This is a genomic window from Roseateles aquae (genome assembly GCF_032337115.1).
GTDB classification, from domain to species: domain Bacteria; phylum Pseudomonadota; class Gammaproteobacteria; order Burkholderiales; family Burkholderiaceae_C; genus Roseateles_C; species Roseateles_C aquae.
The window spans coordinates 224998-279567 of the sequence record NZ_JAVXZY010000007.1 but is presented as its reverse complement, the minus strand read 5'-3'; the positions used below and the strand labels follow the sequence as shown (position 1 = coordinate 279567).

General features: G+C 67.9%; 55 protein-coding genes (2 of these 55 cut by a window edge). 31 read left to right on the top strand and 24 right to left on the bottom strand.

Features of this window, described 5'->3' with window-relative positions; translation table 11 throughout:
- The 8 genes from RQP53_RS17615 to RQP53_RS17580 all read right to left on the bottom strand — a co-directional run.
- Nucleotides 1-321, bottom strand: partial view of an alpha/beta hydrolase gene (locus RQP53_RS17615; RefSeq protein ID WP_315651988.1) — the start only. 594 nt of this gene lie to the left of the window's left edge; only the first 321 of its 915 coding nucleotides appear in the window; it begins with the start codon at nucleotides 319-321; its stop codon lies beyond the left edge, outside the window.
- Nucleotides 322-547: 226 nt separating this feature from the next.
- On the bottom strand, nucleotides 548-1156 hold the full coding sequence (locus RQP53_RS17610; protein ID WP_315651987.1) for a TetR/AcrR family transcriptional regulator: 609 nt from the start codon (nucleotides 1154-1156) through the stop codon (nucleotides 548-550).
- A gap of 104 nt (nucleotides 1157-1260) precedes the next feature.
- Nucleotides 1261-1398, bottom strand: a complete 138-nt coding sequence (locus tag RQP53_RS17605; RefSeq protein WP_315651986.1) for a hypothetical protein — start codon at nucleotides 1396-1398, stop codon at nucleotides 1261-1263.
- Between the two features lie 94 nt (nucleotides 1399-1492).
- Nucleotides 1493-4102, bottom strand: a complete 2610-nt coding sequence (locus RQP53_RS17600) for a TonB-dependent receptor plug domain-containing protein (RefSeq protein ID WP_315651985.1) — start codon at nucleotides 4100-4102, stop codon at nucleotides 1493-1495.
- Nucleotides 4103-4281: 179 nt separating this feature from the next.
- Nucleotides 4282-5208 (bottom strand): AraC family transcriptional regulator, encoded by a 927-nt coding sequence (locus RQP53_RS17595; protein ID WP_315651984.1) that lies wholly within the window; start codon nucleotides 5206-5208, stop codon nucleotides 4282-4284.
- A gap of 73 nt (nucleotides 5209-5281) precedes the next feature.
- Nucleotides 5282-7096 carry an ABC transporter substrate-binding protein gene (locus RQP53_RS17590; protein ID WP_315651983.1) on the bottom strand — a complete coding sequence of 605 codons (1815 nt, stop codon included), beginning with the start codon at nucleotides 7094-7096 and terminating at the stop codon, nucleotides 5282-5284.
- Between the two features lie 12 nt (nucleotides 7097-7108).
- A complete protein-coding gene (locus tag RQP53_RS17585; RefSeq protein WP_315651982.1) occupies nucleotides 7109-8986 on the bottom strand; it encodes an ABC transporter substrate-binding protein in 1878 nt (625 codons plus the stop codon).
- 22 nt (nucleotides 8987-9008) lie between these two features.
- On the bottom strand, nucleotides 9009-10817 hold the full coding sequence (locus RQP53_RS17580) for an ABC transporter substrate-binding protein (protein ID WP_315651981.1): 1809 nt from the start codon (nucleotides 10815-10817) through the stop codon (nucleotides 9009-9011).
- Nucleotides 10818-11058: 241 nt separating this feature from the next.
- Between RQP53_RS17580 and RQP53_RS17575 the strand changes: the two genes are divergently transcribed.
- The 3 genes from RQP53_RS17575 (at nucleotide 11059) to RQP53_RS17565 (ending at nucleotide 14912) form a co-directional block, all read left to right on the top strand.
- A complete protein-coding gene (locus RQP53_RS17575) occupies nucleotides 11059-11997 on the top strand; it encodes an ABC transporter permease (protein ID WP_315651980.1) in 939 nt (312 codons plus the stop codon).
- Nucleotides 11994-13043, top strand: coding sequence for an ABC transporter permease (locus tag RQP53_RS17570; RefSeq protein WP_315651979.1), 1050 nt, complete (start codon nucleotides 11994-11996; stop codon nucleotides 13041-13043). The genes RQP53_RS17575 and RQP53_RS17570 overlap by 4 nt, the downstream gene beginning before the upstream one ends.
- A gap of 201 nt (nucleotides 13044-13244) precedes the next feature.
- Nucleotides 13245-14912: an ABC transporter ATP-binding protein gene (locus RQP53_RS17565; protein ID WP_315651978.1), complete on the top strand. Its 1668-nt coding sequence runs from the start codon at nucleotides 13245-13247 to the stop codon at nucleotides 14910-14912.
- A 325-nt stretch (nucleotides 14913-15237) separates the two neighbouring features.
- Here the strand turns inward: RQP53_RS17565 and RQP53_RS17560 are convergent, their stop codons facing one another.
- On the bottom strand, nucleotides 15238-15813 hold the full coding sequence (locus RQP53_RS17560) for a YceI family protein (protein WP_315651977.1): 576 nt from the start codon (nucleotides 15811-15813) through the stop codon (nucleotides 15238-15240).
- 183 nt (nucleotides 15814-15996) lie between these two features.
- Here RQP53_RS17560 and ampC point away from each other — a divergent pair, with 183 nt between their 5' ends.
- Both ampC and RQP53_RS17550 read left to right on the top strand, forming a co-directional pair.
- The gene (gene ampC / locus RQP53_RS17555) at nucleotides 15997-17190 is read left to right on the top strand and encodes a class C beta-lactamase (protein ID WP_434064114.1); all 1194 of its coding nucleotides are present in this window, start codon (nucleotides 15997-15999) and stop codon (nucleotides 17188-17190) included.
- Nucleotides 17191-17298: 108 nt separating this feature from the next.
- Nucleotides 17299-17715, top strand: a complete 417-nt coding sequence (locus RQP53_RS17550; protein WP_315651975.1) for a VOC family protein — start codon at nucleotides 17299-17301, stop codon at nucleotides 17713-17715.
- A 283-nt stretch (nucleotides 17716-17998) separates the two neighbouring features.
- Here RQP53_RS17550 and RQP53_RS17545 read toward each other — a convergent pair whose 3' ends face one another.
- Nucleotides 17999-18217 carry a hypothetical protein gene (locus RQP53_RS17545; RefSeq protein WP_315651974.1) on the bottom strand — a complete coding sequence of 73 codons (219 nt, stop codon included), beginning with the start codon at nucleotides 18215-18217 and terminating at the stop codon, nucleotides 17999-18001.
- Between the two features lie 141 nt (nucleotides 18218-18358).
- A complete protein-coding gene (locus RQP53_RS17540) occupies nucleotides 18359-19009 on the bottom strand; it encodes a pyridoxamine 5'-phosphate oxidase family protein (RefSeq protein ID WP_315651973.1) in 651 nt (216 codons plus the stop codon).
- A gap of 109 nt (nucleotides 19010-19118) precedes the next feature.
- On the opposite strand from RQP53_RS17540, the gene RQP53_RS17535 reads away from it, so the two are divergent.
- The 4 genes from RQP53_RS17535 (at nucleotide 19119) to RQP53_RS17520 (ending at nucleotide 22686) form a co-directional block, all read left to right on the top strand.
- Nucleotides 19119-19508 (top strand): VOC family protein, encoded by a 390-nt coding sequence (locus tag RQP53_RS17535; RefSeq protein ID WP_315651972.1) that lies wholly within the window; start codon nucleotides 19119-19121, stop codon nucleotides 19506-19508.
- A 47-nt stretch (nucleotides 19509-19555) separates the two neighbouring features.
- Complete coding sequence (locus RQP53_RS17530; protein WP_315651971.1) at nucleotides 19556-20062, top strand: hypothetical protein; 507 nt, start codon at nucleotides 19556-19558, stop codon at nucleotides 20060-20062.
- 40 nt (nucleotides 20063-20102) lie between these two features.
- Nucleotides 20103-21335: a DUF1444 domain-containing protein gene (locus RQP53_RS17525; RefSeq protein WP_315651970.1), complete on the top strand. Its 1233-nt coding sequence runs from the start codon at nucleotides 20103-20105 to the stop codon at nucleotides 21333-21335.
- 115 nt (nucleotides 21336-21450) lie between these two features.
- A complete protein-coding gene (locus RQP53_RS17520; RefSeq protein WP_315651969.1) occupies nucleotides 21451-22686 on the top strand; it encodes a sensor domain-containing phosphodiesterase in 1236 nt (411 codons plus the stop codon).
- Between the two features lie 9 nt (nucleotides 22687-22695).
- Here the strand turns inward: RQP53_RS17520 and RQP53_RS17515 are convergent, their stop codons facing one another.
- Nucleotides 22696-23595, bottom strand: coding sequence for a TIGR02285 family protein (locus RQP53_RS17515; protein ID WP_315651968.1), 900 nt, complete (start codon nucleotides 23593-23595; stop codon nucleotides 22696-22698).
- A gap of 153 nt (nucleotides 23596-23748) precedes the next feature.
- Here RQP53_RS17515 and RQP53_RS17510 point away from each other — a divergent pair, with 153 nt between their 5' ends.
- Nucleotides 23749-24858, top strand: a complete 1110-nt coding sequence (locus RQP53_RS17510) for a threonine aldolase family protein (protein WP_315651967.1) — start codon at nucleotides 23749-23751, stop codon at nucleotides 24856-24858.
- 18 nt (nucleotides 24859-24876) lie between these two features.
- Here RQP53_RS17510 and RQP53_RS17505 read toward each other — a convergent pair whose 3' ends face one another.
- Entirely contained in the window at nucleotides 24877-25305 is a 429-nt protein-coding gene (locus RQP53_RS17505) for a helix-turn-helix domain-containing protein (RefSeq protein WP_315651966.1), read from the bottom strand.
- Nucleotides 25306-25387: 82 nt separating this feature from the next.
- Between RQP53_RS17505 and RQP53_RS17500 the strand changes: the two genes are divergently transcribed.
- From RQP53_RS17500 to RQP53_RS17480, 5 genes are all read left to right on the top strand, one after another.
- Entirely contained in the window at nucleotides 25388-25888 is a 501-nt protein-coding gene (locus RQP53_RS17500; protein ID WP_315651965.1) for a DUF2938 family protein, read from the top strand.
- Between the two features lie 97 nt (nucleotides 25889-25985).
- Nucleotides 25986-26579: an NAD(P)H-dependent oxidoreductase gene (locus RQP53_RS17495; protein WP_315651964.1), complete on the top strand. Its 594-nt coding sequence runs from the start codon at nucleotides 25986-25988 to the stop codon at nucleotides 26577-26579.
- Nucleotides 26580-26582: 3 nt separating this feature from the next.
- A complete protein-coding gene (locus RQP53_RS17490; protein ID WP_315651963.1) occupies nucleotides 26583-26819 on the top strand; it encodes a DUF2798 domain-containing protein in 237 nt (78 codons plus the stop codon).
- 108 nt (nucleotides 26820-26927) lie between these two features.
- A complete protein-coding gene (locus RQP53_RS17485; protein WP_315651962.1) occupies nucleotides 26928-28982 on the top strand; it encodes a phosphate transport regulator in 2055 nt (684 codons plus the stop codon).
- A gap of 193 nt (nucleotides 28983-29175) precedes the next feature.
- On the top strand, nucleotides 29176-30771 hold the full coding sequence (locus RQP53_RS17480; RefSeq protein WP_315651961.1) for a PEP/pyruvate-binding domain-containing protein: 1596 nt from the start codon (nucleotides 29176-29178) through the stop codon (nucleotides 30769-30771).
- On the opposite strand, the gene RQP53_RS17475 is transcribed toward RQP53_RS17480, so the two are convergent.
- The 4 genes from RQP53_RS17475 to ppk2 all read right to left on the bottom strand — a co-directional run bounded on the left by RQP53_RS17475 (nucleotide 30763) and on the right by ppk2 (nucleotide 35331).
- Nucleotides 30763-32007, bottom strand: coding sequence for an acetate/propionate family kinase (locus RQP53_RS17475; RefSeq protein ID WP_315651960.1), 1245 nt, complete (start codon nucleotides 32005-32007; stop codon nucleotides 30763-30765). The genes RQP53_RS17480 and RQP53_RS17475 overlap by 9 nt on opposite strands.
- The gene (locus RQP53_RS17470) at nucleotides 32004-33395 is read right to left on the bottom strand and encodes a bifunctional enoyl-CoA hydratase/phosphate acetyltransferase (protein WP_315651959.1); all 1392 of its coding nucleotides are present in this window, start codon (nucleotides 33393-33395) and stop codon (nucleotides 32004-32006) included. Before RQP53_RS17470 ends, RQP53_RS17475 begins: the two co-directional genes overlap by 4 nt.
- Before the next feature lie 35 nt (nucleotides 33396-33430).
- Nucleotides 33431-34273 (bottom strand): enoyl-ACP reductase FabI, encoded by an 843-nt coding sequence (gene fabI / locus RQP53_RS17465; RefSeq protein WP_315651958.1) that lies wholly within the window; start codon nucleotides 34271-34273, stop codon nucleotides 33431-33433.
- Nucleotides 34274-34407: 134 nt separating this feature from the next.
- Nucleotides 34408-35331, bottom strand: coding sequence for a polyphosphate kinase 2 (gene ppk2, locus RQP53_RS17460; RefSeq protein ID WP_315651957.1), 924 nt, complete (start codon nucleotides 35329-35331; stop codon nucleotides 34408-34410).
- 162 nt (nucleotides 35332-35493) lie between these two features.
- Here ppk2 and RQP53_RS17455 point away from each other — a divergent pair, with 162 nt between their 5' ends.
- Nucleotides 35494-36399 carry an alpha/beta fold hydrolase gene (locus RQP53_RS17455; RefSeq protein ID WP_315651956.1) on the top strand — a complete coding sequence of 302 codons (906 nt, stop codon included), beginning with the start codon at nucleotides 35494-35496 and terminating at the stop codon, nucleotides 36397-36399.
- Here RQP53_RS17455 and RQP53_RS17450 read toward each other — a convergent pair.
- The 4 genes from RQP53_RS17450 to RQP53_RS17435 form a co-directional block, all read right to left on the bottom strand.
- Nucleotides 36364-37044, bottom strand: a complete 681-nt coding sequence (locus RQP53_RS17450; protein WP_315651955.1) for a sulfate/molybdate ABC transporter ATP-binding protein — start codon at nucleotides 37042-37044, stop codon at nucleotides 36364-36366. The genes RQP53_RS17455 and RQP53_RS17450 overlap by 36 nt on opposite strands.
- 25 nt (nucleotides 37045-37069) lie before the next feature.
- The gene (modB, locus tag RQP53_RS17445; RefSeq protein ID WP_315651954.1) at nucleotides 37070-37738 is read right to left on the bottom strand and encodes a molybdate ABC transporter permease subunit; all 669 of its coding nucleotides are present in this window, start codon (nucleotides 37736-37738) and stop codon (nucleotides 37070-37072) included.
- 12 nt (nucleotides 37739-37750) lie between these two features.
- Entirely contained in the window at nucleotides 37751-38521 is a 771-nt protein-coding gene (gene modA, locus RQP53_RS17440) for a molybdate ABC transporter substrate-binding protein (protein WP_434064112.1), read from the bottom strand.
- Between the two features lie 88 nt (nucleotides 38522-38609).
- A complete protein-coding gene (locus RQP53_RS17435; RefSeq protein ID WP_315651953.1) occupies nucleotides 38610-38987 on the bottom strand; it encodes a winged helix-turn-helix domain-containing protein in 378 nt (125 codons plus the stop codon).
- Nucleotides 38988-39148: 161 nt separating this feature from the next.
- On the opposite strand from RQP53_RS17435, the gene RQP53_RS17430 reads away from it, so the two are divergent.
- The 9 genes from RQP53_RS17430 (at nucleotide 39149) to RQP53_RS17390 (ending at nucleotide 45562) form a co-directional block, all read left to right on the top strand.
- A complete protein-coding gene (locus tag RQP53_RS17430; RefSeq protein ID WP_315651952.1) occupies nucleotides 39149-39556 on the top strand; it encodes a DUF2946 domain-containing protein in 408 nt (135 codons plus the stop codon).
- Nucleotides 39557-39766: 210 nt separating this feature from the next.
- Entirely contained in the window at nucleotides 39767-39973 is a 207-nt protein-coding gene (locus tag RQP53_RS17425) for a hypothetical protein (RefSeq protein WP_315651951.1), read from the top strand.
- The gene (locus RQP53_RS17420) at nucleotides 39967-40446 is read left to right on the top strand and encodes a copper chaperone PCu(A)C (protein WP_315651950.1); all 480 of its coding nucleotides are present in this window, start codon (nucleotides 39967-39969) and stop codon (nucleotides 40444-40446) included. Before RQP53_RS17425 ends, RQP53_RS17420 begins: the two co-directional genes overlap by 7 nt.
- 27 nt (nucleotides 40447-40473) lie before the next feature.
- Nucleotides 40474-40863, top strand: coding sequence for a hypothetical protein (locus tag RQP53_RS17415; protein WP_315651949.1), 390 nt, complete (start codon nucleotides 40474-40476; stop codon nucleotides 40861-40863).
- A gap of 106 nt (nucleotides 40864-40969) precedes the next feature.
- Entirely contained in the window at nucleotides 40970-41824 is an 855-nt protein-coding gene (locus RQP53_RS17410) for a hypothetical protein (protein ID WP_315651948.1), read from the top strand.
- Nucleotides 41824-42123: a hypothetical protein gene (locus RQP53_RS17405; protein WP_315651947.1), complete on the top strand. Its 300-nt coding sequence runs from the start codon at nucleotides 41824-41826 to the stop codon at nucleotides 42121-42123. The genes RQP53_RS17410 and RQP53_RS17405 overlap by 1 nt, the downstream gene beginning before the upstream one ends.
- 59 nt (nucleotides 42124-42182) lie before the next feature.
- Nucleotides 42183-43142 carry an MbnP family copper-binding protein gene (locus RQP53_RS17400; RefSeq protein WP_315651946.1) on the top strand — a complete coding sequence of 320 codons (960 nt, stop codon included), beginning with the start codon at nucleotides 42183-42185 and terminating at the stop codon, nucleotides 43140-43142.
- 4 nt (nucleotides 43143-43146) lie between these two features.
- On the top strand, nucleotides 43147-44331 hold the full coding sequence (locus tag RQP53_RS17395; RefSeq protein ID WP_315651945.1) for a methanobactin export MATE transporter MbnM: 1185 nt from the start codon (nucleotides 43147-43149) through the stop codon (nucleotides 44329-44331).
- Nucleotides 44309-45562, top strand: a complete 1254-nt coding sequence (locus RQP53_RS17390; protein ID WP_315651944.1) for a hypothetical protein — start codon at nucleotides 44309-44311, stop codon at nucleotides 45560-45562. The genes RQP53_RS17395 and RQP53_RS17390 overlap by 23 nt, the downstream gene beginning before the upstream one ends.
- A gap of 3 nt (nucleotides 45563-45565) precedes the next feature.
- On the opposite strand, the gene RQP53_RS17385 is transcribed toward RQP53_RS17390, so the two are convergent.
- Entirely contained in the window at nucleotides 45566-46753 is a 1188-nt protein-coding gene (locus RQP53_RS17385; RefSeq protein WP_315651943.1) for a GGDEF domain-containing protein, read from the bottom strand.
- Between the two features lie 148 nt (nucleotides 46754-46901).
- On the opposite strand from RQP53_RS17385, the gene RQP53_RS17380 reads away from it, so the two are divergent.
- From RQP53_RS17380 to RQP53_RS17365, 4 genes are read left to right on the top strand one after another with little or no spacing between them, the layout of a single operon-like run.
- On the top strand, nucleotides 46902-47216 hold the full coding sequence (locus RQP53_RS17380) for a DUF2834 domain-containing protein (RefSeq protein ID WP_315651942.1): 315 nt from the start codon (nucleotides 46902-46904) through the stop codon (nucleotides 47214-47216).
- Nucleotides 47203-48048: a hypothetical protein gene (locus tag RQP53_RS17375; RefSeq protein ID WP_315651941.1), complete on the top strand. Its 846-nt coding sequence runs from the start codon at nucleotides 47203-47205 to the stop codon at nucleotides 48046-48048. Before RQP53_RS17380 ends, RQP53_RS17375 begins: the two co-directional genes overlap by 14 nt.
- Nucleotides 48049-48090: 42 nt before the next feature.
- Nucleotides 48091-49671 carry a class II fumarate hydratase gene (locus tag RQP53_RS17370; RefSeq protein ID WP_315651940.1) on the top strand — a complete coding sequence of 527 codons (1581 nt, stop codon included), beginning with the start codon at nucleotides 48091-48093 and terminating at the stop codon, nucleotides 49669-49671.
- Between the two features lie 39 nt (nucleotides 49672-49710).
- Nucleotides 49711-50337, top strand: coding sequence for an ABC transporter ATP-binding protein (locus tag RQP53_RS17365; RefSeq protein WP_315651939.1), 627 nt, complete (start codon nucleotides 49711-49713; stop codon nucleotides 50335-50337).
- A 3-nt stretch (nucleotides 50338-50340) separates the two neighbouring features.
- Here RQP53_RS17365 and RQP53_RS17360 read toward each other — a convergent pair whose 3' ends face one another.
- Together RQP53_RS17360 and RQP53_RS17355 are read right to left on the bottom strand one after the other, a co-directional pair.
- Nucleotides 50341-51066 carry a carbonic anhydrase family protein gene (locus RQP53_RS17360; protein WP_315651938.1) on the bottom strand — a complete coding sequence of 242 codons (726 nt, stop codon included), beginning with the start codon at nucleotides 51064-51066 and terminating at the stop codon, nucleotides 50341-50343.
- Between the two features lie 79 nt (nucleotides 51067-51145).
- Nucleotides 51146-52609 (bottom strand): ABC-F family ATP-binding cassette domain-containing protein, encoded by a 1464-nt coding sequence (locus RQP53_RS17355; protein ID WP_315651937.1) that lies wholly within the window; start codon nucleotides 52607-52609, stop codon nucleotides 51146-51148.
- A gap of 325 nt (nucleotides 52610-52934) precedes the next feature.
- Here RQP53_RS17355 and RQP53_RS17350 point away from each other — a divergent pair, with 325 nt between their 5' ends.
- Nucleotides 52935-54170, top strand: a complete 1236-nt coding sequence (locus tag RQP53_RS17350) for an ABC transporter substrate-binding protein (RefSeq protein ID WP_315651936.1) — start codon at nucleotides 52935-52937, stop codon at nucleotides 54168-54170.
- A gap of 206 nt (nucleotides 54171-54376) precedes the next feature.
- A protein-coding gene (locus RQP53_RS17345; protein ID WP_315651935.1) for a branched-chain amino acid ABC transporter permease crosses the window boundary here: on the top strand, nucleotides 54377-54570 show its beginning. It continues 682 nt past the right edge of the window; the window shows 194 of its 876 coding nt (coding positions 1-194); the start codon lies at nucleotides 54377-54379; its stop codon lies off the right edge, out of view.

Here is a 54570-nt window from a genome sequence, read left to right as displayed (position 1 = left end):
ACCATGCAGCAGGAGCACGGCCGGCCGATGCCCGGCGTCCGCCGCGCCGCGGCGCCAGAAGCGCAGCTGGCCGCCCTCAAAGGGCAGGCTGTGGCGCTGCCAGACCGCCGGCCATGCGGCGGCCGAGCCTGCCCAGCGCGGTGGCAGCGGCGTTCTGAACAGCTGCATCGCCGCCGCGCCGGCCAGCGCCGGGCTGAGTCGCTGCAGGCCGGCAAACAGGCCGCGCAGCACACGCTGCACCGGGCCACGGGCGTAGAACAGGCTGGCCGGATTGACGGCCGGGACCGGCGTCTTCTTGGAGTCTGGAAGTGAGGCACTCATGGTTTCAGTCCGGAAAGAAATCAAGATTGCTGCGCGGCAGCGACCACCACAGCCGGCGCCAGCCGCGCCAGGCCGACCACAGCAAGGCGCCCAGCGCCACGATCAAGAGCAGGAACAGCATCTCAGGCCTCCTTCAAAACTTCGCACGACCGTGCGAACTTGAGCCAAAAAAATGGGCGATGGCTCACCCGCCGCGCAGACGGCGCTGCCAAGGCGCTGCCCGGGTTCAGCTGCCGCTGCGGTACTGCGAAATCAAGCGCGCATAACTGGCCAAGCCGCGCTCGGCCGCCTGTGGGTCGCGTAAGAAGCGCGTCTCGCGCACCACTGCCGCGAACACCCCATCCAATTCGAAGACCAGCTGATCGACATCGATATCGCCACGCAGATGCCCGACCTCGACCGCCTGCAACACGCTGCGCCGCAAGACCTGGCGCCAGCGCCTGACGCCATCGAGCAGCATCTCGCGCAGCGGGCCTTCACGGTCGTCGAACTCATAGGCGCCGGCCACGTAGAGGCAGCTGCCACGCGCGCCCGGCGTGGTCGCGCGGCGCAGCCAGGCCTGCATGATGGCGTCCAGCCGCGGCAGGCCACGGGCCTCGCGCATCGCCGGCAGCATGATGTCCTGCTGGAAGCGGCGGTCGAACTCTTCCAGCACCGCACGCTGCAGGCCCTCACGCGAACCGATGCGCGAGAACACGCCGCTCTTGGACAGATTCAGCCGCTTGGCCACCTCACCTATCGACAAGCTCTCCAGCCCCTCCAGCGCAGCCATCTCCAGCGCGACATCGACGATGGCACTCTGGGTCAGCTCGCTGCGCTCGGTCTTGGCTTCCATGGGATGCAATTTAGCACGGTCGTGCGAGCGTTGCAAACGAACAGCGCGACACCGAAGTGCCGGCTGCCGTCTCCTCCTCGAGAGAGACCCGTCTGTGGTCTGTGCTACGCACTGGCGAGGCGCGCGAAGTAGTTGCCGTCCATCTGCCCGTTGCTGAGCCGCTTGAACAAGGCCTGCTCGATGTCACGCACAGGCATGGCCTGCAGCAGAGTCGTCGGACAGCCCTCCAAGGCGGTCAGCACGACGAGCAGCAAGCGCGCCAGGCGCTGATCATGTGTCCCGCGGGTGGCAGCGCGGTTTCACCGCCACCCGCCGGGCTGTGCCTTGGTCGATGCCTTACTGCATCGCGTAACGCAGGCTGAGATAGGCACTCGGCCCTGTCATGTACGTGCCATCAATGAAGGTGCCGTACTGCGTCGAGAAGCGCGCGCGCTTGTCGGTGAAGTTGACCATGCCCAGGTTGACGCTCAGTTGCTTGGACTGGGCGTAACGCAGGTTGAAGTCCCAGGTCGTGTAGCTGGGCAAGCGATCAACGACCTGCCCCTCGAGGATGTTCTTGGGGTCGTCGATGTTGAGCACGCTTGCCGAGGTGTTGGCGCGCAGCAGCCCGCTCCAGGCCCCCAGCTCATAGGCCAGCGTGAAGACGTTGCGCCACTTCGGGCGGTAGTAGCCATCCAGGCGTTCCGACGGCTCGGCGCCCGCAACTTCAGACATCTTGAAGTGGAATTGGTAGTTCAACTCGTCACGTAGCGTCAGCTTTCCGCCGCCAAGCGCGAAGCTGTAGCGAGAACTCAGATCGACACCATCGGTCTGGACACGCCCCACATTCATGAAGGGCGTGATGATGGTGTTCAAGCGGCCATGCTGCAGGCCGGGGTAGCGCGCCTCCAGCGCAGGATTGCGCGGATCCCGCACGACCAGCTTGTCGTAGCCCGCGATGTCGAACTCATGGTCCATCAGGTATTGCCCGTCCAGCAGCTGGATGGCGTCGCGCTGACTCAGGTGGTAGTAGTCGGCGCTGAGGAAAAGATCCTTGCTGGGATTGAACACCGCACCGAAGCTGGCAATGCGCGACTTCTCGGGCTTGAGCTGGGGGTTGGAAACCTGCAGCATCTTTGGCGTGTACTTGCAGCGATCCGGGCCCAGGCCCAGCGGCTTGCAACGCACCCAGTCGGCAACGCCAGAGGAGTAGCTCACCGTTTCAGCCATGTGCAGCTGCGGCAGCGTCGGTGCCTTGAATGCCGTGTTGTAGCCGGCGCGCAGCAGCACACTCTCCGAGGGCCTGAAGGAGGCAGCGATCTTCGGATTGATCGTGCCACCGAAATCGCTGTAGTGGTCACTCCGCAAGGCCAGTTGAGCTTCCAAGGCCTTGACGGGCTGCAGGCTCATTTCGACATAGGCGGAGCGTGTGCGGCGCCCGCCTTCGGAGCCGGTGCCGCCCAGGTTCTCGATATTGCGAGCCACAACCTGCGCGTCAGGGGTGTCGATCATGGTCTCGGACGAGAACTGCAGGCCTGCGGCCAGGCCGACCGGGCCACCAAGACGGAACATCTCCGGGTTGCTGAGCTTGGCGTCCCAGGCGCTCAAACGCGAGCTGGCCTTGCGCTCCACCGAGGTCATGAGTGGCTGCCAGGCTGCGTCCGGGTTGCGCAGTTTGAATGGGTCGTAACTGCCTGTCTTGAGGGCTTGGGTCAGCGCATCGCGTTTGACATGGTTGTCCTCGAGCAAAGTGACATTGCCACGGTCCTGACTGATGGCGGTTTCCCAGTCATAGCTGCCGAGCGAGCCACGCATGCCCAGCAACAGCCGCGTCGTGTCAGCGGTGATATGCGTTTGCTTGCGCGGCGCTTCATAGATGGCGCGGAACACCGTCAGCGGCGCGCCATCGCCAACGGCGTTGTAGCTGCCCCAGTCGGGCAGGATGTGGCGATCCGGCTGATACCACTCGATGGTCTCGAAGCCGTTGACCCAATCTGCCTTGTTGCGGCTGAACGCGAGCTCACCAAAGGCCTGCACATTCTTGTTGAGGTCCCAGCTGCCGACGAGCATGCCCGCCACGCGCTTGATCGATGGCGAGAGTTCCCCGGCAGGATCACGCTCGGTGCGGCAGTACTCATCGCCGCGGTCATCGATCTCGACCTGAGCGGCAGGGCATCCTGGCATCGCATGGCGCTCACCGGTGCCCTCGTTGTAGTAGGAGCCGGGCCCTTCTGTGATGCTGCGGCCATCCTGCCCGCCAAGCGAGCGCAAATCCGCCGAGCGGGTGAACTCATGCTTGCCGGCGATGGCCGAACCGCGATGGTACAGATCCAGCGTCGCCAGCACGTTGTAGCCGTCACGGCTCAGGTCACCAAAGCCGGTCGCCACATTCGCTGAGCTCGTCTTGAGGTCGCCAGCCGTGTTTTGCGAGTACTTGCCCCCGAGCTCCAGACCCTTGTAGTCGCGGCGAGTGACAAAGTTGATCACGCCAGCGACAGCATCCGAACCATAGATGGCCGAGGCGCCGTCGCGCAGGATCTGGATTTCCTGGATCGCCGACAGGGGCAGCGCGTTCAGGTCCACAAACGTCGAGTCGGTGCCCGAGGCGAAGCCGAAGTTGGCCAGGCGCCGGCCATTCAACAGCACCAGCACGTTCTTTTCGCCCATGCCACGCAGCGACACCGCGGCGGCGCCGGGCGAGAACGAATTGCTTTCGGCACCATCAAAGCCGCCGGTGACCGAGGCCAGATTGAGCAGGGCATCGACAACGGTGGTCGCGCCGGTCGCTTCAATATCGGCACGCTTGACGATCTGCACCGGCGCCGGACCTTCCGAATCAATGCGCTTCAGATTGGAGCCGACGATCTCCACCCGCTCCAGCTTGGCGTTTTCGGTTTGCGCCTGAAGCGGCAGGCAGGCAGCGCACAGGGCCAGCACGGCGAGCTGACGCACGTTCTTCTCAAACATTTTTTGCTCCTCGACATGGCCCTTGTTTCCACGCAGCACAGGCGTAGGCAGGCCTTGATCAGAGGGGCAGTGTGGGCGTCAGTGGCGCTGGGGCCGTAGCAAAAACCTGCGCGACTTGCACAAAGCTGCCATCACGTCAGCGTGCGCGGCGGCGGCGCAACAGGCCAGTTGGGCGCTGTTCAGCGCCGCAGCGCCCGTCGCTCGCGCAGCGCTCGGCGGTAAGTGGACGGCGGCTGGCCATGACGGCGCGTGAAGGCGCGCGAGAAATGGCTGGCGTCGTTGAAGCCGCAGGCCAGCGCGATGTCGAGCAGGCTGTCGTCCCCTTCGGCCAGCAGCTCGGCCGCGCGCTCCAGGCGCAGCTTCAGCAGGTATTGATGCGGCGGCAGGCCGACCGCGCGGCTGAACTCACGCGCAAAGTGCGAGGCGCTCATCGCGCAGAGCTGGGCCAGCTCGGCAATCGGCTGCTCCTCACCCAGATGCGCCTGCATATGACGCTGCACCCGGCGCAGCCGCGCGCCGCCCAGCCGCGCCGCCGCCGCAGTGACCTCGCTGCCGCCGTACTGCTCGAGCAGATAGCTCAGCATCGCGGCGACCATCGCGTCGCAATAGGTCTCGGCCAGCGGCCCCGCGGCCGCCTCGGCATTGAGCATCTTGCCGACCAGATCCAGCACCTCACGGTCGGGCAGAAAAGGAGTGGCGCCCAGCTGGCCAGGCGCCTCGGCATTGCGGCGCAGCAGATAGCTGTCGACGGTGCTGGTGGGAATGAAGACGTTGGCGATGTCGCAGGCGCTCAGCTGGCGCCAGCGCTGCGCCGAGCCCGGCGGGCAGATGCGAAAGCTGTTGGCGGCGATGCGGCCGCCGCTGAAGGGCTCACCGTTGACCCAGATCTGCGACTCCAGCGGCTCCAGCATCACGGCAATGCGATAGCTGTCCGGATGTGGGCTGCTGACCCGTATCGCCGGCTCGGCCTCATGCTGCGACCAACGCACCAGGCCGGCTCCTGTTCCGGGCAGCGGGCCGATGCAGGTCTCCAGCGGCGCACGAACACCGCTGTGCACAAACCAGCTTTTCAGGGCGCTGCTGCTGTCGGTGGCATCGGGGCACATGGCGAAGGCTCTGCCGGGGCGGGAAAGCCGGCATGGTAGCGCCGTCGACGCCCAGCCACCTCAGTGCCATTGCTCATTGCGGCCGGGCGGCGATGTCCAGGTACTGCCAGAACTCGTAGCGGAACAGCGGCCGGCGATAGCCGATCAGCCAGGGCTGAGACACATCGTTGAGGATGCGGTGCACATGGCTCTTCACCGGCATCCAGACCGCCTGCAGGCGCTTGGCCTCGATGAACAGCGCCTCGCGCTCCGGGCCATCGGGCAGCTGCTGCATCCGTTCGTAGATCGCATCGAAGGCGGCGTTGCGAAAGCGCGAGAGATTGCGGCTGCCGGATTGCGGGCCGTAGAGCCGCTGCAGCATCAGCTGCCCGTCGGGCACATTGGCGGTGTCGGCCAGGTACCAGACACTGAACTTGCCGGCGCGCACCGCCTTCAGCTGCTCGGGCCATTTGGCCTGCTTGAAGCGCGTCTTCAGGCCCACCGCGGCGAAGTTGCGCTGCCACAGCTCGTCGTACTGACGCGACTGTGCATCGGGCTGGGTGGCGATCTCGACCACGAGCGGCGCGCCATCGGGCTGCTCGCGCCAGCCATCGCCATCGCGGTCGCGATAACCGTAGAGATCGAGCAGGGCGCGGGCGCGGGCCAGGTCATAGTCGCCCATCTCGCTGCGATAGTCGGGCCGGTAGCCGTTGGTGTGCGGCGCCACCAGCGATTGCGCGCGGATGGCCTGGCCATGGCGGATTTGGCCGATCTCTCGGTCGACATCGAGGCCCAGCCCGATCGCGCGGCGCAGCGCCACCCGCTCGGGCGTGTAGCCACCGAGCAGCGGGTCCTCCATATTGAAGGTCGTGAACGTGCATTCGGCACCCAGCGTGCGATGCAGCTGCAGGCCGCGCTTGGCCAGATTCGGCGCCAGCTTGCCGTGCGGCAGCGCGATGTCCACATAGTCGTTGGGCAGGCGCTCAAGGAGATCGTGTTCCCCGTTCAGGAAGGACAGCCAGCGCGGCTGATCCTCTTCGATGATGCTCACTTCGACCCGGTCCACCATGGGCAGCCTGCGGCCCTTGAAGCGGGCCAGCAAGGCCTGACCCTCGGCATCGCCAGCGGCCGGCTCGGCCTCGTAGAGCATCTCGCGAAAGCCGGGGTTCTTCTCCAGCGTGATCAGCGAGCTGCGCCGCCACTGCGCCAGTCGGAAGGGCCCGGTGCCAACCGGGTGGGCCATGATGTCGCTGCCGTAGCGCTCAACGACTTCGCGCGCCAGCGCGCCGAACAGATCGCAGCGGGCCAGCGGCTCCAGCAGCCGCGGCCGTGGCTTGGCCAGGCGGATCTGCAGCGTGTAGCGGTCCAGTGCGCGCAGGCCCTCGATAGCGCGGTCGTAATCGAAAGGCTTCTGGCTCGCCAGCGCCGCGCGGCGCAGCTCGGCCAGACCCAGCACCCCCCATTCATCAACGACGTTCCACTGCGGGCTCTTGACCTTGGGATCGGCAAAGCGCTTGAAGCTGTAGACGTAGTCCTCGGCCACGAGCTCGCGGCGCCGGCCGCCAAAGGCCTCATCCTCGGCAAAGAAGATGCCGGGGCGCAGCCGTATCGTCCAGGTCTTGTAGTCGGCGCTGACCTCGGGCAGCGCCGCCGCCGTCAGCGGCTTGATCTTGACCGGCTCGGCCAGATAGTCGTAGCCGTACAGCGCCTCGAAGATGTGCGCGGTGATGGTCAGCGAATACAGATCGCTGACCTGGGGCGGATCGAAACCGGTCTCGGCCACACGAAAGGCGTAGCGCAGCGTCTTGGGCGCGTCAGCAGCGCTCGCCGCGGCCGTGCCCAGCGCCGGCCAGGCCAGGCCAGCGGCGCTGAGCTTGAGCAGATCGCGGCGGCGCGGTGCGTGTGTCATCAGGGTCCGGCCTCAGCGCGCCCGCAGGCTCTCGTCGATGTCCACATACTCCCACCAGTTCTGCCAGAACACGGTCCGGCGGTAGCCGATCAGCTGCGGCTGGGCCAGATCGGTGTAGTAGCGGTGCAGGCGGTTGATATAGGGCATATAGGCGGCGGCGATGCGCTTGGCCTCGTTCAGCAAGGCCAGCCGTTCGGGCCCATCGGGCAGGGCGCTGGCGCGGGTGAACAGCTCGTCCAGCTGCTTGTTGCGAAAGCGCGCATGGTTGTTCTGGCCGATACGCTCGCTGGCATGGCGCCCCAGCGAGTCCAGGCCATCGGGCGTCGAGGCCGAGGTGCCCAACCACCACAGCTGGTATTTGCCAGCGCGCAGCGCCTTGTAGTTCTCGGGCCATTTGCCGACCTTGAAGCGCACCTTGATGCCCAGCGCGGCCATATTCTTCTGCCAGATCTCGTCGATCTGGCGCTGGAAGGCATCCGGCGTGGTCATCGCCTCGAGCAACAGCGGCTGGCCATCGGGGCGCTCGCGCCAGCCGTCGCCATCGACATCCTTGTAGCCATAGAGATCAAGCAGGGCCTTGGCGCGGGCCGGGTCGTATTCGCTGGCCGGGCTGTGTTCGTTGGCATCGAAGCCGGTCGTGTTGGGCAGGTAGAAGCTCTGTGCCCGCATCGCCTGGCCGCGCCGCGCCAGCGTGCGCTCGCGCTCGACATCGGTGCCCAGCGCGATCGCGCGGCGCAGCGCCACCTGCTCGGGCGTGTAGCCGCCAACGACCGGGTCTTCCATATTGAAGACGGTGAATAGCACATCGCTGTTCAGCGTGCGCCAGGACTGCAGGCCCAGCTTCTGCAGATTGGGCGCCAGCTTGCCCTGCGGCATCACCTGGTTGATGAAATCCTCGGGCAGCTGGTAGACCAGATCGAACTGGCCGTTCAGAAAGGACAGCCAGCGCGGCTGGTTCTCCTCGATGATGGCGACCTCGACACGATCGACCATGGGCAGGCGCCGGCCCTTCAGCCGCGCGAGGAGGGCCTGGCCCTCGGCGTCATCGGCGGCCGGCTCGGCGTCGTAATAGCGCTCGCGGTAATTCGGGTTCTTCTCCAGCACGATCAGCGAGCTGCGCCGCCATTGCTTGAGCACAAAGGGCCCGGTGCCCACCGGATGCTCCATCACCGTGCCGCCATGGGCCTCGACGACCTCGCGCGGCACCGCACCGAACAGATCGCTTTGCGCCAGCGTGTAGACGAAGCGCGGCCGGGTGCCGCGCAGCTTGAACTGCAGTGTGTAGCGGTCCAGCGCGCGCAGGCCCTCGATGGGGCGGTCGTAGTCGAAGGGCTTCTTGCTCTTCAGCAGCTCATTGCGGTAGGCGGTCAGGCCAACGACATCGGCCTCGGCCAGATCGCTCCAGGCCGAGGAGTTGTTGGCCGGATCGGCAAAGCGCTTGAAGCTGTAGACGAAGTCCTCGGCGACCAGCTCGCGCGGCTTGCCCTTGAAGGCCGGATCGTCAGTGAAAAACACGCCGGGCCGGATGCGGATGACAAAGGTCTTGAAGTCATCGCTGATCTCGGGCATGGCCGTCGCGATCAGCGGCTTGAGCTGGGTCGGCCGGGCCAGGTGATCGTAGGTATAGAGGCCCTCGAAGATATGCGGCGTGACGCTGCGCGAGTACAGGTCCGACACCCGGGCCGGATCAAAGCCGGTCTCGGCAATACGAAAGGCGTAGCGCAGCACCTTGGGCGAGGCGGCCGATGTTGCGGCGGATGTTGCGGCGGATGTTGCGGTGGTTGCCTGCGGCGCCGTGGCCAGGCCGGGCGTGGCGGCGACCAGCAGGGCCAGACTCAGCCCGGCCTGGAGTGCTTGGCGGCGTGCCGCTGGGATTTGCTTGTTCGTCATCGGGGAGGCCAGCTGCTTGCGATCAACGCCGGGCCGCCTGCTGGGCGGCCAGGTCGATGTCGATGTATTTCCAGAAATCGCGCATATAGACATTGCGGTCGTAGCCGATCACCCAGGGTTGGGACAGATCGGTGAAGACGCGATGCACATGCAGCTTGTAGGGCGTGTAGGCGACCATCAGCTTCTGCGCCTCGGTCATCAGTGCCAGCCGCTCGGGCCCATTGGGCAAGGCCTTCTGCTGCTTGTACAGCGCGTTGAAGGCCGGCAGGTCGAAACGCGACTTGTTCGCCTGGCCCTTGTTGGGCCCGTAGCCCAGGGCCAGAAAGGTGTCGCCATCGGGCGTGGTCGCGCTCCAGCCCACGCCCCACATCTGCAGCTTGCCGGCATTGGCCGATTTCAGGTTCTCCGGCCATTTGCGGTAGTTGAACTTGATGCGCACATGCAGCGCATCCATCGCTTTCTGCCACAGCTCGGCCAGCTGGCGCTTCTCGCCATCGGGCTCGGTCGTGTACTCGATCTGCAGCGGGCGGCCATCGGGCTGATCGCGCCAGCCATCGCCGTCGCGATCGACATAGCCGTAGAGATCGAGCAGGGCCTGGGCGCGCGCCAGGTTGTGCTCGCTCATCTCGGTCTTCAGCGTCGGCTCGTAGCCAAAGGTCGTGGGCGGGATCGGGCCCTGGCTGACGATGGCTTGGCCGCGCCGCGGAATCCGCACTTCCTTGTCGGTGTCATAGGCCAGCGAGATCGCCCGGCGCAGCGCCACCTTCTCGGGCGTGTAGCCGCCGACGACCGGGTCGTCCATATTGAAGTAGCTGATGAAGATGTCGGAGCGCGGGTAGCGCACCGCCAGCATGCCGTCCTTGGCCAGATTGGGCGCCAGCTTGCCCTTCGGCACGGCCACCGGCGCGTACTCCGGCGGCAGGTCTTCGATGATGTCGAACTCCTTGCGCAGATAGGCCAGCCAGCGCGGCTGGTTCTCCTCGACGACGGCGATCTCGACCCGATCGATCATTGGCAGCTTGCGCCCCTGCAGCCGCGCCGCTTCGGCCACCATGCGGGTGTTGGCCGGGTCGGGCTGCAAGTCGTAGACCTCATCGCGGTAGTTCGGGTTCTTCTCCAGCACCATCAGCGAGCTGCGCCGCCACTCGGCCAACCGCCAGGCACCGGTGCCGACCGGGTGTTCCATGATCTTGTCGCCATAGAACTCGACCACCTCGCGGGCCTGCGCACCCAGCATCACATCGCCGAAGTAATTGACGAAGCGCGGGTCACCGTTTTCGACGTGAACCTGAAAGGTGTAGCGATCCAGCGCCCGCAGCCCCGCGACTTCGCGGTCGTAGTCAAACGGCTTCTTGCTGGCCAGCGCTTCCTTGCGCAACTCACTCAGGCCGACGATCTTGGCCGCCTCCAGGATGTAGAGGTTGCTGCTCTTCACCTTGGGGTCGTAATGGCGCTTGATCGAATAGACGTAATCGGCCGCCACCAGCTCGCGCTTCTTGCCGCCAAAGGCCGGGTCGGGCGCGAAGAAGATGCCGGGCTTGAGCTTGAAGGTCAGGGTCTTGAAGTCGGCCGTGATCTCCGGCAGATCGACCGTCGTGCCCGGGCGCAGCCGGATCGGGCGAGCCAGGAAGTCGAAGCGCAGCGGCGCCTCGTACATGCCGGAAGCAATGGTGCGCGAGTAGAGATCGGAGATCTGCGCCGGGTCGAAGCCGGTTTCGGCAATGCGTATCGCATAGCGGAACACCTTGGGAGCGGCCGCTTCGTTCGCCGATGCGCCCTGCGGCAGCAGGCAGATCAAGCCCAGCAGGGCCTGGGCGAAGAATGGCTTCACGATCTCTGAATCCCTTGCAAGAAAGCGCCAGCGCGGGCAGCGCCTGATGGCGACCCGCAGGGCGCGAATTGTGACTCACAAGCTCGCACCTTTCCTATGAGCTTTTCTCAGTGTTAACCGAACAAACCGCAATGGGAAGCGCCCTGGCCTTGAACTAGACTCGGGCCAGATTTTTCCCTATGACCCCGGCGGCTGCCGGGGTTTCACTTTTGGCCAGACGGATGATTGGAGCCCGACAGCAATGGCGGCATACCTGATACGGCGCCTGTGGCAGATGATCCCGACCCTGCTGGGCGTCGTGCTGCTGGTGTTTTTTCTCTTCAAATGGTTTGGCGGCGACCCGGCCGAGGTGCTGGGCGGGCTCAACGCCAGCAGCGAGCAGATCGAGGTCATCCGCGAACAGCTGGGTCTGAACAAGCCGGTCTGGGAGCAGCTGTGGATCTTCATCAAGCAGATCGTCACCTTTGACTGGGGCAAGAGCTGGGCCACCAACGAGGCGGTGTCCAAGCTCTTCGCCACCCGCATGCCGGCCACGCTGACGGTGATGCTGCCCATCCTGTTCCTGGAAGTGCTGCTGGCCATTCCCTTTGCGCTGGCCGTGGCCTATGTACGCGGCAGCGTCACCGATCGCGCCGTGATGGTGCTGACCACCGTCGCGGTGTCGATTTCGCTGCTGGTCTATGTGATCGTCGGCCAGTACGTCTTCGCCTTCCGGCTTGGCTGGTTCCCGGTGCAGGGCTGGAGCGACAGCTTCTGGACCAATCTGACGACCTACGCGCCGCTGCCGGTGCTGGTGGCGGTGCTGGTCGCGCTGTCGCCCTACACGCGGCTGTACCGCAGCTTCTTCCTCGACGAAATCGGCCACGACTATGTGCGCACCGCGCGCGCCAAGGGCCTGAGCGAGCGGGTGATCCTGCTCAAGCATGTGCTGCGCAACGCGATGATCCCCATCCTGACCAATATCTCGGTGGCCCTGCCCAGCATCTTCGTCGGCAGCTTTCTGCTTGAGGTGTTCTTCTCCATTCCCGGCCTCGGCCGCGAGATCCTGCTGGCCGTCAACCGCAACGACTATCCGGTGATCCAGGCCTTCGCCATCTACATCGCCGCCATCACCATGGTCGTGAACCTGATCACCGACCTGCTCTACAAGCTGGTCGATCCTCGCGTGGTGCTGAAATGAACACCGTCACCTCAACTGTTTCCGCAGCGCCGCGGCAGCGCTCGCAAGGCGTCTGGGCTGCTGCCTGGCTGCGCATGAAGGCCGACCGCGTCGGCATGTTCTGCATGGCCGTGGTGGCCGTCTTTCTGGTGCTGGTGGTGCTGACCGGTGCCGGCGTGCTGGCGCGCGACTGGCAGCGCGAGCTGGGCGTGCCGAATGCACCGCCGACCTTCGTTGGCCCCGCGCCGGCCGAGAGCAGCGAGGCCATCGCCGCGCCCAAGGGCCCGAATGTCGACCTGTCCGATATCGACCCGCTGGCACCGCGCTATGCCGAATGGGCCGAGCGGGCCAAGGCCTACAAGAGCGAGGACATCGTCAAGTCCCAGACCCTGCCCTTCGGCGGCGACCGCCTGGGCCGCGATGTGCTGGCCAAGGTGATGAAGGGCGCCGAGGTGTCCATCATGGTCGGCGTGCTGGCGGCCGTGGTGGCGACGCTGATCGGCACCGTGCTCGGAGCGCTGTCGGGCTTTTTCGGCGGCCGCGTCGGCGATCTGCTCGAGTGGGTCTACAACGTCTTCACCGCCATTCCCAGCATCCTGCTGATCTTCGCCTTCGCGGTGATCTTCGGCCGCGGCGTGCTCTCGGTGGTGATGATTCTGGGCCTGGCCGGCTGGACCGGCATCTACCGCCTGATACGTGCCGAGTTCATCAAGCATTCCAGCCGCGAATATGTGCGTGCGGCCGAAGCCATCGGCGCCTCGCGCGGCTCGCGGATGTTCAAGCACATCCTGCCCAATGTCTCGCATGTGGCGCTGGTGCAGCTGTCGCTGCATGTGGTGAGCTTCATCAAGAGCGAGGTCATCCTGTCCTACCTGGGCCTGGGCGTCGGCGTTGATCAGGTCAGCTGGGGCACCATGCTCTCCGAAGCCCAGGGCGAGCTGATCCTCGGCTACTGGTGGCAGCTGGCCGCGGTGACCGCCTTCATGGCCGTGTTCGTGACCGCCTTCGCGCTGTTCACCGATGCGCTGCGCGATGCGCTGGATCCCAAGCTCAGGGGACTCGAGTAATGGACCACCCCCTACGCGCTGCGCCGACCCTGCAGGCCGCGCCAGGCCAGAGGCCAGGCCCTTCGGCAGGCACAAACGGCGTGCCTTTTGTGTCCAGCCTCAGCCCCTCAAGGGGGCGAGCCCGGCGGACCGGCAGAGCCGGATCCGCGGGCTCCGCTGGGCCCGGTTGCGCGATTTGGTCGGTCTGAGAGGGAATTTGAAATGTTGTCGATTCGAGATTTGAAGGTCGCCTTCCGGATGGGCAAGGTTCAGGGCGAGGTGCAGCGCCAACTGGCCGTCAAGGGCATCAGCTTTGACATTCCGGAGAACAGCACGGTGGCGCTGGTGGGCGAGTCGGGCTCGGGCAAGAGCGTCACGGCCATGTCCATCCTGAACCTGCTGCCCGACAACGCCGAGCGGCAAGGGCAGATCCTGTTCCAGGGCCGCGACCTGCTGCAGACCACGCTGCGTGAGCTGCAGGCGATTCGCGGCCGCGAGATCGCCTGCGTGTTCCAGGATCCGATGAGCTCGCTGAACCCGGTGTTCACCGTGGCCGACCAGATCATGGAGCCGCTGATCAAGCACCTGGGGATGAGCCGCCGCCAGGCGCTGACCCGTGCCGAGGAGCTGCTCAACGAGGTCGGCATTCCCGAACCCAAGCGCCGCCTCGGCAGCTTTCCACACGAACTCTCCGGCGGCCAGCAGCAGCGGGTGATGATTGCCGTTGCGCTGGCCTGCAGCCCGAAGCTGCTGATCGCCGACGAGCCGACCACCGCGCTGGACGTGACCATCCAGCGCCAGGTGATGGAGCTCTTGGCCAAGCTGAAGGACTCGCACAAGATGAGCATGCTGTTCATCTCGCATGACCTGGGCGTCGTCGGCGAGATCGCCGATCGCGTCGTCGTGATGCGCCATGGCGAGATCCGCGAGCAGGCCCCGGTGGCCGACATCTTCCACGCCCCGCAGGACGCCTACACCCGTGCGCTCTTGGCCTGCCGGCCCTCGCTCAGCGAGAACCCGGCGCGGCTGATGGTGATTGACGACCACATCGCCGGCCGCGCCGCGCAAGGCCCGGCCAAGGCCAAGGACCCAAATGCACCGGTGATCCTCGAAGTGCGCGGCCTGAAGAAGAGCTTTTTCTTCAAGAGCGGCCTGTTCGGCAAGAAGGAGTTCCCGGCCGTCAAGGACGTGAACTTCAAGCTGCGCAAGGGCTACACGCTGGGCGTGGTCGGCGAGTCGGGCTCGGGCAAGACGACGATGGGCCTGACGCTCCTGCGCCTGCACGAACCCAGCGGCGGCGAGGTGATGTTCGAGGGCAAAGACCTGCTGAAGATGAGCGGACCGGATTGGCAGAAGATGCGCCGTCGCATCCAGGTCGTGTTCCAGAACCCCTATGCCTCGCTGAACCCGCGCTTCACCATTGCGCAGGCGCTGCTGGAGCCGATGGAGATACACGCCATCGGTGCCGACCACGCCGAGCGTCTGGCCCGTGCCAGCGCGCTGCTCAAGAAGGTCGGCCTGGACGACAGCGCGCTCTACAAGTACCCGCACGAGTTCAGCGGCGGCCAGCGCCAGCGCATCGCCATTGCCCGCTGCCTGACGCTGAACCCCGAGGTGCTGGTGCTCGATGAATCGGTCTCGGCGCTGGACGTGTCGGTGCAGGCGCAGGTGCTGAATCTGCTCAAAGACCTGCAGGACGAGTTCGGCCTGTCCTACATCTTCATCAGCCACGACCTGGCGGTGGTGAAGTTCATCTCCGACGAGGTGCTGGTGATGCAAAACGGCGATGTCGTCGAACAGGCCGAAACCCAGGCCCTGCTCGCCGCGCCGCAGCAGGACTACACGCGCCGGCTGCTGGGTGCCGTACCGCGGGGCTATCAGGGCGCCTGAGGCCCGGCTCTTGAGCTTTTTGAAGCCACCGACAGCTGGCGAGCGCCTTTCACTGCTTCGCATTGCCACCTGTTTCCGGTCGGGCCTGCTGTGACGGTGCGGCGAAAGCGCAGACATGCCCGCCGCAGGCCAGGCAGTGTTCGTCGCGCTAGCGCCGGCGCCAGGACTGCGGACCGGCATGCGGGATCCATGCTCCAGCCATTGACTTCCCGCTATTCGCGGGAAAGGGCAGTGGCAATCGCAGGCAGAGGCGATCTGCAGGATCGCGGCCAGGGCGCAGGGCAGCCGGCCAGCGCTGGGCGAGATGCGTCGACGCCCTGACCCCTCACTCCTTCGCCACTGCCTCGACCTGAATCCGCAGGTTCACGTCCATCTTGAAGCCCCAGTCCTTGCCGGCACCGAGGCCGAAGTCGGCGCGGTTGAAGGTGGCCGAGGCGTCGGCGCCGCAGAAGTCGCGCTTGAGCATGGGGTGAGGCATGCACTTGAGCTGATGGATGGTGAGGGTCAGCGGATGGGTCTGCCCGTTCAGGCTCAGCTCGCCCTGCACCTGGGTGGGCATGCCGGCCTTGATGGCGTCGAAGCGGCCCTTGTAGAGCGCGCTCGGGTTCTTCTCGACGTTGAAGAAGTCCTTACCGGTGGCCCAGGCGTTCATCGCGGCGAGGCCGAAGTCGATGCTGGCCAGGTCCATGCTGACTTCGACACTGCCGGCGCCGCTGGCCTTGTCGTAGACGATGGCGCCGGCGTTCTTGTTCAGCTTGCCGCGCCAGTAGGACATGCCCATGTGGTCAGCCTCGAAGCTGGGGTAGGTGTGGCTGGGGTCGATCACATAAGTCGTGGGTGCGGCCAGGGCGGCCTGGGCCAGCAGCGCGAACAGGGCGGGAGCAAAAACGTGCAGTTTCATCGTGGGTCCTGGTGGGGTGATGACGGAACGACGAACGAGACGGGCGGTTCTCGACAAGCCCGCATCATCGCGCAGCTCGGCGCACGAGCCGTGACCGCTGGTCTGCCGATGGCGCCGGCATGTGTATGCCCATCGGCATGGCAAGTGCGAACTGCGAGACTCGCCGCCATGAAATTTCAGCCCATGCCCCAGACACTCTCTCGTCGACAACTCTGCCAGCACGCGCTGGCTGCCGGCCTGGCGCTGGTGGCGCCGCTCGGTGCCGGCGCCACCAGCACCACCACCGCGGATAGCGCCGAGGCGCTGCGCGCCAGCATCGATGTCATCATCCAGCCGCTGATGGCACGCTATGACATCCCCGGCATGGCCGTTGCCTTGAGCATCGAGGGCCGGGCTCAGGTCTTCAACTACGGGGTGCGAGCGCGTGACAGCCAGGCGCCGGTGAACGACGCGACGATCTTCGAGATCGGCTCGGTCAGCAAGATGTTCACCGCGACGCTGGCCGCCTATGCCGAGGCCAGTGGCAAGCTGGCGCTGCGCGATCATCCGGGGCGCTATGTCGCGGCGCTCAAGGGCAGCGCTATCGACAAGGCCAGCCTGCTGCATCTGGGCAGCTACACGGCCGGCGGCCTGCCCTTGCAGTTTCCCGATGGCGTGAAGGACGATGCGGACGCCCTGGCCTACCTGCAGCGCTGGAAGCCGGCAGCGCGGCCGGGGTCGCAGCGGCTCTATTCCAACCCCAGCATCGGCCTGCTGGGGGCGGCCACCGCGGCGGCGATGCAGGGGCGTTTTGCGCTGCTGATGGAAAAGCAGATCTTTGCGCCTTTGGGCATGCGCCACAGCCATCTGCATGTGCCCGCCGAAGCGATGGCGGACTACGCCTGGGGCCATCGCCAGGGCCGGCAGGTGCGGGTGAATCCGGGCCCGATGGACGAGGCGACCTATGGGATCAAAACGACGGCGGCCGATCTGCTGCGCTTCGTGCAGGCCCAACTCGACCCGGCCGCGCTGGACGCGCCACTGCGGCGCGCTGTCGAGACGACGCAGATCGGCCAGTTCCGCGTCGGCCACATGGTGCAGGGCTTTGGCTGGGAGCAGTTCCCCTATCCGCTGTCTCGCGAACTGCTGCTGGGCGGCAATGCCGAGGAAATCTATTTCGACCCCAACCCGGTGCAGGCCGTGCCGGCGCAGCCCGCCAGCACGCCGCGCCTGTTCAACAAGACCGGCTCCACTGGCGGCTTTGGCGCCTATGTGCTGTTCGTGCCAGCAAAGCGCATCGGCATCGTGATACTGGCCAACCGCAGCTACCCGATTCCTGCCCGTGTCGAGGCGGGCTATGCGATTCTTGAGAGCCTGGCGCCCAGCCCGCAGGACTGAAGGATCTTTCGCGGCGCTTGTCGAATGCGGCAGGTTTGCTTCGTCGTGGGGGTGGTGCCGGGCGATGCTGCCCATTCGCCCCATTCGTTCACCTCACCGGAGGCCCCCATGAGCAAGAGGATCTTCATCAGCCTGCCCGTCAATGACCTGAGTGCCTCGATCGCCTTCTACAAGGCCCTGGGCTTTGAGCAGAACCTGCCCTTCAGCGACGACACGGCGGCCGGCATGATCTGGAGCGAGGCCATCCATGTGATGCTGCTCAGCCATGCCAAATGGCGCAGCTTCACCGAGCTGCCCCTGCCGCCCGCGGGCACGGCGGGGCATATGCTGAATTTGTCGCTGGACAGCCGTGAGGCGGTCGATCAGATGAACCAGGCGGCCGCTGCCCATGGTGGGCGGGCCGACGTGAACCCGGTGCAGGACCACGGCTTCATGTACAGCCGCGATCTGGCCGATCCCGACGGCCATCTGTGGGGCGCCTTCTGGATGGACCCGGCGGCGATGCCGGGGGCGGACAGGGCTTAGGGAAGGTCTGCATAAGTCGGCGTGGGCCGTGGCAAGCACCGGCCAAGGCCTGCCTAGGCGCGAGCCGCAGCTCAGGCTGGTGGCCTGCGCAAGGCTCGTAACACCGGCAGGGTTTGGCTGGTGCTTGCCCTGCGGGTTGGGAGAAGTGGGGCCCCCACGGGCGTTGCGCTGCTCGGCTGTCGGGCCACCAGCCCGACCTGCGCAGCGCGCCTACGTGGCAGCCCCATTTCTCTCAACCACGGCCCACGCCGACTTATGCAGACCTTCCTTAGGCAGACCGGTCTCAGAACCAGCGCCGCTCGACGCGCGCGTCAAACTGCTGCTCGACAGCCATCCACTCTTCCAGCGTCGACTCGGTGACCTCCAGCCCGTCAATGCGCGGCTGCACCAGGCCGGCGACCGGTTGCAGCAGCTTGGTCCAGCTGCCGGCGTTGCGCCGGATCAGGCCGGTCAGTCCGCCTTGGGAGAGGAGATTCTCGGGGGGCTGGATGTAGGGGGTCATGGGGGCCTCGGTGCTGCAACTGCGTTATGGGCAGTGTCGGCCGACTCCGGCAAAACCCGTAGTCCCCCCTTTGGCTGACGCGGGCCGGGGGCACTTCCCCCTTTTGGGGGATGAATCCGAAAACCGAGACTTTCCCAAGCCTCAATAGAAGCCGACACGCTGGCGGTAGCGCTCCTCACGTTCCCGGTCGTACAGCTCGGCGTCAAAGCTTTCTCCCTGGATGGCGCGATGCACCTCGCCGCCGGTCGGCATCTTGGCGGGGTCGACAAAGCGCTGGGCGTCCCAGAACTGCGAGCGCAAGAAAGCCTTGGAGCACTGCGTGTAGGCCTCTTCGATGTCGACCAGGATGCCGAGCTTCGGGGCCTTGCCCTCGACGGCGCTGGGCGCCAGCAGCTCGGCGTCGACGGTGATTGTTGCGCGGCCATTGACGCGGAAGGTGTCGCTGACGCCGGGCACGATGAAGAGCAGGCCGATATGCGGATTGGCCAGGATGTTGCGCAAGGTATCGGCGAGGCGGTTGCCGGGCCGCTCGGGGATCAGCAGGCAGCGATCGTCCAGGATGCGCACAAAGCCGGCCGGATCGCCGCGCGGGCTGAGGTCGCAGCGGCCATCGGCGTCGCTGGTGGCCAGGCAGACCAGTGGTGAGCGTTCGATATAGCGGCGCGTCATCACGTTCAGCCGGTCGCTGATCTTGGCGCAGACCAGGGCGTTGGGTTCGCCCAGCAGCTCGCGCAGCTGGGCCTCGCTGCTGATCAGATGCGGGCTGTGGCGGTGGGGGGCGGCTACGCTCATCGGTGTCCTGGGCTCTGTGGGGAAGGCACGAGCGGCCATTGTGCGATGGCCGCCGCGGGCAGGGGCAGTGCCGTCCTACACTCCCGGGGCCAGCACCCAGGAGGCTTCCATGGATCTTGCCAATGCGTCGATAGGCCAGCTGATGATCCCCGTCGAGGATCTGGACCAAGGCGTCGCTTTCTACCGCGATACCTTGGGCCTGCCCTTTCTGTTCATGGCCCCGCCCCAGATGGCCTTCTTCATCTGCGGCGCGGTGCGCCTGCTGGTCGGAGTGCTGCCGCCCGGTCAGCCGCGCGCCCGAGCGTCGGCCATCTACTTCAGGGTTGACGACATCGAGGCGGTGGCGGCTGCGCTGGTGGCCAAAGGCGTCGTCTTTGCGGCGCCACCGCACATCGTTCACCGCACCGCCAGCACGGCGCTCTGGCTGGCCAATTTCAATGACCCGGATGGCAATCCGCTGGCGTTGATGTGCGAGCTGCCGCTAGCCGCAGCCGCCTGAGCCTGGCGCAAGAAACCGCGCCCAAAGATTTTGACGAGGAGACGACGATGAAGCTGGAATTGAATTCGCTTCGCAAGCATTGGTTCTTGTTGTTGGCGCCGCTGATCGTGGCGGTGGACTGCCATGTCGGCCTGAGCAGCCGTGGCGCCGTCGACCGCCTGATCGAGGCCGGCCTGTTGTTCGATCTGGCGGCAGTGGTGCCCGGTCTTTACTGGCTGTGCTATCGACGCCGCGGTCGGCCGGCCCTTGTGCGCGCCGTGGCGCTGGCCTGCCTGGGCGTCTGGGTGGCGCTGCAGCTGGTGCCCGAGCCGGAACGCGATCTTCTGAACTACGCCGCGCCGCTGCGCTATCTCGGCCTGGCTGCCTTGTTCTGGTTCGAGCTGGCGCTGGGTCTGGCCGTCTATCGCAGCATCTTCAAGGGCGCGTCCACCGAGCAGGCGCTTGCCCAGGCACCCAAGGATTTGCCGCCCTGGGTGGCCAAGCTGATGGCGCTGGAGGCCGGCCTGTGGCGGCGCGCCTGGTCGGTCATCAAGCGGCTGTTGCGCTGGCGCTGAGCCACTCGGTTTAGACAAGAAGATTGCTGGAGGGAAAGAGATGGGATTGTTCGACTGGCTGTTTGGTGCACCGACTCTGAAGCAAGTGGCCAAAGAGGTGGAGACCTGGCTGCGCCAGCAGCATGCCGAAGACATCTGCTTGAAGCTCGACATGGCCGAGATCACTGCGACGCTCAAGGGTCGTCCCTGCACCATCTATCTGGGCAATCTGCTGGCGGACTATCGAAACAGCCCGCGGGCAGGACGGGCGGCGCTGCTGGAACGCTTTCTCAGCGGAGTCACTGGCGACAACATGGTGCCGGTGCGCTGGGAGGATGCCAAGCCCTTGCTGATGCCGGTGGTGCGCGGGCGGATGGATCTCGGTCTGGGTGAACTGTCGGCACGGCGCACGCCGGTGGCAGAAAAACCTTTTTCTGGCACGCCTCATCGCCCTTTGGCGGCCGATCTGATGTCAGATCTGGTCGTTGCCCTGGTTTGCGATATGCCCACCTCGATGGCCTATGTCACTGAAGAGCATTTGCAGCAATGGCACCTGGGTTTTGACGAGGCCATGGAGCATGCGTTGCAGAACCTGCGTGGTCTGCCCGAGGCGCAGGGCTGGCGCGAGCTGTCTCCCGGCGTCTGGCTGGGGGAATGGGGCGACTCCTACGACAGTTCACGATTGCTACTGCCCGATCTGATCCACCGGCTGGGCGTGCCCGAGCCGGTGCTGCTGGCACCGTTTCGAAACGCCTTGATGGTCTGCAGCGCCCGTCAGCCTGCCGCCTTGTTGGAGATCGCGCAGCGTGTCACCGCGGCCATGGACGACAACCCGCGCTGGCTTAGCTTTGAGCCGCTACGTCTGGAAGGTAGTCAATGGCGTGCGCATACGCCGCCGCCCGAGGTTGCCGAGGCCTTGCGGGTACTGCAGCAGCGCAATCTGGGCGGCGCCTATGGTTCGCAGAAAAAGTTGCTGGACCATATTCACCAGGCCGCGCAGCAGGATGTTTTTGTTGCCAACTTTCAATTAGTTCGCCGCGATGCGGCACCTGAGCGGAGCTTTGCCGTCTGGAGCGAAGGCGTGGACACCTTGCTGCCGACTGCCGAGCTGATTGCCTTTGTGCTACCTCGGGACGGACAGCACGAACACTGGCTCGTCAGCTGGGCCGATGTGCAGGCGATTGCCGGGGCGCTGTTAGAGCCTGTTGACCTGCAGCCGCGTCGCCATCGCGTGCGCCGATTCCCCGACGCCGCGATGCTGGACCAATTGCGCGAGCGTGCGGTCGAACTCTGATGCCGGGCTGGCATAGCGCCCGCGCTTGTGCGACCATTGGCCTCACGCACCCTGCAGCCTTGGCACACCGTATGCCTGGGGCGCAGGGCAGAACTGCTGTTTTCGGAGGCCGCAGTTGCAAAAACTACTTGCTACCGCCATCGCGGCGGCCGTCAGTGGCACAACGCCGATCAGCGACGATACGGCGGGGCCGAGCCTGGCGCGCATCCTCTCGGCCATACGCACCCACCTGGGCATGGACGTTGCCTTCATCGCCGAGATCGTCGGTGGGCAGCGCGTGTTCCGCTATGTCGATGGCCATGAGCCCAGTGGCCTGGTGCGGCTAGGGGAGTCGGCGCCGGTGGAGGAGAGTTACTGCCAGCGCGTGCTCGACGGCCGGCTGCCGCCGCTGCTCACCGATGCCTGCCTGAACGCCGAGGCGCTGACCCTGGCCGCCACGCGTGCGCTACCGGTGGGCGCCCATCTGAGCGTGCCGATTCGGCTGCAGGACGGCCGGCTCTATGGCACTTTCTGCTGCTTCAGCCTGCGGCCGGACGACAGCTTGAACGAGCGCGACCTGGCGATGATGCGCGTATTGGCCGAGATGGCAGCCGCGCAGATCCAGGCCGAGCAGCAGGAGCGCGACGCCGTGCAGCAGATCGAGCGCCGGCTTGACGCGGTGCTGGGCGCCGACGGCCTGCGCATGGTCTATCAGCCCATCTGTGACGTGCAGGGCGGGCGCGTGCTCGGTTTTGAATCGCTGGCCCGCTTTGCCAGCGAGCCCTACCGGGCCCCCGATGTCTGGTTCTCCGAGGTGGCCCAGCTTGGCCGGCAAATCGAACTGGAGAGCCGCGCGATCCGGCTGGCGCTGATGGCGCTGGACGACTTGCCGTCGGAGGTCTATGTGGCCGTCAACGCCTCGCCGGACACCATCGTCAAGGGCGACTTCAGCCGATTGCTGGCCGGACAGCCGCTGCAGCGCGTCGTCGTTGAAATCACCGAGCACCGCGCGGTCGAGCGCTACGACGAGATCGCCGCCGTGCTGCGACCGCTACAGCGCGAGGGCCTGCGCATCGCCATCGATGATGCTGGCGCCGGCTACTCGAGCTTTCGCCACATCCTCAATCTGCAGCCCGAGATCGTCAAACTGGACATCAGCATCACACGCGCGATCGACACCGACCGTTCGCGCCGTGCGCTGGCCGCGGCGTTGTGCAGCTTTGCCGAGCAGACCGGCAGCAGCATCGTTGCCGAGGGCATAGAGACGCAGGGCGAGCTCGATACGCTCAAGGCCCTGGGCATCTCCCGCGCCCAGGGCTATCGGCTGGGCCGGCCGATGCCGCTGCAGCAGGCGCAGGCGCTGTTGCACTGAAGCAAAGAATTACTTGGCATGGCCGCGCTCGATGGCCACCAGTTGACGGTAGTTGTCAAGGTCTTCGGCCGGCAGCAGCGCCTCATAGTCGGCCTGCAACTGGGTCAGCGAGGCGCGCTGAGGGGGTAGCTGGTCGATGGCGGCAATCAAGGCACGGCCGGCCGGCGTGTTGGCGCAGCTGATCCGGGCCGCAATCAGATGGGCGGCTTCGGCGATGGGGTAGCGTTTGAAGCGCGTCCGTGTTTGCTGCCATTGCGCGTACTCCGAGGGGTAGGCGAGCGTGGCGTCAAAGCGGTCCACGGCCATCAGCCGTGGTGTGTCTGCGGAGAGCGAGCTGGTGGCCCATCGCACCACCGCCGGCGACGGTGTCTGGGCGGCGCGATCCAGCAGCTTGTCGATCGCGTCGCCAAAGCGGCGATTGGCAACGACACCGATACGCAGAGAGCGGGCTTGCAGCAAGCCATCAAGACTGAGGCGGCCGTCGTGGATCCATGTTGTTGCGGCGTCGCCGGCCCGTTCGGTCACGATCAGCTGCACGGGCAGCCCGTACAGATGCGCCTGCTGGGCAAACAGGCTGTAGCTGTCGCGCTCGCTGGTCTGCAGGCGGCTGATGGCACACAGCGGCTCGCCGCGTTTCATCAGCGCCTCGGTGCGGGTGGGGTTGCTGGTCTCGACGCGATGGCTGAAGCCAGGCAGGTCCGCGATCAGCTCACGCAGAAAGCGGTCATACAGCCCCTTGCCCTTGTCCGGCCCCGAGGCGATGTAGTAGGGCGGGTACTCAAACACCTGCCAGCGGATCAGCACCGCAGGCTCTGCAGCGGCCGCGCTGCCGGCCAGCGCCAGCAGCAGGCCTGCGACGCTGCCCGCCTTGACGCTACTGCTGCGCCCAAGAAGTTGCCAGTTCGACATCGACGACCTCGCAGATCAGGGAAACTGGCACAGCCTAGCGCCTTGGGGCGGCCTGCGCTAGGGATCGTTCGACAGCCTGTTGCACTCAAGCCGTCCACAGCGCTTGCTTTCCCGCCACCCCTGGCCAGCCCGTCAGTCTTCAGCAGGATCACCATGCCCAGCCCAATCAGCAGCAGTGCCGAGATCGCCCTCAGAAACAGCTGCAGCCGTTGGCTGCACGGCCACCGGCCTTGGCGCTCGATGCGCGAGTCGTTGCAGGCGCTGATCGAGCTGCCGGAGGCGAATCAGGCCTTGGACTTGTATGGCGAGGGCGCGCTGATGCAGGCGCTGGAGGCCCAGGTCGCGGCGCTGCTCGGCAAGCCGGCGGGGCGCTTCTTCCACAAGGGCGTGGCCTGCCAGCTGGCGGCCTTGCGGCTGTACTGCGTGGCAGGGCCTGAGCAGGGCAGCGTCGCGCTGCACCCGCAAAGCCATATCGCCATCGACGAGGCCGAGGCCTTCGAGGCGCTGCTGGGCTTGCGCGGCCTGCGCGTCGGCGGCGCTGATACACCGATCACGGTGGCCGATCTGCAGGCGCTGCCGGAGCGCCCGGAGTTGCTGGTGCTCGAGTTGCCGCTGCGCCGTGGCGGCTTTGTGCTGCCCAGCTGGGACGAGTTGCTGGCCATCAGCCGCTGGTGCCGCACGCACGGCGTCAAGCTGCATTTCGACGGCGCGCGGCTGTGGGAAGCGGCGCCGCATTTCGGCCGCTCGCTGGCCGAGATCGCGGCGCTGGCCGACTCGGTCTATGTCTCCTTCTACAAGGGCCTGGGGGGACTGGCTGGCAGCATGATTGTTGGCAGCGCCGACTTCATCGCTGCGTTGGCGCCCTGGCAGACGCGGCTGGCTGGCAACGTCTACACGCTCTACCCCTTTGTGCTCAGCGCCGTGGCCGGCCTGCGCGATCAGCTGCCGCGCATGGCCGCCTATCGTCAGCGTGCGCAGCAGCTCGCCGCGCGGCTGGCGGCCGAGCCGGGCTGGCAGGTCTGGCCGGCGCCACCGCAGACCAATTCCTTCCAACTGCACCTGCCCGCCGGCCCCGAGCGGCTGCGCGCGGCGCTGCTCGCATTTGCTGCCGAACAGGGGTTCTGGCTGGGCGCTCGCGCCGTCGCGTCGACGCGCCTGGCCGGCGGCGCGATGGTGGAAATCGTCATCGGCGATGCGGCCGAGGGCTGGAGCGACGGCGAGGCCCTCCTGGCCTGGCGCGCGGCGGTTGCTCAGGCCTGCTGAGCAGCCCCTCTCTGACCTTCAAGCGCGCCGCCGCGGCGCCAGCTTGGCCGGGCGCGCTTGCAGCGCCCCGGCGGCGGCAGCTTTGAGCAGGCGCTGGAACGAGGGGCATTGGGCGTGGCTGGGCGCCGGGCAGGCAGCGGCATGGCGCAGGCCCTCGCTCATCGCCTTCAGGCGCTTGATCAGCTGATCGAGTTCGTCGGCCTTGCCGGCCAGCATCTGGCGGTCGATCTGGGGGCCGCCCTCGCTGCTGAACATGCTGCGGATCTCGTCCAGCGAAAAGCCACCGGCCTGACCCAGGGCAATCAATGCCAGCTGGTCGAGCACCGCCGGCGCGAACTGGCGCCGGGCGCTGTCGCTGTCCAAGGAGCGGATCAGGCCCTTGCGCTCGTAGTAGCGCAATGCGGAGGCGGCCACGCCTGAGCGCTTGGCGACTTCGGAAATGTCCATGGAAGTGCTTGACTTGAAGTTGACTTCAACTTCTATAGTGAATTCAAGCGTCCCCGCCGTCAAGCCATCGAAGGAGATTTCCATGCCCGAATTCATCGTTATCAAGACCCTGGTCCATGCCGTCTGGCTCGGTGTGGCCGCCACCGCGCTGCTCGATCTCTGGTTGCTGCTGCTCAAGCGCCTGGGCGTGCCGACCGGCAGCTTTGCGCTGATCGGCCGCTGGGTCGGTCATATGCGGCGGGGCCGCTTCAGCCATCCGGCCATTGCCGCTGCCGCGCCGCTGCGCCATGAGCTGGCGCTGGGCTGGGCGGTGCATTACGCGGTCGGTATCGCCTTTGCCGCGGCCCTGCTGGCGCTGCAGGGGCCGGCCTGGCTGGCCGCGCCGCAGCCGCTGCCGGCCTTGCTGTTTGGCCTCGCCACGGTGGCGCTGCCCATGCTGGTGATGCAGCCGGCCATGGGCCTGGGCGTGGCGGCCAGCAAGACGCCGACACCGCTGCGCAACAGCCTGCGCAGCCTGGCCAATCACCTGATCTTTGGGCTCGGGCTCTATCTCACCGCTCTCGCGGCGCGGCTGCTGGCCTGAGTCCCACTTCTTCTCCTGTGCCCACGAGCGCGCGGATGTCCCGCTGGCGGAGCCCTGCCCAAGCGACGTCCTCTCAAAAGCCTCAAAGGATTTCACGATGAAACGCATCGCCATCATTTTTCATAGTGCCCATGGGCACACCGCCCATATCGCCCAGCAGGTGCTGCAGGGCGTGCAGCAGCAAGCCGGCGTGCAGGCCGAACTGTTGCGCGCCGAGGATCTCACCGCCCGGCCCGACGCACTGCTGGCCTATGACGCCTACATCCTCGGCTCGCCAACCTATCTGGGCGGCGTCTCGGGGCCGTTCAAGAGTTTCATGGATGCCACCGGCCGCCTCTGGCGCACGCAGGCGCTGCGCGGTCGGCTGGCGGCCGGCTTCACCGTCTCCTCGCTGCCGGCCGGCGACAAGCAGTCGACGCTGCTGTCGATGTTCGTGTTTGCGATGCAGCACGGGATGATTTGGGTTGGGAACCCCATCCTGCCCGAGCAGCATGAGGGTGTGCCGTACGAGCAGGCGGCGAACCGGCTGGGCTCCTGGTCGGGCCTGATGGCCCAGGCCGGCCATGGCGCGCCGGCCGACACCTTCCCTCCTGGCGACACCAAGACCGCACGGATGTTCGGCCGTCAGGTCGCTGCCACGCTGCTGCGCCTGGGCGAGCAGCAGGTGGCAGAAGCCGTTCTGGAGGGCTGAGCCATGCTGCCGCGCAAATACGCTCCCCTGGCCTTCGGTTTCATCGTCTCGGGCCTGATGTCCTTGCTGGTCTCCGGCATCTCGACGCTGCGCGTGATAGGTCTGGCGCCGGGTTGGTGGAGCCAGTGGCTGCACAGTTGGACCGCGGCCTGGCTGATCGCGTTTCCCGGCGTGCTGCTGGTGGCGCCTTTGGCGCAGCGTCTGGTTGAGCGCCTGGTGGCGTCGGGCGAGCCCCGCTGAGCTTGACCCAGCGCAAACGCCATCGCGGCGCCACAAATCGTTCACCGGCCTGTCATCGCGTGTCTTCCACACTCGCCCTGCCTTCAACTGGAGTGACGGGAGTTCGGGATGGACAAGGTGAATGCGCTGCTGGTGCTGGACGAGCCGGGCTTGTCGATGATGTCTCTGACCCTGCCGGCGCAGCTGACCGCGGCGCTGCAGGCCAATGACCAGCTCAAGCTCTATCTGACGCTGTTGCAGCAGGCGGTGCAGCATGCCCGTGAACCGGGCGTGGCCCTGCCCGATCTGGGCCGCGAGCTGGACCAGGCCGGCCTGAGCGGCGGCGAGGATGCCCACTGGTTGCAGGCCTGGCCGCGCCAGAGCGAGGAATCGCTGCAGGGCATACGGCTGCCCGACTGGACGCTGCTGGCCGGCCGCATGGCTGGCGCGTTGGCGCTGATGGCGCGGCCGCTGCAGGGCCAGCTGCCCAGCGACGACCCGCTGGCCCTGCGCATCGAGCACTGGCTGCACTGGCTGCGCGAGCAGCCGGGCGAGTACCTGACGACGGCGCAGATCGAGGCGCTGACACGCGGCCCGGCCAGCGGTGCCAAGCGCGCCGCGGCGGACCTCAGCGACAGCCTGCACCTCCTGGTGATGGACCTGCATCGCGGCCTGAACAAGCTGTCGGCCGAGGCGGCCGGCGCGGGCGGCGACATCGATGGCGCCCATGCCTGGAAACTGGCCGAGGACGGCAGCGACGAGCCGCGCGTGCGCGCCTTCATGCGTGGCGTCAACCGTACCCGGCCGCTGAAGTTCGACCATCCCGGCCTTGGCAGCTGCGCGACCCGCGATGGTGGGCGGCTTCTGATCCAGAACGATATCGGCACCAACGACGCCCATGTGCTGGTGCTGCAGGTCGAGACACCGCCGGGCCAGCCAGCGCAGATTCGCCTGACCTATTCCGATCTGCACACCCAGCGCTTTGCCTTCTTCCAGGAGCTGCTGGCCGAGGTTGGCGCCGACTGGGGGCCGGTGGCCGCCCGCGTGGCCGCGGGCCTGAATGCCGGCGCGGCCTTTCATGTCGGCACCGCCTGCTTTGTCGCCGCCGACGAGATCGCGCTGTGCGCCTGCCTGGAGGGCATCGGCGAGCGCATCGTCTTTCTGATCGACTGGAACCGGGCGCGCAAGCGGCTGCAGAACTTCGTCGACAAGCCGGCCGCCGTGGTCGTGCTCAAGCAGGCTGCGGCGCAGCGCTGGGGCCATATGGCCTGGTTGAAGGCGGGCGGCGAGCGCCTGGTCTGGGACGCGATGGCGGCCCAGGGCCCGGCCACCTTCCGCCTGGGCGACCGGCTCGACGATGTGCTCGGTGCGACGCCGGCGCGCGAGTTCCTTGTCGAGCTGCTGGCCCTGGCCCATCGCCACGCGCTGCAGCCGCAATCGACGGCCCTGCTGGCCGACGAGGCGCGTGCGCTCTTGGGCCGCCGGCTGCGCCAGCGCCATGGCGAGTTCGATGGCCTGGAGGAGCATGCCGGCCTGTGCCAGGCCCTGGCTCAGGCGCTGGCCGACGAGATCAACAGCCCCAGCCTGCAGCCCGACAGCGCCCGCGCGCTGGCCGAGCGGGCCAAGAAGTGGGAGCGCCGGGCCGACCATCTGGTCATCCGCGCCCGCCAGCTGGCCGACCGCGTGCCGCAATGGGCCTCGCTGGTGCACCAGCTGGAGCTGGGCGACGACGTTGCCGATGCGATCGAGGAGGCCTGCTTCGTCTGGCAGATGCTGGCCGAGTATGCCCATGAGCACGCACATCCGAAGGGGCAGCGCCCCTGGTCCGGCGAGGTGCAGCAGCCGCTCATGCTGTTGGCCGATACCGTGCTGCAGGCCACCCAGGACCACATCAAGGCGCTGGGCATCGCCCGCACGCTGGGCGAGGGAAGCGAGCCCGGCGATCACGACGAATTCCTGGCCGCCAGCTGGCGCGTGCTGCAGGCCGAGCGCCGCTCCGACGAGCTACACCGCCAGGTCCGCATGGCGCTGATTGCCGATGAACGCAGCCGCAGCGATGTGGTCGCCTTCCAGCTGGGCCTGGACCTCTCCGGCGCGCTGGAGCAGGCCGGCGATGCGCTGCTGCGCCAGGCCCATGCGCTGCGCGACCGCGCCTTCCGGCGCATCGACGCTGCTGGGAACTGACCACCCCCTACCGGCTTCGCCGGCCTTGCAGGCCGCGCCAGGCCCAAAGCCTGGCCCCTCGGCAGGCGCAAACGGCTGGCCGTTTGCGTCCGGCCTCAGCCCCTCAAAGGGGGCGCACCCGTAGGCCCGGCGGAGCCGGATCCTCGGGCGCCGCTGGAATGGAGCCTTGTGTCCAAAGTGATCGGAGGTATTGATGAATCAGCAATTGTTGAGTGCGCCGGTCTGCATCGCCTGCGGGCCCGAGACGGCCACGCCGCCGCCGGAGGCGATCGGCTTCAAGGCGCACAACCTGGCCCGCATGGCCGCGCTGGGCCTGGCCGTGCCGCCGGCCTTTGTGATCGGCACCGCCTGGTGCCAGCAGGCCGATGAGCTGACGCCGGCGCACTGGCTGCCGGCGCTGGCGGCCGTCGAGGCGCGCTGCGGACTGCGCTTCGGCGATCCACGCCGGCCGCTGCTGTTGTCGGTGCGCTCGGGCGCGCCGGTGTCGATGCCGGGCATGCTGGAATCGCTGCTCAATATCGGCCTGTGCGATGCCACGCTGCCCGGCCTCCTGCGCCGCAGCGGCAATCCGCGCCTGGCCTGGGACGCCTACCGCCGCCTGGTGGCCGGCTTTGGCACGGTCGTCTGGGGCCTGCCGATGGCGGCCTTCGAGGCCGATCTGGCGCGGGTGGCGCAGGGCCGGGCCGAGCGTGAGCTGGACTTCCTCGATCTGCGCGCGTTGACCCGCGCCCACCTGGACACGTTGCAGCGCTTGAGCGGCCGCAGCTTTCCGCAAAGCCCGCAGTTGCAGCTGCAGCAGGCCATCGACGCGGTGTTCGCCAGCTGGCAGTCCGACAAGGCGCGCGCCTACCGCGCGATGAAGCAGATCGACGAAGCCATGGGCACGGCCGTGACGGTGCAGGCCATGGTCTTCGGCAATGCCGGCGGCTGCTCCGGGGCCGGCGTGGGCTTCACCCGCCATCCGTCCAGCGGCGTGCCCGAGCCCTGGGTCGACTTTTTGTTCAACGCCCAGGGCGAGGATGTGGTCTCGGGCCGACGCAGCGTGGCCGGCCAGGCCTTGCTGCAGGACCGCGCGCCGCATCTGTGGGGCGAGCTGGTCGAGGTCTGCCGCCGGCTGGAGCAGGCCCTGGGCGATATGCAGGACATCGAGTTCACCGTCGAGCAGGGCAAGCTCTGGATGCTGCAGACGCGCACCGGCAAGCGCAGCGTGCAGGCGCAGGCGCGCATCGCGCTGGACCTGCTGGACGAAGGGCTGATCACTCGTGACGAGGCGCTGCGCCGCAGCGCCGGCCTGGATGCCAAGACGCTGGCCCTGACCGAGCTGGTCGGCAACGGCGTGGCGCCGCAGCAGGCGATTGAGCCGCTGGCTTGGGGTGCTAGCGCCTCACCCGGCGTGGTCGTCGGTGAGATTGCGTTTGACGAGGCGCGGGCGCGCGAGCGCCATGCCGCCGGCGTGCCGGTGCTGCTGCTGCGCCAGGATGCCGAGACGGCCGATATCGCCGCGCTGGAATTGTCCGAAGGCCTGCTGACCAGCCGCGGCGCGCGCACCTCGCATGCGGCGGTGATCGCGCGCCAGCTGGGCAAGGTCTGCATCGTTGGCTGTACGGCGCTGCGCCTCGATGCAGCACGTGGTGAGGCCCGCATTGGCGACCGGCTGCTGCGCGCCGGCGAGGTGCTGACGCTGGACGGCAATACCGGCGCCGTCTATGCCGGCGAGCTGGCCCTGCAGCGCCGCGTGCCGGACGGCCTGCTGGAGCGGCTGCAGGCGCTGCGCAGCGCCTCAGACTGAGAGCGTAGACGCCGCGCGCTGGGCCGGGGCGCTGCGCGCCTCGGCGTCCAGCCAGCGCCAGGCGGCGCTGGCGGCAACGCGGCCCTCGTCGGTTGGCACCAGCCAGACCTCAACCGCGCTGGTGCTGCTGTGCAGCGCCTGCACGCCCTGGCCGCTGGCCGCGGCATTGCGCTGGCGGTCCAGCTGCAGGCCGAGGAAACCGAGGCTGTCGCACAGCGCCTCGCGCACGCCGGCATCGTGCTCGCCGATGCCGCCGGTGAAGGCCAGCAGGTCTAGCCCTTGCAACGGCGCCAGCAGTGCGGCGGCCTCGCGGCGCAGCCGGTGGCAGAACAGCGCAATCGCCTCGGCGGCGGCCGCTTCGGGGCTGGCACGCAGGGTGCGCATATCGGCGCTGAGGCCGGACACACCGAGCAGGCCCGAGGCCTTGTACAGCGTCTGCTCCAGCCGCTCGACGCTCCAGCCCTGGCGCAGCAGATGCAGCAGCGCGCCGGGGTCGACGGCGCCGCTGCGGCTGCCCATCATCAGCCCGTCCAGCGCCGAGAAGCCCATCGAGCTGGCGATGGAGCTGCCGTCCAGCGTTGCGCAGACGCTGGCGCCGTTGCCCAGATGGGCGAGGATGGCGCGGCCACGCGAACGCCGGCTGTGCCGCGCCAAGGTCTCGCTGAGGTATTGGTAGGACAGGCCGTGAAAGCCATAGCGGCGCAGGCCCTGCGCACGCAGCGCCCGTGGCAGCGGCAGCCATTGCTCGACGGCCGGCTGCTCGGCATGGAAGGCGGTGTCAAAGCAGCCGATCTGCGGCAGCCGCGGCAGCAGCCGGGCCAGCGCGTTGACGCCGGCCAGGTTGTGCGGCTGATGCAGCGGTGCCAATGGCGACAGGCTGTGCAGATACGCCATCGTGCCGGCATCGAGCCGGCAGGGCGCGACGCAGCGCTCGCCACCATGGACGATGCGGTGGGCAATCGCCAGCGGTAGGGCGCCCTGACGATCCAGCCGGGCCAGCAGATCGGCCAGTGCGGCGTCAAAGCTGTTGGTGTTAGCGCCGAGGTTCAGTGGCTCAGGCAGGCCGGGCAGCGGCTGCTGCTGGCGGTGCTGCGCCTGGCCGCCGGGTTGCAGCCCTTCGTAGCAGCCGGTCCACAGCGCTTTGCCCTCGCGGCCGTAGAGCCCGTACTTCAGCGACGACGAACCGGCGTTGACGGCCAGCACCGTGCCGCCATCGGCGCTTGCCGGCGCGCTCATGGCTGTTCCTCGGCCATCAGCCGGGCCAGCGCGGCCGAGGCGGCGCGGGACAGCGCGTTGTCGGCCCGGCTGGTCAGCGCGATCGGGATCTTGGCGCCCAGCACCACACCGCAGCTGGCCGCGCCGGCCAGGTATTCCAGCTGTTTGGCCAGCATATTGCCGGACTCCAGATCGGGCACCAGCAGGATGTCGGCCTGGCCGGCCACCGGGGATTGGATGCCCTTGACCGTGGCCGCCTCGGCGGAGATGGCGTTGTCAAAGGCCAGTGGGCCGTCGAGCAGCGCGCCCTGGATCTGGCCGCGATCGGCCATCTTGCACAGCGCGGCGGCGTCCAGCGTCGAGACCAGCCGGGGCGTCACTGTTTCCACCGCCGAGAGGATGGCCAGGCGCGGCTGGGCCACGCCCAGCGCATGGGCCAGGGCGATAGCGTTGCGGGCGATATCGGCCTTGTCTTCGAGGCTGGGGCGGATATTGATCGCTGCATCGGTGACCAGCACCGGCTTGGCATAGGTGGGCACCTCGAAGCGGAACACATGCGAGAGCCGCCGGCCGGTGCGCAGTGCCGGTTCGGCCAGCACGGCGGAGATCAGCTCATCGGTATGCAAGCTGCCCTTCATCAGCATCGCCACCTCGCCGGCGGCGGCCATCGCGGCGGCGGCCTGCGCGGCGGCATGGCTGTGCGCCGCGTCGTGCAGCTCCACGCCCTGCAGCGAGACGCCGGCACGTTCGGCGCAGGCCTGGATCTTCTCAACCGGGCCCACCAGCACCGGCACGATCAGGCCGCGCCGGCCGGCGTCGAGCGCGCCGCGCAGCGATTCCTCATCGCAGGGGTGGACGACGGCACAGCGCAGCGCCGTGCGCACATCCAGGCTGGCCAGCCAGTGCTGCAGCCGTGCCTCGGGGTCGAACAGATGCAGCTGCGGCAGCGCCACGCGCGGCAGGGCCAGCTTGTGGGTGGGCGCGCGCACCAGCGCCTCGCCGCTGACGACCAGCTCGCCATGCTGGTTCTGCACCGTGCAGTCCAGCCGCACGTTCTTGGTCTCGGCGTCGCAGTCGATCACCACCACCTCGACCAGCAGCGCATCGGCCAGCCGCACCGGGCGGTGGAAATGCAGGCTCTGGCCGATATAGATGGTGCCGGGCCCGGGGAACTCGGTGCCCAGCAGGCTGGAGATCAGCGCACCGGCAAACATGCCGTGGGCGATGACGCCGTGAAAGCGGCTGGCGTCGGCGTAGACGGTGTCCACATGCGCCGGGTTGATATCGCCGGAGACCAGCGCGAAGGCCTGGATGTCCTCCATGCTGATCACACGGCGCAGCGCGGCGCGCAGGCCCGGCGTCAGCTCGTCGAAGACGCGGTTCTCGATCAGTTCACCAGTTGCACCCATGGGGGCCTCCTTGTTGCTCGCTTTTTGCTGGTTGATCAACGCAGCGCGTGAACGCCGGCATCGACAAAAATCGTCTGCCCCGTCATGCCGGTGGCGCCGGGGCCGACCAGAAAGGCGGCGCAGGCGCCGATTTCATCGAGCGTGACCAGGCGGCGCAGCGGCGCACTGCTGCTGGCGTGGGCCATCAGCTGGTCAAACGCCACGAGGCCGGAGGCGGCGCGGGTGGGCACCGGCCCGGGCGACAGCGCATGCACGCGCACGCCCTGCGGGCCCAGCTCCACGGCCATATAGCGCACCAGCGCTTCCAGTGCCGCCTTCACCGGCCCCATCAGCCCGTAATGCGGCACCACGCCCTCGGCGCCCAGATAGCTCAGCGTCAGCAGCGTGCCGCCCTGGCGGGCGAGCGCCGGCTCGCACAGCCGGGCTAACTCTGAAAAAGAGTGGCAGGAGATGCGCATCGCCTGGTTGAAGCCCTCGGGCGAGCTGTCGATCACCCGGCCATGCAGATCGTCGGCCGGCGCCCAGGCGATGGCATGAACGACGAAGTCCAGCCCGCCCAGATGCTCCAGCGCATGGCGCACCATGGCCTCCATCTGGCCGGGCTGGCTGACGTCGCAGCTCAGCAGCGGCGCGTCAATCGCTTCGGCCAGCGGCGCCACATGGGGGCGCGCCTTCTCGTTCAGGCAGGACAGCACCAGGCGCGCACCCTGGGCCTGCATCTGGCGCGCGCAGCCCCAGGCGATGCTGTGCTCGTTGGCCACGCCGACGATCAGGCCACGCAGGCCCGCCAGTGGCAGGGCGGCGGCCTGCGGCTGGTCGGCGGTGAGAGGGATGGAGCCGGTGCCTTGCGGCTGGGCGGCGGTGCTGAGGGCGATCATGCGTAACTCCGGTAGCGGTGCTTGCCGCTACCTTCGCCGCTGCCGGTGACAGCCGCATGAAGGCTTGAAGACGGGTGCCTGTGGCTGATCAGCGAGCTTGCGCTGGATCAAGCCCGCTTGCGATTTGGGATCGCTCAGTAGCGCTCGGGCACGATCATCTCGGCCGGCACCGGCCGGCGGGCGTAATCGGCATGGCGCTCGCGCTGCGGCAAGAGCACGGCAGGACGCTGCACCTCGGTGTAGTCAAACTGGTCGAGCAGGTGCTGGATGCAGTTGAGCCGGGCGCGTTTCTTGTCGTCGGCCTGGACGATCCACCAGGGTGCCTCGGCGATATGGGTGCGCTCCAGCATGTCTTCCTTGACGCGGGTGTAGTCCTCCCAGCGGCGGCGCGATTCCAGGTCCATCGGCGACAGCTTCCACTGCTTCAGCGGATCGTGGATGCGGCCTAGGAAGCGCAGATGCTGTTCCTCGTCGCTGATCGAGAACCAGTACTTGAGCACGCGGATGCCGGAGCGCACCAGCATGCGCTCGAACTCGGGCACCGAGCGGAAGAACTCCTCGACCTCGTCTTCGCTGCAGAAGCCCATCACCCGCTCGACGCCGGCGCGGTTGTACCAGCTGCGGTCGAACAGCACGATCTCGCCGCCGGCCGGCAGCTGCGAGACATAGCGCTGGAAGTACCACTGGGTGCGTTCGCGGTCGTTCGGTGCCGGCAGCGCGACCACGCGGCAGACCCGCGGGTTCAGGCGCTGGGTGATGCGCTTGATCGCGCCGCCCTTACCGGCGGCGTCACGGCCTTCGAAAACGATCACCACCTTCTGCTTGGTCTCGGCGACCCAGTCCTGCAGCTTCACCAGCTCGCGCTGCAGGCGGAACAGCTGCTTGAAGTAGGCGACGCGTTCGGTGTGCTCGCTGTCGCCCTGGCGCTCGGCGGCATCGATCTCGCTGAGCGCCTGGTCGACCGAGCGGTCCTCGATCTCCATTTCCAGCTCTTCGTCATAGCCATCGAGCAGCTCGCGGCGGATGCGTTCGACCAGATCATCAGACACGGGGTTCATCGGCAGTCTCTCGGCATGGCGTGGCAGGGCGGGCGGTGGCGGCAGTCGCAGCGCGAGATGATGGGTGCGACAGATGACGCGGCGGTGACTGGCGCGTTTGCCGCCTTACACTGCGCTCGGCCCTGCAGTTCCGGCCTTTTCCTGCAGCTCCCGCATACCGCCATGATGCTCGCCGCAAACCACGCCGCAACGCTTCGCCTTGCCGATGGCAGGCAGCTCAGCTACCAGCAATACGGACTGGCCGGGGGGCGGCCGGTGCATTTCTTTCACGGATTTCCCAGCAGCCGGCTGCTGGCGGCCCTGGTGCATGAGCAGGCCTTGCGTGCGGGGGTGTGCCTGATCGCCGCCGACCGCCCCGGTTTCGGCCTGTCCAGCCCGGCGCCGGGGCGCAGCCTGCTGTCCTGGGCCGATGATGTTGTCGCGCTGGCCGATCATCTGGGCCATCAGCGGTTCGAGGTGGTGGGTGTGTCCTGTGGTGGCGCCTATGCCTTGGCCTGCGCGCATGCGCTGCCGCAACGGATCAGCCGTCTTGCGTTGCTGGCCGGCATGGGGCCGATGGATCTGCCGCAGATCCGGCGCGAGCAAATGCCGGCCTTGAAGCTGATGTTTGGCCTGGCACGGCTGCAGCCCTGGCTGATTGCGCCGCTATTGGCGTTGGACCGCAAGCTCTATCGCGGCAGTCCCGAGCGCGCCTTGAAGCTGGTGGCCGGCATGCTCAGCGCGCCTGATCAGGCGCTGCTGCGGGCCGAGCCTGGGCTCGCGGCGGGCTTCATCGCCAGCATGGCCGAGGCCTACCGGCAAGGCATTGGTGCGGCCATGGCCGAGGCCGCCTTGATCGCCGGGCCGCGCGGTTTCGAGTTGCAGCAGATTCGCCAAACGGTGCATATCCACCAGGGCGCTTTCGACCGCCATGTGCCGCCCGCCATGGGGCGCTATTTGGCCGCCCAGCTGCCCGCTGCGCGGCTGTTTGAGTACGCCGACGAAGGCCATCTGTCCATCATGTCGCGGCGCTTCGAAGCCAGCTTGCGGGCCTTAGCCGACCTCGACGATCCGGCCCTCACGCAGTAGCAGGCGCTGCTGGCCAAAGCGCAGCAGGTCCTGCTCGTCGTGGCTGATCAGCAGCACCGGGATGGCGAGGCGATCGAGCAGTTCGGCGAGCTCCTCGCGCAGGCGCTCGCGCAAGGCGCTGTCGAGTGCGGCGAAGGGTTCGTCCAGCAGCAGCGCGCGGGGTTGGGGCGCCAGCGCGCGGGCCAGCGCGGTGCGCTGGCGCTGGCCGCCGCTCAGCTGGGCCGGCTTCAGGCCGGCCACCGGCTGCAGCTCGAAGGCCTGCAGCCAGTGCTCCACGGAGGCTTCGCTGGCCGCACGCGGCGGATTGAAGAGGCCGCGGCGCAGGCCAAAGGCGATGTTCTGGCGCACATTCAGATGGGGGAACAGCGCGTAGTCCTGGAACAGATAGCCAAAGCCACGCGCGCGCGCCGGCAGGGCCAGGCCGGCGCTGCTGTCGAACAGGGGCTGGCCGGCAAAGACGATGCGCCCGCTGTCCGGCAGCAGCAGGCCGGCAATGGCCTGCAGGCACAGCGTCTTGCCGGCGCCCGAGGGGCCGTGGATCACCGTGCGGGGCGCCGTGCTGCTGAACTGGATGTCCAGCTCGAAGTGGCGGCCCTGGCCTTGCAGCCGCTTGTGAAAGCTGATCTCGAAGCCGGTGCTGTTCATGATCGCTGCTGCCTCATTCGGCCGCTCACTGCCCGCGCCGCTGCGGCGCCAGCCGGCCGGCGGCCAGGAGCACGGCGATGCAGCTGGCCGAGACGATCAGCACCAGCAGCTGGGCCGTGTCGTCCTGGCCGGCCTGCACCGCCTCGTAGACGGCGATGGACAGCGTCTGCGTCTGGCCCGGGATGCTGCCGGCCACCATCAGCGTGGCGCCAAATTCGCCCAGCGCGCGGGCAAAGGCCAGCAGCAGACCGGCGAGGATGCCGCGCCAGGCCAGTGGCAGCGTGACGCGAAAGAACAGCGCCGCCTCGCCCAGGCCGAGCACGCGGCCGGCCTGTTCCAGCTGCGGATCGACGCCCTCAAACGCGGCGCGGGCCGACTTCATCACCAGCGGGAAGGCGACGATGGTGGCGGCGATCACCGCACCCTGCCAAGTGAAGATCAGGTGGATGCCGAACTGCTCATGCAGCCAGCCGCCCAGCCAGCCGCGCCGGCCGATCAGCACCAGCAGGTAGTAGCCCAGCACCGTGGGCGGCAGCACCATGGGCAGGGTCAGGATCGCATCCAGCAGCTCGCGGCCGGCAAAGCGCCAGCGCGCCAGCGCCAGGCCGGCTGCGCTGCCCAGCAGCAGGTTCAGCGCCGTGGCCCAGCCGGCCACTTTCAGCGACAGCGCCAGCGCGACCCAGGCTCCCTCCATGCCGCAGTGCCTTCAGGGCTTCAGAAAACCATGGCGCGCCAACACCACCTGGCCGGCCGGCGAGAGCAGGTAGGCGATGAACTGGCCGGCCAGCTCGGCCCGGGCGCTGCCGGCAATGGCGGCCACCGGATAGCGGATCGGCGTCTCGGTCGGCACGGCGAACAGCACGCGCACCTTGTCCTTTTGCGCCGTGGCGTCGCTGCCATAGACAAAGCCGGCCTCGACCTCGCCCCGTGCCACATAGTCCAGCGCCTGACGCACATTGATCGCATAGACCGCCTTGGCCTCGACCACCGGCCACAGCCGGGCCGCCGCCAGCGCGCCCTTGGCATAACGTCCCGCTGGCACGCCTTCTGGCTTGCCCAGCGCGATGCGCTTGACCTCGGGGCGGGCCAGCTCGGCCAGGCTCTTCAACGCCAGGCCGCCCTCGGCCGGCGTGACCAGCACCAGACTGTTGGCGGCGAAATGGCGCCGCGTGCCTGGCTGCAACAGTTTCTGCGCTTCGGCCTTGTCCATGGTCTCCTGGTCGGCCGAGGCGAACACATCGACCGGCGCGCCCTTGCTGATCTGCGCCAGCAGCGCATCGGAAGCGGCGAAGTTCAGCAGCAGCTTGTGGCCCGGATGCGCGGCCTCGAAGGCGGGCGCCATCTCCTTGAAGGCATTGCTCAGGCTGGCGGCAGCGGAGACGGTCAGCTCGGCGGCGCTGCTGGCCATGCTGCTGAGCGCGAGCAGGCTGGTGATCAGCAGGCGGAGGGCCAGGGCGGAGCGGTGCAGGCGGGTCAAGCGTTCATCCTCGTGGCAGTGCTGCTTGCGCCTCCCATGCGCCCACAGTCAGCGCAATATACCGCAGTGCATAACGGTGGCGGCTGGCTCAGGGCGGCGCCAGCATCTTCAGCAGTTGGCGGATCTCGGTCTTGCAGGCCGCCTGGGCCTGGGCCTCGATGGCGCGGTACAGCGCGATCAGCTGCTGGCCGAACTCGGTCAGCTCGCTGCCACCGCCCTGCGCGCCGCCGCTGGCCGAGCGCACCGCCGGTTCGCGCAGCGCCTGGTTCAGCTCGTCGATCAGCAGCCAGGCGCGGCGGTAGGACATGCCCTGGGCCTTGGCCGCCGCGGTGATCGAGCGCGTCTCGGCCAGCGCTTCGAGCAGCGCGATCTTGCCCGGGCCGATGGCGATCACCTCGCCGGCAGTGACGCGGATGCGGAACTTGAAGCTGGCCGGGGCAGGGCGAGAGGGGGCGGGCTTGACCATGATGGGGTGATTACAGCATCAGCAGCGGCAACAGCGCCGGGGCTTGCCACTGCAGCTGGCATGGCACCGTGGCGTCGGGCCAGGACGCCCCAAAGAAGATCGAGCGACTTGGACCGCGACCGGGCTCGGCCGCTGGCTTGGCTGGCCCTAGAATGCCGCCCATGTTCTTCCGCCGCCGGCTCAAGCACCTGGTCTCCTGGATCGCCTCCTTGGCGATCCTGTTGGCTGCGCTCGCGCCGGCGCTGTCGCATGCGCTGCAGCGCGATGTGCCCGGCGGCTGGACGGAAATCTGCACCGTGACCGGCGCCAAGCTGGTCAAGACGGTCGATGCAAGGGCGGACACGGCCGATGCCGGGCAGCCGGCCTCTGATGACGCTGGCCTGCACGGCCTGAAGCACTGCCCCTATTGCGCCACGCACAGCACGGCGCTGGGCCTGCCCCCGGCGGCCGGTGCCAGCCCGCTGTTGCTCAGCGGCGGCGCTGAAGTTCCCGAGCTCTTCCTGCTCGCGCCGCGAACCCTGTTCGCCTGGGCCAGTGCCCAGCCGCGCGCACCCCCGCTGAAGGCCTGAAGCTCGACGACGGCTGAGACAGCGCTGCCAAGCGCTGGCCCGGCCGATGTTTCGTTGTCGACCCCGGGGCGGCCTGAGCCCCGCCGGGGCTTCAGGAGTTCAGCCCATGTTCTCGATCGAACGCGCACTGCGCGCGATGACTCATCTCAATATCGGCGCGTTGCTGGCGCTGGCCACCTGGTGGCTCCGCCACGCCGGGGTGGCGCCGTGATGCCGGCCGCTGATTCGGCGCTCTATTGGAGCGAGTTCGATTCCGCCTGGCACGCCATGGCGGGCGTGCTGGCCGCACTGGCTGCAGCGGCCGGCGCTGCCCTCACGCTGACCGGCGCCGCCGCGACCATCCAACACGAAGACCGGCCCTGCGCCTGTCAACTCGCCTTCGCTCAACCCCTCACCTACCGGGCCCATCCATGCTGAAGTTCACCCCAGCCCTGCTCACACTTTCGATCATCGTTGGCAGCAGCGCAGCTCAAGCCCAAGTCAGCGTCAAGGACGCCTGGGTGCGCGCCACCGTGGCGCAGCAAAAGGCCACCGGCGCCTTCATGCAGCTGACGGCTGGCGAGGACGGCAAGCTGGTGGCCATCAGTTCGGCGCTGACACCGGTCGTCGAGCTGCACGAGATGGCCATGGACAAGGACGTGATGAAGATGCGCCAGATCGCCACCTTGGCCCTGCCCGCCGGCAAGACGGTGGAGCTGAAGCCAGGCGGCTACCACGTGATGCTGCTGGACCTGAAGACCCAGCTGAAGCCGGGCGACAGCGTGCCACTGAGCCTGGTGTTCGAAGACAAGGCCGGCAAGCGCCAGACCGTCGAGGTGAAGGCCGAGGTGCGGGCGCTCAATGCAGGCGCAGCGGCCGCCCCGGCCGCACCCGACGGCCATCAGCACTGAGCCTGACTGCCCGACGCTGAAATCACCATGAGCACCCGGCCCGCCAGCTCACCGCCGCAGCGCCCCCGTCGCGCGGCCTGGCCGCGCCTGGGCGCCTGGTTCTTGATGCTGGCGCTGCTGGCCCTGCAAGTGCATGGGCTGCGCCACTACCAGGCCGACATGCTGGCGCTTGGCGTCTGCTCGGCCACGCCGGCGCTGGCCGCCACGGCCACTGGCAATGAGGGCTTGGTGGCAGCCGGCGAGCGCTGCGCGCAATGCTGCCTGCTGCATGAAGCCAGCCCGCTGCCCGTGCGGGCGCCGAGCCTGGCGATCAGATCCGCAACACCGCGGCCGGCCATGGTGGCCCGCAGCGCAGACCCGGCGCGGCTCACGCCGTGGCCGCGCAGCCGGCCACGCGGCCCGCCTGCCCAGGCCTGAGGGCCTCTTCCCCACAAGCAGCTGCACCGTGCTCGCCGGCAGATCGGCCCGGCGGCTTGCGCCTGCGCGCATTCCTTTTTTTCACGCATTTCAGATTTTCAACACGATGAACAAGCTCACGCCCTTCCGCAGCGCCCTGGCACTCGCCGCCTGCCTCGCTGCCGCCCAAGCCGGCGCCCATGTCGGCATCAGCAATGTCACCACGCCCATCAGCGTCGGTGGCCAGGCCACCTTTGGCATTGCCAACACCACCAGCGAAATCCTCTTCAACATTCCGCATGGCTGCACCGCGGCCGAGAGCGTGCCAAGCTTCAGCGGCGCCAATCTGGACACCAGCAAGATCGAGGTGACGATTCCCGCAGCCATCGTCTCGGCCACCACCGTGGCCTCGCTGCGCCCAGCGATGGATGGGCTGTTCGGCACCGTCAGCATCAGTGCCGCCGATGCTGATGGCAACGTCAAGCTGAGCTGGGTGCGCAAGTCCAGCGGCGCGGGCGAGCAGAACGCCGCCACGGCTGACAACCAGCTCTACAAGATCAGCGTGCGCCTGAAGTTCCCGGCCGCCGCCTCGGCCGCCGATGTGGCGATCAAGAAGTACCAGTTCCGCACCGTGCAGACCTGCAAGAGCAATGGCGTCGACTATGTGATGGACTGGGGCAGCGCCAATTCGCCGACCATCATCGTCTTCCCGGACAAGCGCAAGGGCTTCAACAAGTTCAGCGTCGATGCTTCGACGGTGGCCGACTTCACCACCACCGGCAGCAACACGCTGGCTGGCAAGCTGAAGAGTTATTTTGGTGACGCGGCCATTGTCTGGGTCGGCAAGTCGGGCTACAGCGCCAACCCGAACACGGCGGCCAAGATCAGCGCCCTGGCCGCCAAGGACACGGCCTATAGCGATCTCGGCAGCAAGGCCGGCGGCGTGATCACCGCGACCGACACCATCTGGGTGAAGTACTGATGGCCGCGCGCCTCACCCCACGGCCGACGCTGCCCCCACGGGCGCCGATGGGCGCACTGTTGCTGGCCTGCGCCGGCGTCTTGAGCGGCTGCGGCGGCTCCGACGATGTCGTGACGCCCGCGCCCACGCCTGCCCCCACGCCGGCACCGACGCCTGCGCCCGCACCGGCCGAAACCCTGCTCGGCGCCGCGCTGCTGCCGCCCGATGACGCCATCGCCGTCGCCGCCGGCCTGGCCGATGACTTGCCGCCCGACAGCGCGGCGGCACTTGGCACGGGCGAACTTCCACCGGCCGGCTAAACCCTCACGGGGTCGCCACTGCAGGCGGCCCCATCACCCACGTTTTTGAGAACACTGACATGAGCCACATTCAAGCCCCCAAGCCCTATCAACTGCTGGCGCCGCTGGCGCTCGCCCTGGCCGCCTGCGGCGGCGGCAGCGATGCGCCCGCGCCCGCGCCGGCCCCGGCACCGGCCCCGGCTCCAGCCCCTGCTCCAGCGCCGATCGACATCAGCATTCCCTTCATCGCCGTCGCCAACAATGCCAACACGCCGGTCACTTGCGAGTCCGGCGTCAAGGGCCAGGGCAGCACGGCCACCGATGCCCAGCTGGCCGATCTGCGCGTCTACCTGACCGACATCGCCCTGGTCAATGACAAGGGCGAGACCGTGCCGGTGACGCTGGCCGCCAATGAATGGCAGCTGACCAGCGGCAACGACAAGGTGGTGCTGATCGATCTGGAAAACGGCAAGGGCGCCTGCGCGGCCGAAGGTACGGCGGCCACCAATGCCGTCATCAAGGGCACGGTGCCGGCCGGCACCTACACGCAGCTGAAGGCCACCGTCGGCGTGCCGGAGAAGCTCAGCCATTCCGATGTGATGAGCGCCAAGGCACCGCTGGATCTGATGGCGATGGGCTGGTCCTGGCAGGCCGGTCGCAAGTTCGCCAAGATCGAGCTGAACCCGGTCGGCGGCGTCAGCACACCCTCGGGCGGCGGCAGTTCGATCGTCTCAACCTACTTCCTGCACCTGGCCTCGACCAACTGCACCGGCCCTGGCGATGGCACCGACAGCTGCGCCAAGAAGAACCTGGCGCAGTTCAGCATTCCCTTCAATCTGAGCACGCAGCAGGTCGCCATCGACCTGGGCAGCCTGTTCAGTGGCTCCGACATCCGCAAGAACCAGAACGACGCGGTCGGCTGCATGTCGGCCACCTCGGATCTGGACTGCCCGGCCCTCTTCGGCAAGTTCGGTCTCGATCTGGCCACCGGCGGCCAGGCGGCCACGGCGCAATCGGTGTTCCGCGCCATTGCGAAGTAAGCCCATGTCAGCCAAGCACGCAAATTTGCTGGCCTGGCTGCCCTTGGCCACCGCCCTGCTGCTGAGCGGCTGCGGCGGTGGCAGCGGCGGCGTCACGGTGGTGGACACCACACCGCCGGCGCCACCGGGCAGCAACTGGCAGTGGCAGCTGCCCAGCTATTTCCCGACGCCCAAGGTGCCCGAGGACAACCCGATGTCGGTCGAGAAGGTCGACCTCGGCCGCTTCCTGTTCTATGACCGGCGGCTCTCCGGCAACGGCACGATGGCCTGTGCCAGCTGCCACCAGCAGGCGCTGGCCTTCACCGACGGCCGCGCCCAAGCCATCGGCTCGACCGGTGAGATGCACCCGCGCAGCGCCCAGCATCTGGCCAATATCGCCTACAGCCCGACGCTGACCTGGGCCAACAAGTCGGTCACCAGCCTGGAGCAGCAGTTCCCGGTGCCGGTGTTCGGCAGCAATCCGGTCGAGATGGGCATCAACGATGCGAACAAACTGGAGGTGCTGCAACGGATCAAGGATCTGCCGCTCTACCAGGCCAAGTTTGCGGCTGCCTTTCCGGGCAACGCCGATGCAATCAGCTGGCCCCATATCACCAAGGCGGTGGCCAGCTTCCAGCGCTCGCTGATCTCGGCCAACAGCCGCTACGACCAGGCGCTGCAGGGCAAGACCACGCTCAGCGAGCAGGAGCAGCGCGGCCAGCGCCTGTTCTTCGGCGAGAAGGCCGAGTGCTTCCATTGCCATGGCAGCTTCAACTTCAACGACCAGGTCGTGCACGCCAACACCCGGGTGCTGGAGATACCGTTTCACAACACCGGGCTCTACAACATCGGCGGCACCGGCGCCTTCCCGGCGCCCAACCGCGGCCTCTTCGAGCTGAGCGGCGAGGCCAGCGATATGGGCCGCTTCCGCGCGCCCAGCCTGCGCAATGTGGCCAAGACCGCACCCTATATGCACGATGGCTCCATCCCCTCGCTGGAGGCGGTGCTGGACTTCTACGCCGCCGGTGGCCGCAATATCGTGAGCGGCCCCCATGCCGGCGATGGCCGCCAGCACCCCAACAAGAGCGCCCTGGTCGCCCAGATCAATCTGAGCGAGCAGGACAAGGCCGACATCGTCGCCTTCCTCCGCACCCTGACCGACGAGGAATTCCTGACCTCGCCCCGCCATGCCGATCCATTCCCGAAATAGCCGACTCCCCTCCCTGCTGCTGGCCGCACTGCTGAGTCTCAGCAGCGGCGCGCAAGCCCATGATGACGAGCATGCCGTGGTGCCGGACACGGCCGGCGGCCGGCTGCGCGCGCAAGTGGTGCTCGCCCAGCTGAATGCGAGCGAGCTGCTGCCCTCGCAAGGCCTGCCGGGCCTGCTGATGCGCGGCGATCCGGGCGTCGACCAGCGCGGCGGCCAGCTCGAGCACGGCGTGCTGGCGGCGGGCTGGCGCTTCAATCCGGCCTGGAGCGCCGAACTGGCCGTGGGCGCGCATGGCCGCGACCCCAGCCATCTGGAAGCCGCCTCGCTGCGCTGGCAGCAGCAGCGTGGCGCGCTGGCCTGGTCGCTGGCGCTGGGCCGGCAGTCGCCGGCTCAAGGGCCGGTGATCGGCCCGGCCGGGCATCTGGATCGCTTCGGCCTGATGCCGCTGGCCAAGGCGGCGCAGACCGATGGCGACTGGATTGCCGACGGCCTGCAGGCCAGTCTGCAGCTGCCGCTGGCCGGCTTGGACTGGCGCGCCGATCTGGGCCTGTGGTCGGGCCGTGGCGTGCCCGGCCGCATGTTCCCGGCCGGCCAGGACAGCCCGGTGGCACCCAGCCTGCATCTGGGCCTGAGTGGCGACGGCGCCTGGGGAGACTGGGCTTTGGACGCCTTTGCCGCCGACATCCAGGTGCGCAGCCGCGGCAGCCGCTTCATCAGCAGCAGCGGCGCGCACAGCCATCAGGCACCGGCCTGTGATACGGCACTGAATCAGGTGGTCTGCTTTGATGGTGATGCGCGGCTGCGCGGCTTGAGCGCGCAATGGCGCTCAGCGCCGCTGCCGCTCAGCGTCAGCGCTGCCTTGCTGTGGCGCAATGAAAGCGGCGATCTGCAATCGCGCAATGGCCAGGGCAGCTACCGCGGGCGCAACCGCGGCGGCTGGCTGCAGGCGCTCTGGCAGCTGGCGCCGGCCTGGGAAGCGGGGCTGCGTCATGAGCGGCTCAGCGCGCGCCAGGCACTGATCGGCCCAGGTGCCAATCTGCTCGCGCTGGACGCGGGCCTGGATCGTTATGCACCGCTGCAGCGCAGCAGCCTGATGCTGGCCTGGCGCTGCGCCGATCAGGCCACGTTGTACCTGGAGGCCGGGCAGGAACGTGCCGACGCCAACGGCGGGCAGCGCAGCAGCTACACGGCCGTGCGGCTGGCGCTCAGCTGGGAGCGTGGCGAGCACTGAGGCTCAGGCAGCCGGCCGCAACACCCCATCCACGCAGCAGCGATTGCGGCCGCTGCCCTTGGCCTGGTAGAGCAGGGCGTCGGCACGGCGGTAGAAGCGGTCGGGGTTGTCGTCCTTGCGCAGCAGGGCGCAGCCCAGGCTGACCGTCAGCACCGGCGCGACCGGCGAGGCCTCGTGTGGCAGCCGGCGCGCGGCAATCGCGTCGACCAGCGCCTGCGCGACCTCGGCGGCGTGGCTGGGCTGCGGGTCGTACAGCACCAGGGCCATTTCCTCGCCGCCGAGGCGGGCGGCCAGGTCCAGCGGCCGCAGTGCGAAGGACTGCAGCACCGCGGCCACCGTTTGCAGCGCGCGGTCGCCGGCGGCATGGCCATAGCGGTCGTTGTAGAGCTTGAAGTGATCGACGTCCAGCAGGAGCAGGGCCACGCGCTGCCCCTCGCGCTGGGCCTGGCGCATCACCGTGTCCAGGTGGTGGTTGAACATGCGGCGGTTGGACAGGCCGGTCATCTCGTCACGCAGCGCCAGCCACTGGGCATCGCCGCGGTAGAGGAATTGCTCGCGGTGCAGGTATTCGCGCCAGTAGGCGCTCAGCGTGCAGATCACCAGGGCCAGCAGCAGCGCGATCACGATGCCGGCCATTTCGATGCGTAACGCCTTGTTGGGCGCCAGCAGCGTCATCAAGACCACGGCGGCGATATAGGACAGTGCCAGGCCCAGATGCCAGCGCATGCGGGCGCCAATCGGGATGAACAGCGCCATCATCGCGATCACCAGCATGCTGCTTTCATGCGGAAGATGCAGCTGCTTGTAGCAGTAGATGCCATAGGCCGCACCGGTGGCCACGGCATAGCCGATCGCCAGCATGGCCAGCTGCGCACGTTCGACCGAGCCGCTGAACTGCACGTACAGTGTGGCGGCCAGCATGGTCGCCAAGGCCAGCAGCCGGGCCAGGCGCAGCTCTTCAAGCACGGCCTGCGGCAGCTCGGGCGCCGGCGTCCAGCCGATGCGCAGAAAGTCCGAGGCGCAAAACAGCAGCCAGACCAGCAGCGCCAGCAGGGCCGTCAGGCGAAAGCGCGTGAGCAGGCCCTGACTGCAATAGGCGCGGTACTCGGCCTCCAGCGCCGGCCCAAAGCGCAGCGCGCGAAAGCCGTCGCGCAGCTGCTGGCTGTAGGGGGTCTGGGAGGGCGCATCCATCGGGGCTCCGCAGCGGCCAGCGGGCTGGCCACCGAAGCAGTGTCGCCGAAGCGGCACGGGCTGCCTACCCAGGGGCTGTGGATTGACATCTGCTCATGCGAGGATGCGGGTCCAGAGGAACAGAATTCCAGCCGAGGGAGAACCAGGAGTGAAAAAACTCTATTTGCTGCTCTGCGTGGCGGGCACCGTGCTGCCCTATGCCTTGTTTGCGCCGTGGTTGGCCAGCCATGGTCTGGCCTTGCAGCTGCTCTGGGCGTCAATTGCCGAGCAGCCCGTGGCGGCCTTTGCCTGGGCCGATGTGCTGGTGTCGGGCATCGCACTGCTGGCGATGATGGCGCATGAGCAGCGGCGCCGGCCGCTGCGCCGGCCCTGGTTGCCCGTGCTGGCCTTGTTCGGCGTTGGCGTGTCGCTGGCCCTGCCGCTCTACCTCTATCTACGGGAAGCCAGTGATGAGGCGCGCTGATCGCCCGGCCTCGCGGGGCCTGCAACGGCTGGGCTGGCTGCTGGTGGCGCTGTCCTTCCCGGTTTGGGGCGCCAGCTTCGTGATTCCTGTGTTGCCGCTGCCGCTGGAACTGCCGCAACGCCTGGGGCTGTCGGTCTCGGCCTTTGTGGCCAGCGAGATCGCGTTCTGGCTCGGTGTGCTGCTGCTCGGCCCGACGGTGCTGGCGCGGCTGCGCCGCCCCAAGGTTCACACCGGGCGCAGCCTGGCTGGCCGACACGTTGCGCTGCTCGCCGGGCCGGTGCCGCGGGATGCCCGGCTGTTGGCCCTCTGCCAGGCCTTGCTGCGCGAGGGGGCCGAGCTGCTGCTGGTGGGCGAGTGCGATGCCGAGCTGCCTGAGCATCCACGGCTGCAACGGCTTTCAAGCGCGGAGGATGTTGCCGCGTTACAGGCCGCCGGCGACGCCAAGCTGGACATGCTGATCAATGCCTACGGTCTGCCCCCTGAGGGTCAGGCGAGCGCCCTGGCACTGAGCCGTGCCTGGCTGCCGGCCCTGGCGCCGGGCGGCGTGCTGGCGCAGCTGGCCAATGCCCTGCCGCCGGCCGAGGCGCAGGCGTTCGGGAGCGCCTGCATTGCCCTGCAGCGCGAGCATCGCCAGCAGGGGCTGACGGTCTGCGCACTGCAGCTGGCGCCCGCGGGTGGCGATCCGGCCGCCAGCAGCGACTTCATCCTGCAAGCGCTGCTGGCCCGGCGGCGCCGTGCGCTGCAGGGGCGCGGCGGCCAGCTGGCGCAGCTGGCTGACGAAGCCTGGCTGTGGTGGCAGGACCGGCGTGCGCCGCCGCACCGACAGGCCTGAGCCTTCTGGCGCAGCCTGGGGCTCCCCGCCCGCGGAGTTGCCATGCGCCCCCACACCCCGAAAACCGCCACGCGCCAGCCCCTGCCGGCCGGCCCCGATGCCCAGCCGACGCTGAGAACCGAGCATGATGGCTTCGGCACCATCGAGCTGCCCGCCACGGCGCTGTGGGGCGCACAGACGCAGCGCGCGCTGCAGCATTTCGCCATCGGCACCCAGCGCATGCCGCTGGCGCTGATCCATGCGATGGCCGAGATCAAGCGCGCCGCCGCTGAGGTGCATGCCGCGCTGGGGCTGCTGCCAGCCGAGCGGGCCGCTGCCATCGCGGCCGCTGCGGCCCGGGTGGCAGAGGGCGAGTTCGATGCCGAATTTCCGCTTTCGGTCTGGCAGACCGGCTCGGGCACGCAGTCGCATATGAACGTCAACGAGGTCATTGCCCGGCTGGCCTCAGCGGCGCTGGCGGGGCGCGACAAGTCGGCGCCACCCGTGCATCCGAACGATGAGGTCAATCGGGGCCAGTCGTCCAACGATGTAATGCCCAGCGCCATGCACATCGCCGTGCTGCAGGCCTGTGGGCCGCTGCGTCGCGCGCTGACCCAGCTGCGCCTGGCGCTGCGCGGCAAGGCGCGCGAGTTTGCCGGCATCGTCAAGATCGGCCGCACCCATCTGCAGGACGCCACGCCGCTGACGCTGGGCCAGGAGTTCAGCGCCTTTGTCGCCCAACTCGGCCTGGCGGATCGCGCGCTGCGGCGCAGCCTGGCCGGCCTGCATGGGCTGGCGCTGGGCGGCACCGCGGTGGGCACCGGGCTGAACACCGATCCGGCCTTTGCCCGCCTGGTCTGCGCCCGGCTGGCGCTGCGCAGCGGCGTGCGCTGGCGGGTGGCGCCAAACCTGTTTGCGGCGATGGCCGGGCACGAGGCGCTGGTCGCCGTGCACGCCGCGCTGCGCCAGCTGGCCATCAGCCTGAACAAGATCGGCAACGACATCCGCCTGCTCGGCAGCGGCCCGCGCGCCGGACTGGGCGAGCTGCTGCTGCCGCAGAACGAGGCCGGCAGCTCCATCATGCCGGGCAAGGTGAACCCGACCCAGGTCGAGGCGCTGGCCATGGTCTGCGCCCAGGTGATGGGTCACGACGTGGCCATCGGTATCGCCGCCGCGCAGGGCCAGCTGCAGCTGAATGTCTGCAAGCCGCTGATTGCGCTGAACCTGCTCGACAGCATCACCCTGCTGGGCGATGCGATGGCCAGCTTCAGCCGCCACTGCGTGCTGGGCCTGCAGGCGGACCGGCCGCGCATCGCCGTGCTGCTGCAGCGCTCGCTGATGCTGGTGACGGCACTGACGCCGCATCTGGGCTACGAGGCCGCCGCCGCCATTGCCAAGGCCGCCCAGGCGCAGGGCACGACGCTGCGCGAGGCGGCGCTGGCCAGCGGCCTGCTGTCGGCCGAGGACTTTGATGCCTGGGTGCAGCCGGCGGCGATGACCGGCCCGCCGATGCCGCCAACGCCGCCGCCACCCGATGCCGCCGCACGGCCGATCACCTTGGCCGCGCAGAAGGCCGACTTCACCGCCGAGGGTGCGCCGGTGGCGGCCCCGCCGGCGATGCGCGAGACGCAGATCAGCGGGTGAGAATGGCGGCTGCAACAGCCGCCCCCGATCCGTTTGAACATGCCCGACAAGCGCCTGCTGTCAATATTGCCGCCACCCTTGCTCTGCGCCGAAGCGCTGACCCTGGCCTTTGACGGCCAACCGCCCTTGTTCGGCCCGCTCAGCTTTGCCATCGGGCCGGGCCTGAGCCTGGTGCGCGGTGGCGATGGTCGTGGCAAGAGCAGCCTTCTGCGCCTGCTGGCCGGCCGCCTGGCGCCCAGCAGCGGCCGCCTGCAGCGCACGGCGGCAACGCTGTGGGATGAAGACATCAACGAGGCCGATCAGCAGACCGTGGCCGCCGCCTGGCTGGCCGCCCAGCGGGCCCGCCATGCCGGCTGGGACCGCGCGGCCGAGCCGGCGCTGCTCACTGCCTTGGGCCTGGACGAGCACCTGGCCAAGCCGCTGTACATGCACTCGATGGGCAGCCGGCGCAAGGTCGGCCTGGCCGGTGCCTTGCTCAGCGGCGCGGCGCTGACGCTGATCGACATGCCCTTCGCCGCGCTCGATGCCCGCTCCATCCGCGTGCTCTGCGAGCAGTTGGCGCAACAGGCCCAGGCCGGCCAGCGCGCGCTGGTGATCGCCGACTACGCGCTGCCGGCAGCGCTGCAAGCGCAGCCCTTGGCAGCGCTGATCGAGCTGGGCGACTAGTCGTTACTGCCAGTGCACCTGCCCGGTCGCGGTGTCGTACACCGCGCCGACGATCTTGATCTGGCCAGCCGCCTCCATCTCCTTCAGGATGGGGCTGATGCTGCGGATCTTCTCGACGGTGAGCTTGACGTTCATCTCGGTGACGTCCTCGACGAAGCGGTGGTTCTTGGAGTTGCGCTCGCCCGGTGTCGACGTGGCTTCCACGGCGGGCTTCAGCTTGGCCAGCAGGCCGGTCAGATTGCCCATCTGCACATCGTCGCAAGCGCCCTTGATGGCGCCGCAGCTGGTGTGCCCGAGCACGACGATGGCGCGCGAGCCGGCCACCTTGGCGGCGTACTCCAGGCTGCCGACCATGTCTTCATTGACGGTGGCGCCGGCGACGCGGGTGGTGAAGATATCGCCCACGCCGGTGTCGAAGACCTGCTCGGGCGCCGAGCGCGAGTCGATGCAGGCCACCACGCTGGCAAAGGGGAACTGGCCCAGTGCGGTCTGGCGGACATGGCGCTTGTGGTCGTACTTCAGCGACTTGCCGGCGGCGAAGCGCTGATTGCCGGCCTGCAGGATCTTGATGGCCTGCTCCGGCGTGATCGAGGCCTGGACCGACTTGCTCAGCGTGACGCCAGGCGCGTAGGGCTTGGGCGTCACCGGGCCGCCATGATCGTCGGCGGCATGGGCGGCACCGAGTCCAAGGGCAAGCAGCAGGGTGAGCGTCTTCAGGCTGGGGGTCATGGGTATCTCCTAGCGGGTTAAAGCTGTGGGTGAAGCAGTGAGTGAAGCTGCGGGCTGATCGGCCCGACGGGAGTGTCGGTCAGCCGCCTCCGGGCGGCAAGTTCACCGCGGGGGCCAGGCCGCCGCGGCGCAGCTGCAGCCGCTGCGTGATGCCGAGCCGGCTCAGCAGAGCCTCGTCGTGGCTGATCAGCAGCAGCGCGCCGGGATAGCCGCGCAGCACCTCGATCAGATGCTGGCGGGTGCGGTGGTCCAGATGGTTGCTCGGTTCGTCGAGGATCAGCAGTGCCGGGGCGCTGGCGGCCAGGCAGGCCAGCGACAGCCGCATCCGCTCACCGCCGCTGAGCAGGCGCACCGGCCTCTCGACCGCGGCCTGCTCGCGGAACAGAAAGCCGGCCAGGTGGTGGCGGCGCTGCTGCAGCGGCCAGTCCGGTGCGCAGCGGCTGAGCTGCTCCAGCACCGTGGCCTCTGGGGTCAGGTCTTGCCCTTGCTGGTCCAGCCGCGCCACCGACGTGGGCAGCGTCCAGCTGCCACCACGCTGCAGGCCGGGCGGCAGCGTGGTGGCCAGCGCCAGTGCCAGGCTGCTCTTGCCGCTGCCGTTCTCGCCCACCAGGGCCAGGCGCTCGCCGGGCATCAGGCTCAGCGCCAGGTCGTCGAACAGCGGCGTGGTGCCGGCCCAGGCCAGGCTGCCTTGGCTGATCTGCAGCAGCGCGCGGCCCTGGCGCACACTGCCGGGCTGCAGATGAAAGCGTGGCTGCAGCGGCTCGTGCCGCGGCAGCGCGGCCAGCTCGTCCAGCACCGCCGCGCGTTGGGCGCGCAACTGGGCCTGCTGGTCGGCGCCATGGCTGTTGCCGCGACCGAGTTTGGTGGCCGAGCGAATGGTGGCCCATTTGCGTTGCTCGATGCTGCGGGCGCCGTGCTCGCGCGCCTGCGCCGCACGCCGCTGCGATTGCATCAAGGCCTGGTGGGTTTGTTCGCGCTGGCGCTGCAAGTCGTCTAGCTGGCGTGCCAGCCGTTCGCGCTGCAGCGCCTCTTCGGCCAGCAGATCGCTCCAGGCGCCGTGGAAGACACGCAGCGCACCGCCAGGCTGCAGTGCCCAGACGGTGTCGCACAAGGCCTCGCTGAGCGCCAGGTCGTGCGTGACCATGAGCAGCGTGCCGGGGAAATAGGCGAGCTCGCGCAGCAGCCAGCGGCGGTGCGTGGCGTCGAGGTGATTGCCGGGTTCGTCCAGCAGCAGGGCGTCGGGCGCTTCGGCAAGCAGCATGCGCAGCCGCTGCAAGACACGTTCGCCGCCGCTCAAGCCGGCCGGCTCATCGAGCTGCTGCGGCAGGTAGGCGCTGTGCCAATCGCTGGGGCGCTGCAGCCGGCCACTGCTGGGCGCGATCTCGCCGGCCAGCAGGCGCAGCAGCGTGGACTTGCCGCTGCCGTTGTCGCCGACGATGGCGATGCGCTGGCCGGGGTGGATGGTGGCAGAGAAATTCTCGAACAGTGGCGCGGCAGCGCCGGCATGGGCCAGGGTCAGGCCCTGGAGGTGCACGGTAGACATGGACAGACGGGCGCAGGCGCGCTGAGATGGGGCGGGGGCAGCAGGTGCTGGCAGGTGCCCGGCTTTCGGGCGATCTCAGGCGGCTTGATCCATGTCGTTCTACGTGGCGTGATGTGGAGAAGGCGCGCAGTGTAGCGAAAGCGGCGCTGGCCTTGAAGCCGCCGCCGTCGATTGACGCCCTGGCGACAGTCCGCCTTCGCCGCTGCCCGCCCGCGCCGCGGCGCTGTGGGTATTACGGATGCCGAGTCGCACGCAAATCCGTACAACCTGCCTGTAACAACGTGCCGGCCTACAGGCGCGACCTCATTTTTGTTGGAGACATCGTATGAAGTTCAAGACCCAACTCACTGTCGTCGCCCTGGCCTGGGCCTCCACCGTCGGCCTGGCCGGTGCTGCCGAACCGATCAAGATCGGCGTGTCCGGCCCCTTCACCGGCGGCTCCTCGTCGATGGGCGTGTCGATGCGCGATGGCGTGCGGCTGGCCGCTGACGAGATCAACAAGGCCGGCGGCGTGCTGGGCCGGCAGATCCAGCTGATCGAGCGCGACGATGAGGCCAAGAACGAACGCGGCGTGCAGATCGCCCAGGAGCTGATCAACAAGGAGCGCGTTGCCGCCACCGTCGGCTTCATCAACACCGGCGTTGCGCTGGCTTCGCAGCGCTTCTACCAGCAGGCCAAGATTCCGGTGATGAACAACGTCGCCACCGGCTCGCTGGTGACGCACCAGTTCGATGACCAGCCGGAAAACTACATCTTCCGCAACGCCGCGCACGACAGCATCCAGGCGCCGATGATCGTCGAGGAAGCGATCACCCGCCGCGGCTTCAAGAAGGTGGCCATCCTGGCCGACTCGACCAACTACGGCCAGCTCGGCCGCGCCGACCTGGAGAAGGCGCTGGACCTGAAGGGCATCAAGCCGGTGGCGGTGGAGAAGTTCAACATCAAGGACGTCGACATGACGGCCCAGCTGCTCAAGGCCAAGGAGGCCGGCGCCGAGGCCATCCTGACTTACGGCATCGGCCCCGAGCTGGCGCAGATCGCCAACGGCATGACCAAGCTCGGCTGGAAGGTGCCGATGATAGGCAGCTGGACGCTGTCGATGGCCAACTTCATCGACAACGCCGGCCCCGGCGGCGAAGGCGCGCGGATGCCGCAGACCTTCGTCCAGGAACCGACAACGCCCAAGCGCCAGAGCTTCATCATCAGCTATCTGAAGGCGTTTAACCCAAAGAATGCGCGCATTGATTCGCCGGTATCGGCCGCGCAGGGCTATGACTCGGTTTATCTGCTTGCTGCCGCCATCAAGCAGGCCGGCAGCACCGAAGGGCCCAAGGTCAAGGCCGCGCTGGAAGACCTGAAGGCGCCGGTCGACGGGGTGGTGACGAGCTACAACAAGCCCTTCTCCAAGACCGACCACGAGGCCATCACCGTCAACATCCCGGTGTTCGGCGAGGTCAAGGGCCAGCGCGTCGTCTACGCCTACGAGGCCGACTTCAAGAAGGCCTCCGAGGTGCGCGTCAAGGACGTCAACGCCAAGGGCGCCTTGCAGGTCAAGAAGTAAGGCGCGGCTCGCGCTGATCGGAAGGAAGCAACACGCCACAGAGCCACGGAGACACAGAGAACACCAAGCCCCTGAGGTTCTGAATGCCTCTGTGGCTCTGTGTCTCTGTGGTCTGCATTGGTGGTGTTTGTCATGCATCGCCGCCGAGCGTCCGATGAGCCGAGCAGCAAGCCGAGGCCGTTGCCACTATCCCGCTGGAGTGTTCCATGCAGATCCTGACCCAACTGGTGTTCAGCGGCATTGCCCTGGGCATGATTTACGCCGTCATCGCCTTCGGCTATCAGCTGACCTTCGCGACCTCCGACACGCTGAACTTCGGCCAGGGCGAGGCGCTGATGCTGGGCGCGCTGGTCGGCCTCTCGCTGGTCAACACCGGGCTGAACTACTGGCTGATGCTGCC

Coding starts and splice junctions, on each gene's coding strand:
- RQP53_RS17585 (WP_315651982.1), bottom strand. CDS start 8,986: ATGACGAACAAGCAAATCCCAGCGGCACGCCGCCAAGCACTCCAGGCC.
- RQP53_RS17405 (WP_315651947.1), top strand. CDS start 41,824: ATGGCCGCGCGCCTCACCCCACGGCCGACGCTGCCCCCACGGGCGCCG.
- RQP53_RS17475 (WP_315651960.1), bottom strand. CDS start 32,007: ATGAGCGCGCCGGCAAGCGCCGATGGCGGCACGGTGCTGGCCGTCAAC.
- RQP53_RS17385 (WP_315651943.1), bottom strand. CDS start 46,753: ATGGATGCGCCCTCCCAGACCCCCTACAGCCAGCAGCTGCGCGACGGC.
- ppk2 (WP_315651957.1), bottom strand. CDS start 35,331: ATGAACCCCGTGTCTGATGATCTGGTCGAACGCATCCGCCGCGAGCTG.
- fabI (WP_315651958.1), bottom strand. CDS start 34,273: ATGATCGCCCTCAGCACCGCCGCCCAGCCGCAAGGCACCGGCTCCATC.
- RQP53_RS17395 (WP_315651945.1), top strand. CDS start 43,147: ATGTCAGCCAAGCACGCAAATTTGCTGGCCTGGCTGCCCTTGGCCACC.
- RQP53_RS17355 (WP_315651937.1), bottom strand. CDS start 52,609: ATGTCTACCGTGCACCTCCAGGGCCTGACCCTGGCCCATGCCGGCGCT.
- RQP53_RS17500 (WP_315651965.1), top strand. CDS start 25,388: ATGCCCGAATTCATCGTTATCAAGACCCTGGTCCATGCCGTCTGGCTC.
- RQP53_RS17595 (WP_315651984.1), bottom strand. CDS start 5,208: ATGTGCCCCGATGCCACCGACAGCAGCAGCGCCCTGAAAAGCTGGTTT.
- RQP53_RS17495 (WP_315651964.1), top strand. CDS start 25,986: ATGAAACGCATCGCCATCATTTTTCATAGTGCCCATGGGCACACCGCC.
- RQP53_RS17375 (WP_315651941.1), top strand. CDS start 47,203: ATGAGGCGCGCTGATCGCCCGGCCTCGCGGGGCCTGCAACGGCTGGGC.
- RQP53_RS17350 (WP_315651936.1), top strand. CDS start 52,935: ATGAAGTTCAAGACCCAACTCACTGTCGTCGCCCTGGCCTGGGCCTCC.
- RQP53_RS17365 (WP_315651939.1), top strand. CDS start 49,711: ATGCCCGACAAGCGCCTGCTGTCAATATTGCCGCCACCCTTGCTCTGC.
- RQP53_RS17485 (WP_315651962.1), top strand. CDS start 26,928: ATGGACAAGGTGAATGCGCTGCTGGTGCTGGACGAGCCGGGCTTGTCG.
- RQP53_RS17535 (WP_315651972.1), top strand. CDS start 19,119: ATGGATCTTGCCAATGCGTCGATAGGCCAGCTGATGATCCCCGTCGAG.
- RQP53_RS17360 (WP_315651938.1), bottom strand. CDS start 51,066: ATGACCCCCAGCCTGAAGACGCTCACCCTGCTGCTTGCCCTTGGACTC.
- RQP53_RS17570 (WP_315651979.1), top strand. CDS start 11,994: ATGAACACCGTCACCTCAACTGTTTCCGCAGCGCCGCGGCAGCGCTCG.
- RQP53_RS17550 (WP_315651975.1), top strand. CDS start 17,299: ATGAGCAAGAGGATCTTCATCAGCCTGCCCGTCAATGACCTGAGTGCC.
- RQP53_RS17425 (WP_315651951.1), top strand. CDS start 39,767: ATGCCGGCCGCTGATTCGGCGCTCTATTGGAGCGAGTTCGATTCCGCC.
- RQP53_RS17420 (WP_315651950.1), top strand. CDS start 39,967: ATGCTGAAGTTCACCCCAGCCCTGCTCACACTTTCGATCATCGTTGGC.
- RQP53_RS17540 (WP_315651973.1), bottom strand. CDS start 19,009: ATGAGCGTAGCCGCCCCCCACCGCCACAGCCCGCATCTGATCAGCAGC.
- RQP53_RS17435 (WP_315651953.1), bottom strand. CDS start 38,987: ATGGTCAAGCCCGCCCCCTCTCGCCCTGCCCCGGCCAGCTTCAAGTTC.
- RQP53_RS17505 (WP_315651966.1), bottom strand. CDS start 25,305: ATGGACATTTCCGAAGTCGCCAAGCGCTCAGGCGTGGCCGCCTCCGCA.
- ampC (WP_434064114.1), top strand. CDS start 15,997: ATGCCCCAGACACTCTCTCGTCGACAACTCTGCCAGCACGCGCTGGCT.
- RQP53_RS17565 (WP_315651978.1), top strand. CDS start 13,245: ATGTTGTCGATTCGAGATTTGAAGGTCGCCTTCCGGATGGGCAAGGTT.
- RQP53_RS17590 (WP_315651983.1), bottom strand. CDS start 7,096: ATGACACACGCACCGCGCCGCCGCGATCTGCTCAAGCTCAGCGCCGCT.
- RQP53_RS17510 (WP_315651967.1), top strand. CDS start 23,749: ATGCCCAGCCCAATCAGCAGCAGTGCCGAGATCGCCCTCAGAAACAGC.
- RQP53_RS17470 (WP_315651959.1), bottom strand. CDS start 33,395: ATGGGTGCAACTGGTGAACTGATCGAGAACCGCGTCTTCGACGAGCTG.
- RQP53_RS17410 (WP_315651948.1), top strand. CDS start 40,970: ATGAACAAGCTCACGCCCTTCCGCAGCGCCCTGGCACTCGCCGCCTGC.
- RQP53_RS17480 (WP_315651961.1), top strand. CDS start 29,176: ATGAATCAGCAATTGTTGAGTGCGCCGGTCTGCATCGCCTGCGGGCCC.
- RQP53_RS17530 (WP_315651971.1), top strand. CDS start 19,556: ATGAAGCTGGAATTGAATTCGCTTCGCAAGCATTGGTTCTTGTTGTTG.
- RQP53_RS17515 (WP_315651968.1), bottom strand. CDS start 23,595: ATGTCGAACTGGCAACTTCTTGGGCGCAGCAGTAGCGTCAAGGCGGGC.
- RQP53_RS17575 (WP_315651980.1), top strand. CDS start 11,059: ATGGCGGCATACCTGATACGGCGCCTGTGGCAGATGATCCCGACCCTG.
- RQP53_RS17490 (WP_315651963.1), top strand. CDS start 26,583: ATGCTGCCGCGCAAATACGCTCCCCTGGCCTTCGGTTTCATCGTCTCG.
- RQP53_RS17560 (WP_315651977.1), bottom strand. CDS start 15,813: ATGAAACTGCACGTTTTTGCTCCCGCCCTGTTCGCGCTGCTGGCCCAG.
- RQP53_RS17390 (WP_315651944.1), top strand. CDS start 44,309: ATGCCGATCCATTCCCGAAATAGCCGACTCCCCTCCCTGCTGCTGGCC.
- RQP53_RS17370 (WP_315651940.1), top strand. CDS start 48,091: ATGCGCCCCCACACCCCGAAAACCGCCACGCGCCAGCCCCTGCCGGCC.
- RQP53_RS17450 (WP_315651955.1), bottom strand. CDS start 37,044: ATGAACAGCACCGGCTTCGAGATCAGCTTTCACAAGCGGCTGCAAGGC.
- RQP53_RS17545 (WP_315651974.1), bottom strand. CDS start 18,217: ATGACCCCCTACATCCAGCCCCCCGAGAATCTCCTCTCCCAAGGCGGA.
- RQP53_RS17600 (WP_315651985.1), bottom strand. CDS start 4,102: ATGTTTGAGAAGAACGTGCGTCAGCTCGCCGTGCTGGCCCTGTGCGCT.
- RQP53_RS17415 (WP_315651949.1), top strand. CDS start 40,474: ATGAGCACCCGGCCCGCCAGCTCACCGCCGCAGCGCCCCCGTCGCGCG.
- RQP53_RS17430 (WP_315651952.1), top strand. CDS start 39,149: ATGTTCTTCCGCCGCCGGCTCAAGCACCTGGTCTCCTGGATCGCCTCC.
- RQP53_RS17525 (WP_315651970.1), top strand. CDS start 20,103: ATGGGATTGTTCGACTGGCTGTTTGGTGCACCGACTCTGAAGCAAGTG.
- RQP53_RS17455 (WP_315651956.1), top strand. CDS start 35,494: ATGATGCTCGCCGCAAACCACGCCGCAACGCTTCGCCTTGCCGATGGC.
- RQP53_RS17400 (WP_315651946.1), top strand. CDS start 42,183: ATGAGCCACATTCAAGCCCCCAAGCCCTATCAACTGCTGGCGCCGCTG.
- RQP53_RS17610 (WP_315651987.1), bottom strand. CDS start 1,156: ATGGAAGCCAAGACCGAGCGCAGCGAGCTGACCCAGAGTGCCATCGTC.
- modB (WP_315651954.1), bottom strand. CDS start 37,738: ATGGAGGGAGCCTGGGTCGCGCTGGCGCTGTCGCTGAAAGTGGCCGGC.